This is a genomic window from Leifsonia sp. NPDC077715, from assembly GCF_040686855.1.
GTDB lineage: Bacteria > Actinomycetota > Actinomycetes > Actinomycetales > Microbacteriaceae > Leifsonia.
Map to the genome: position 1 here is coordinate 1 of NZ_JBFBOG010000002.1, position 48,807 is coordinate 48,807.

Consider the following 48,807-nt stretch of genomic DNA (forward strand, 5'->3'; position numbering starts at 1 on the left):
GCGTTCCAGGTCGCCGACGCAGCGATCGCGGGGCGGCACGGGGAGGCGCTTGTCACCATGCGGCACGCGCTCGCCTCCGGGGCGGATCCGGTCCCAAAATCGAAACAGGTCAGTGGTGCAGGTTATTTAGATGCGAGTAGTCTTGATTCATTAGAAGACTTACTTTCAGCAACTGATATGCGTGCTGTAGAGGGTGACCGTCTGCTTATTTTAAAGCATGGCGATGTCTGGAAACGTATGTCTGTGGGTTTCAAAATGGATTTGAACCATTGGGATTCGCGTATTGAAGCTCAGCGTAGTTGGTTTATTTCTCGTCAGCCATATCTTGATCGTTTAAGTGCCCGCGCAAGTCGTTATTTGTACCATACAGTTAAAGAAGCTGAACGCCGTGGTTTGCCGACAGAACTTGCACTCTTACCTGTAATTGAAAGTTCATATGACCCAGCTGCAACAAGTAGCGCAGCCGCAGCAGGTTTATGGCAGTTTATTCCGAGTACTGGCCGTATTTATGGCTTAAAGCAAACAGGCATGTATGATGGCCGTCGAGATGTTGTTGAGTCGACTCGTGCTGCCTATGAGTTTTTAGGAAGCTTATATAACCAATTCGGTTCTTGGGAGCTTGCTTTAGCAGCCTATAACGCTGGACCTGGACGTATTCAACAAGCAATTAACCGAAATCAGGCAGCAGGTTTACCAACTGATTATTGGTCTTTAAAATTACCTCAAGAAACCATGAACTATGTTCCTCGTTTCTTGGCTGTTGCCCAAATTATTAAAAATCCAAAAGCTTACGGTATTTCTTTACCGCCTATTGCAAATAGACCCCATTTCCGTGAAGTGACTTTATCTGCACCTTTATCTTTAAATGAAATTGCGTCTGTAGCTGGATTAAGTCGTTCGGAACTCTATGCATTAAACCCGGGATATCGTGGTGAAATGGTAGACCCTGCAAGTCCAATGCGTATCTTGATTCCAGCAGATTTAAGTCCTTCAATTGATAATAAATTAAAAGGTATGAAGTCAGGCGGTGGTTCAGGTTGGTGGGCAAATGTGACTTCACCATCTAAGCCAGATGTAAGTGCTTCAACATCTGTGACAATTAAAACCACGCCTGCAAATCAGGTTCAACCAGTTAAACCGTCAACACCTACTAAAACAACGAGTAGCTCTAGCACGGTAAAAACTTCAACTCCTCGTGGGTCTGATGCTTTAGCCGCGTTTGCAGCTTCGGCTGATGTACCAAGTGCTCCACGTATTCCTGTTGCTGTGACACCTGCGGCAAATATTAAGCAAGTGAAGACAGAGCCACCAATCTCGGCTGCAGAACGTGAAAAGATTTTAGCCGCAGTTCGAGCTGAAGGTGAGAAAGAAACAGTTCAACAAGCTTTAGAGCCACAACCAACGCAGGCTGAAAAAGATCAAGTGGTTGCCGAGTTAAAAGCTATTGCACCACAAGGAACAGAAATTGTTGATCCTTATGATGGCAAAATTAAGTTAACTGCAATTCAAACAAGTCAGTCAGTTGCAGAGCAACAAGGTAAAGAAGTAAGTAAAGGTTTTGCATATCCAAAAACTTTAGCTGAAGATGTGACTGTAGCTAACTCTGAAGATGGGCAGCGCAATAAAGACAAGCCTTACATTAAAACTGATACAGATGTAGTGGTTGTACAGCCAAAAGGCAAACGTAGTACCTATACAGTTTTACCGGGTGATACTTTAGCTGTTATTGCGATGAAAAACGGCGTAAACTGGCGCGATGTTGCTAAGTGGAACCAGATTGATCCAGAAAAGACGTTATATGTTGGTTCAACGCTTTATCTTTATGACGCTAAGCCACAAGAAGCTCAAACGACTTCAAAAAGCACAGCTAAACCAGATGTATATGTCGTTCAGGCTAACGATAGCTTAAGCGGTGTGGCTAACCAGTTTAATTTGTCATTAAGACAATTGGCTGAATATAACGATTTATCAGTGACTGATGGCTTATTTGTTGGGCAAAAACTACAGTTAAAAGAACCAAAAAATAGTCGCTCAAGTGCTAAAGTAGAACCGAAAGCTATTCAGGCAAGTGCAAAACGTATAGCAACTAAAAGCTATACTGTGAAGCGCGGTGAATATCTTAAATTGATTGCAGATCGTTATGCCCTCTCTAATCAGGAACTTGCTGAATTAACTCCGGGATTAACTGCGGGCAGTAACTTAATGGTAGGCCAAAAAATTAATGTGCCTACACAAGATATTTCTGTAGATGAAGTTGCTGAAACTAAGGCTTCTAGTAAATCTGAGAAAGCATCAGCAAGTGTTTCTTATAAAACAGAAGGCTATAAAGTACAACGTGGTGATACTTTATCGAGTATTGCAACTAAATCAAAAATTAGCTTGGCTGAGTTAGCCGAGTTAAATAACTTAAAAGCAAATAGCCATGTACAGCTTGGTCAAACTTTAAAAGTACCGGCAGGCTTAAGTGTTCCAGAACAATACGTTGTACAGTCTGGCGATAGCTTAAATGCGATTGCGAGTAAATATAATTTGCAAACAAGCTATTTGGCTGACCTAAACGGTTTGTCTCGTACTGCTGGTTTGCGTGCTGGTCAACGCTTAAAACTAACAGGTACGGTTGAAGAAGCGCCAACTAAATCTTCTAAAAACGCCAAAGAAGAAACACCGGAAACTTATACAGTTAAATCTGGTGATAGCTTAGGTAATATCGCTAATCGCTACCACTTACAGTTGGACTACCTTGCTTCATTAAATGGTCTTTCACGCAACAGTAGCGTTCGTGTGGGGCAGCGTTTAAAGCTAACGGGTGATGTGCCTACAGTTGAAACAGCTAAAGTAGATACTAAGTCTTCAACTAAAACGGTTGCTGCTGGTAAAAACACTGAAAGATATACGGTTAAATCTGGTGAGTCTTTAAATAGTATTGCGAGCCGTGCTGGTATTTCAGTGCGTGAACTGGCTGAAATGAATGCATTAAAAGCAAATGCTAACTTACAGCGCGGTCAGAATATTGTGATTCCAAAAACTGTTGTGGAATACAAAGTGAAGCGTGGCGATACCTTGATCGGCCTTGCGAGTAAATATGGTTTAGAAACCAATTTCTTGGCTGAGCTGAATAATTTGACACCTTCTACTCAGCTTCGCATTGGTGATGTGATTAAAGTGCCTAATTTGTAAAATAATTAGCCACTTATGCATAAATTAAATTTTCAACTGAGCCTGCTAGTCGGGCTCAGTGTCATTTCCCATAGTGTTTTTTCTGCACAGCAAACCACTTCATATATAGCGATTCATTCTAAGCCTAAGTATTTAGAAATGATGGCTATGCCATATGCAAATCCTAATGCACCTAAGGGTGGCCTATTAAGTCAGGCAGCTCAAGGAACTTTTGATAACCTCAATAGTATGAATGGGAAAGGGAATGCTACAGAAGGCGTGAATTATCTTTTTGATACCTTAATGACTCAATCACTTGATGAGGTCGGGGTTTTATATCCGCTTTTGGCACAGAAAGTGAGTTTTGACCCAGAAAAAACGCAATCAGTGACTTTCTATTTAAACCCTAAGGCGCGTTTTAGTAATGGGCAGGCAGTCACTGCGGCAGATGTTAAATTTAGTTTTGATGCCTATCAGACTAAATCTAATTTAGGTTTGCAAATGTACCTTGCTGATTTAGCAAAAACAGAAGTAATAAATGCTCATCAAGTAAAGTTTAGTTTTAAGTCTACACATAACCCTAAAATGCCATTCATTTTGGCAACCCTACCCATTTATTCAAAAGTAGATTGGCAAAAAAGAGATTTTAGCCGAATTACCTTACAACCGATTATTGGTTCGGGGCCATATGTAGTTGAACGAGTTGATCCGGGTAGAAGCATCAGTTATAAAAGAAATCCAAATTATTGGGCAAAAGATTTACCTATTAATAAGGGGCGTTATAACTTTGACCGCTTGAGATATGTTTATTATCGAAATTGGGATATTGCTTTTGAAGGATTTAAATCTGGGCAATACACTTTGCATGAAGAAACTAATCCTAAAAAATGGGTAACTGATTACCGGTTTCCAGCCGTAAAAGCAGGGTTGGTTTCTCAATATAAGTTTCGTCACCATAATCCGATTGCCACTGAAAGCTATGTTTTTAATACGCGACGAAAACCTTTAAATGATATTCGTTTTAGACAAGCCTTAACCTATGCCTATGACTTTGAATGGCAGAATAAAGCTTTGTTTTATGGACAATATCAGCGCCTACAAAGTTATTTTGAAAATAGTGAATTAGCAGCAACAGGCCGACCTTCAAAAACTGAATTAGAGTTGTTAAAACCGTTATTACCTAAGTTATCTTCACTCATGCAGCAAGGTGTTTTAGCAAATTGGAAATACCCCGTGTCTGATGCGAGTGGTTTCAATCGTCAGAATTTATTAACTGCGCGCCAATTGCTTATACAAGCTGGCTATAAAGTTAAAGAAGGGCAGCTCTTTACCCCTGAGGGCAAGAAAGTTCAGCTTGAGTTTTTAATTCAGCAAGATGGTAAACAACGAACACTTTTACCTTTTATTCGTAACTTAAAAAAGTTAGGTATTGCAGTTAATTTGCGTCAGGTTGATGCTCCGCAATATTTAGAACGGACTCGTCGTTACGATTTTGATATGACCACAATGAGTTTGCCTCAATCTCTCAATCCGGGAAATGAACAGACTCAATTTTGGGGGAGTATCGCCGCAGCTCAGGATGGAAATTACAATTATGCTGGAATTCGCAATCCAGTAATTGATCAAGTGATTTCAAAACTCGTTGCGAGTAAAAATCGTGAACAGCAGGTTATTTATACTCGCATTCTCGATCGATTGCTTAGAGCTGGTTATTATCAAATCCCGACTTATGGTAAAGGTGAAAACTGGTATGCTTATTGGAATATGTATCAACAACCTAAAATTAAACCAGCACTTTCTTCTGGGATAGAATATTGGTGGAGTGGGCCGAGGACGAAGGACTCGCGATCAGGATCCGCGGGCTGCACAAGCGGTTCGGCGAGAAGATCGCGGTGGACGGGATCGACCTGGATGTGCCGTCCGGCAGCTTCTACGGCCTGGTCGGCCCGAACGGCGCCGGCAAGACCACGACGCTGAGCATGGCGACCGGGCTGCTGCGTCCCGACGCCGGGCAGGTCCTCATCCACGGCGTCGACATGTGGCAGCAGCCCCTGGTCGCCAAGGCGATGGTCGGCGTGCTTTCCGATGGTGTACGGCTGTTCGACCGCCTGACCGGCCAGCAGCTCGTCGAGTACGCGGGGCTGCTCAGCGGGATGGACCGGCCGACCGCCCAGCAGCGCACGGCCGACCTCCTCCAGCTCCTCGATCTCCAGTCCGCGGGAGGCACCCTCGTCGTGGACTACTCGGCCGGTATGACGAAGAAGATCGCGTTGGCCGCCGCCATGGTCCACGCGCCGCGGGTGCTGGTGCTGGACGAGCCGTTCGAGTCCGTCGACCCGGTGTCGGCGGCGAACATCCGCGACATCCTGCGCACCTACGTGCAGGGCGGCGGCACGGTCGTCGTGTCGTCGCATGTCATGGACCTCGTCGAGCGGATGTGCGACCACGTCGCCGTCATCAGCGCCGGTCGTGTGCTCGCCGCGGGGTCGGTGGACGACGTGCGCGCCGGATCCACGCTCGAGGACCGCTTCGTCGAGCTCGTCGGCGGACGCCGGGTCGGGGAGGGGCCGGAGTGGTTGCGACACTCGTAAGGCTGCGGCTGCTGGTCCTGCGGAACTCGTTCCGTCGGAGCACCAGCCAGCTGGTGGCCGTCGTCATCGGCGCCCTCTACGGCGCGATCGGCCTGCTCGTCGTGCTGGGCGCGCTCGTCGGACTCTCGTTCGCGCCCGCCGAGGTCGCGACCACCGCCGTCGTCCTGGCCGGGTCGGCCGCCGTGCTCGGCTGGGCCGTCTTCCCGCTGCTCCTCTCGGGCGTCGAGCAGACGCTCGACCCCGGACACCTCGCCGTGTACCCGATCGGCCCGCGTCCCCTCATGCTCGGGATGCTGCTCAGCGGAGCCGTCGGGGTCGCCGGCGCCGCGACCACGATCGCATCGCTCGGGACCGCGCTGCCGTGGCTGCGGTCGCCGGGCGTCGCGCTGATCGCGCTGATCACCGGCGTGCTCGGCGCCGCGACCTGCATCGTCGTGTCACGGGCGGTCACCTCCGTCGCGAGCGGGCTGGCTTCGGGGCGGCGGTTCCGGGAGGCGAGCGGGCTGCTCATCCTGATCCCGCTCATCCTGGCCGGGCCGATCGTCATCGGCATCACCAGCGGCCTGCGCAGCTCGGCGGACGCGCTGCCGTCCATCGCGTCCGGACTCGGCTGGTCGCCGCTCGGCGCGGTGTGGGCCGTGCCGGGCGCCATCGCAGCGGGCGATCCCCTCGGCGCGCTGCTGCGGCTGCTCATCGCCGTGGCGACGTTCGTCGTGCTGTGGTTCGTGTGGCGCTGGGGGCTCGCGCGGTCGCTCGTGACGCCGGCGCGCGCGTCCTCACGGGTGCGGGCTCCGGGAAAGTCCGGGCTGTTCGGGGTTCTCCCCGGGACGCCCGCCGGCGCGATCGCCGCGCGGTGCCTGACCTACTGGTTCCGCGACCCGCGCTACCTCCGCCAGCTGCTCGTCATCCCGCTGCTGCCGGCGGTCATGTGGTTCTACTCGAGCATCAACCACTCCACCGGGTACATCTTCGCGGTCGGCCCGGTCGTCGCGTTCGCGCTGGGGATCGGGATGATCGCCGACGTCTCGTACGACTCCGCCGCCTTCGCGCTGCACGTCTCCAAGGCGGTGCCCGGACGCGCCGACCGGTGGGGACGCGCCTCCGCACTGGTCTCGTTCGCCGTGCCCGCGGTCGCGATCCTCACGCTGGGCTCTGCTGCGGTCGAGGGCGACTGGCTGCCGGCGCCGGGCCTGCTCGGCCTGACGCTCGGGATGCTGCTCAGCGGAGTCGCCGTGTGCTCGGTCACGTCCGCGCGCTTCGTGTTCCCGGTGCCGGAGCCCGGCGACAACCCCTTCCGGTCGCGGCCGGGTGCGAACATCTCGCTGCTCGGCCCGACGTTCGCGGCCTGGGGCGTGATCGCCGTGCTGTGCCTGCCGGAGGTCGTGCTGCTCGTCGTGTCCCTGGTCACGCGCGAGGCCGTGTGGGGCTGGCTGGGATTGGCGGCCGGCGTGGTGCTCGGCGCGGTCCTCCTCGTCGTCGGGGTGCGTCTCGGCGGCCGCGTCCTCGACGCCCGCGCCCCGGAGCTGCTGCAGCAGCTCCGCAAGGACGGCTGACGCACCGCGTGCTGCAGTTGACGCAACACGCCGCGATGCCTGCGTCGGCGACGGCGTGTCGCGTCAACCAGGGGCCGGCGCGGGCGGGCGTGGGCACGTCCGCGCGCTGTAGTTGACACAACACGCCGCGATGGATGCGTTGGCAACGGCGTGTTGCGTCAACTGGATGGCCGATGAGGCGTGGACGGCTGACGCAGTCGCTCCGATCTGGTGGGCCCAACACGCCGTTATGCGGGTGGGCGTAACGGCGTGTTGGGACCAGTAGATGCAGCAAGCCAACGTCGTTGCGAGCGTTGGCGGGCGACGGCCGATCCACCCATCTGGTGGGCCCGACACGCCGTTATGCGGATGGGCGTAGCGGCGTGTTGGGAGCAGCAGGTGCGGCGGCGGGCGCGTGCGTGCGAGGGTGGACGGGTGGATGAGGCGGAGGTCGCGGGCGCGGACTGGCGGCCGGTGGTCGCGGCGCTGGCCAACCGGGACGCGCGGGGCGTCTGGGCCGCGCTCGTGGCGACGGGCGGCGCGGATGCCGGCCTGAGCGCGTCGCGGACGCGGCGGGCGCTGGAACTGCTCGAGCGCGTCGGGCTGGTGCGCGGGGTGGGCGACTCGTTCGAGGCGGACGATGCGGTGTTCCGGGCCCTCCTCGCGGCATCGACGGCGAACCGGCCCAAACCGACGGGGGTGGATCGCTTCCTCCGGCCGGACGGCCGCATCGACCGGTACCCGTCGTCTGCGGACGACCGGATGGCGCTCCTGCGCATGATCGCGGAGTCCGTGCTCGCCGGCGGCGAGGTCATCGGCGAGCGCGAGCTGACGGAGCGCCTGGCGCACCGCAGCGACGACCCGGTGGCCCTGCGGCGCTACCTCGTGGACGCCGGCCTCGTCGTCCGCACCCGCTCGGGCTCGGAGTACGCGCGCGCCTGAACCAGGGGACGCAACACGCCGTTGAGCCGCGGAGATGGCGGCGTGTTGCGACCCATGGATCGGATGATTGTCGAATCGTCGGCCTGGCAGTATGCCCGCACCCGCTGACGGGGGCGGTGACCCCTCAGCCGGCGAGCGTCTGCTCGCACGCGAGCAGCGTCACGCCGACGCTCCAGGCGTGCGAGAGCGTGAGCAGCATGCCCTTCGGCTGGAAGCAGGCGGTCTGGTAGTACCGCTCGCTGACCATGCCGCGGTAGGCGTTGAAGTCGCCGTCCTCGCGCGCGATGAACTGGCGGAAGCAGGCCAGCGTCTCGTCGGCGCGTTCGGCGTAGTGCGGGTCCCCGAGGGCCGCGGAGAGCTCGCGCAGCTCGGCGGTGCACACCAGACCGTACGCGTGGAGGTGCTGGTTCGACGGCGACGCGTTGTCCGCGCCGCGGGTGCGGAAGCCGTAGGTGCCGAGGAGCGTGTGCTGGGGGAAGGCGACGTCGTAGGTGTACCGGAAGGTCAGCATCCAGTCGGCCGCGCGTCGGGCCACGTCGAGCCAGTGCGCGTCGCCGGTCGCGCGGTGTAGCGCGACGTACGCCATGACGGCCGCGTAACCGTCTTCGGAGGTCGGGGCGAGGTCGACGTCCTCCGGGGCGCCGTGGATGAACTCGCGGTCGACGAACTGTTCGTAATAGCCGCCGGCGGCGATGGCGGCAGGGAGGTAGCGCTGGTCGCGATCGGCGGCCTCCACGAGCGCCGCGATCCACGTGAGACCTGACGCGCCCGACCAGGACAGCACCTCGCCGGTCTCGGCGTGATGGACGGAGCCCAGGTTGCCGTCCGCGCGTTGGCGGCCGACGATCACATCCAGGTTCGAGCGGATCGCGTGCTCCCACTGCGGGTGCGCGTCGAGCGTCTGCGCCCGCAGGAGGAACAGGGTCGCCTCGGCCAGCGTGCGCGAGTGGAGGCCGCGCTTCAGCTCGGTCCAGCTCTGCGTCCAGCCGTGGTCGCGGTACCAGACGCCCCAGAACGTCCCGGACGGCGAGAGGGATGCGGTGATGAAGTCGATGACGCGGCGCGCCGCATCCACCTCCTCCGGACGGTCGGTGCGGAGGCCATGCGCCAGCAGGGCGTACGCCCACGGGATGCCGCTGACCCAGCCGACGTGCATGGCCTGCCGGTCGACGCTGAGGCCGTCGCGTCCGCTGACCTCGCGGTCGAAGCCGACGGTCTCGAGCAGCACGCCGGGATCCGGGTCGTAGTGCCAGGTGAGCAGCCCCTCGGCGGTCAGGTCGGCGGCGGTGGCGGCATCCACCCACGGCGACTGCGGAGCGTTCGGAGCCGCCTCTGCGTGCAGGGCTCGGAGCACGGTGGCGTAGGCGTGGCGGGAGGCGTCCACGGCGAAGACGCGCACGGACAGCTCGACCGTCTCTCCCGGCTCGAACCGGTGGGTGGACTCCTGGGCGGGGCGAGGGCGCGCGTCCCCGTAGTAGGTCACCGGGAACTCGCGGAACGGGAAGCGCAGACTCACCGTCGCGTCGCCCCAGACCGCGTCGTGTGCCAGGCCGAGGCCGGTCAGACCGAGCGCCGACGTCTCGTCGGTCCCCAGCGCGACGCCGCCGCGGCCGGGACCGGCCCACGCGAAGACCGCGGGCGTCGCGGCCCTGTCGGCGCGGAACTCCCACGTGTCGCTCACCAGCGCGTCATGCTGCTCGCGGGTGTTCGCGCCGATCTCGAATCGCGGGAACGCGCGCGTGTTGGCCGCGGGGCGGTTCTCACCGTAGAAAGCGCCGGGGATGAGCCACCACGGGTCGTCCGCTCCATGGACCGGCGCTTCGACGAGCACCGAACCGTCGGCCGGCGCATCGCCGGTGAAGGTCGCCCGGACGACGAGGCGCCAGCCGAGCGCCGCCTCCGTCCACTCCTCGTCCAGTCGGAGGGAGTCGGCGGCGGGACCGACCGCGCTGACGCGGACCTCGGGGCGCGGGTTCACGGCTGCGGCGGCTGCGAGGTCTGCGACGCCGAGGGGTCCTCCTGTGACGTCTGCGCCTCCGCCCTCTGCGAGGTCACGGGCGACTCCGGCTCGTCGGAGGGGGACGACACCGGCTCGGGCGCACCCGACGGCGTCGGCGCCGAGGGCACCGCCTTCCCGAGCGGCCGCTCGATCAGGTCGACCTCGCGCACCGGCTCCGCCGGGTCCGCCGGCACCACGAAGGTGCGCAGCTGCGACGGTCCGAAGTCCTCCTCGATGACCCGGCCGAGCAGGGGCAGCTCGATGCGCGACCGTCCGTCCTCGCCGCGGGTCTCCACCGCACGCACGACGACGTCCGCGCCGCCCGGCGCGGCCATCGCATCCTCCGTGCCCTTGAGCGCGGTGACCATGACGGCCGAGCCGCCGTCCGCGGCGAACGAGTTCACCGGCGGGAGCTGGCCGTCGTGGAACGACTCCTGCTGCGCCCGCACCGGGTTGCCGAGCACGAGCGCGCGGCGGATCGGATCGGCCTCGCGCCAGTCTCCGGCGTGCGGGACGAGCTCGTAGCTGAAGCGCTGGATGCCCTGATCCTGGAAGGAGTAGATGCCCTCCGGGTCCAGAAGCCGCGGGTCGTGCCACGAGTAGACGGGGCTGCGGACCGCGGTGACACCGATGCTGGGCTCATCGCCCGCCGACACGTCGTAGGCGTGCTTGTTGGTCGTGATGACGGTCAGGCCCGCGGCCGCGCCGTCGACCGTGCCGGTGAGGTCCACCCACGACTGGGCGGGCTCCTCCGCGCCGTCGACCGGACGCTCCAGGTGGCCGAACGGGATCTCGTAGGTCGCCGTCGGGTCCTCGAGCACGGTCGGGAAGCGGAGCTTGAGGAGGTGCGCCTGCTCTCGCCAGTCGAGCGTCACGTTGACGCGCAGCACGGGCGAGTCGTGGTCCAGGATCAACTCCTCGACCAGGGTGGATGCGCCCCACTCCCGCTCGATGCGGACCCGCGAGCGCAGCGGACCGGTCTCGCGGACCACGATGCGCTTCTGCCCCATGGTGGCACCGGGCCAGGCATACGAGATGACGCGGTGGCCCCAGGTGTCGGTGGGGTCGTCGTTGATCTGGGTGTGCTGTGCGCCGTCCACGCCGGCCATCACATCCACGCCCGTCGCCTTGACGAGGTAGGACGAGATCCAGCCCGTCTCCTGGTCGATCCGGATGCGGACGTGGTCGTTCTCGAGCGTGTCCTCGGTGACGGTCAGCGTACCGGCGGCGGCGCCGGGGCCGGCTCCGGGGCGCAGACGGTAGAGGCGGTAGCCGAGCGCGGGCACCTCGGCGCGGAACACGACCGCGCCGCGGGAGACGTCATCCGTCGTGGCGGTCGACTGCGAGTTCTGGAACACGACCGGCTCGCCGGTCTCGTCGACCACGTGCACGCCCGCTCGCTGAGCGCCGTACTGGAAGTCCACATCCACCGACACCGCCCACGGGTGCGGGTTGAATACCAGCACCGGCTGCGTGCCGTCCTCGCGGTCGACCTGCACCTGGCGGGCGAGGATGTTGTGCGCGCGAGTGATGATCCGCTTCGAGATCGAGACCGCCTCGCCGAGCTGGTCGCGAGCGTCGTCGTACGACGGCTCGATCGCCGAGCCGGGCAGGATGTCGTGGAACTGGTTGAACAGCACCTGCTTCCAGGCGGTCTCCAGCTGCTCGCGCGGGTACTCGACCCCGTCGTGCGCGGCGACCACGGCCGCCCAGCGCTCGGCGTTCAGGACGGCGAACTGCGCGCGCCGCTGCCAGGCCTTGATGCCGGAGTGCGCCGAGTAGCAGCCCGGCGCGTGGTGCTGCAGGTCGTCCCGACGCACCGGCAGGCCGTCGAGGAACGCCTCGCCGCGGCCCAGGACCTCGTCGAAGTAGGTGCGCGGTGAGGACATCGTCATCCTTCCGAAGGAGCCCATCCGGTCGTAGCGGTGGATGGACTCGATGTTCGCGATCGTCGGGCCGCCTCCGTGGTTGCCCACGCCGTAGAACACCATCGCCGTGGCGTTCTCGCCGAAGCCGACCGTCCGGTCGAGCGCTGCGAGAGACTTCTCCGTCTGCCCGTCGACCGACCCGGGCGGGCTACCGTACTCGAACGGGATGCGGTACGCGAGCACGCGGGAGCCGTCGGGCGCCTCCCACCAGAACAGGCTGGGGGCGAGGTCGGACTCGTGCGGGCCGGGACGCAGGAACGTGTACGAGTCGAGGCCCTGTCCCTTCAGGATCTGCGGCAGCATCGCGTTGTGGCCGAACGGGTCGACGTTCATGCCGACGGTGGCCGGGATGCCGAAGCGCGACTCCAGGTAGCGCTGCCCATACAGGCCCTGCCGGACGAAGCTCTCGCCCATCGGCATGTTGTTGTCGGGCTCGACCCACCAGCCGCCGACGTTGACCCAGCGGCCCTCGGCGACACGGCGCTTGATCTGCTCGAACAGCTCGGGGTCGGACTCCTCCACCCAGCTCAGCAGGACGATCTGATCGCACGTGAAGACGAAGTCGGGGTACTCCTCCATGCGGTGGATGGCCGACCAGAAGGTGGCGCGCGCCTCCTGGTAGCCCTCCTGCCAGGGCCACAGCCACACCGGGTCGAGGTGCGCGTTGCCGATCATGTGGAGGGTGCGCTGCGGGGTCGCGGTCGGGCGGTGGTCGCGCGGCAGGTCGCGCGGCTGCGTGCCGGCGGGCGCGTTGGCGACGGGGGCCTTCGGGGCGTCGGTCACAGTGCGTACTCCTCGTCGCCGTCGGCCCACGCGTCCACGATCTCGGACAGCACGTGGAGCATGAACGTGTGGAACTCCTGGATCCTCGGGGTGGTCGTGGACGGGCTCAGCAGCGCGTAGTCGGCGAACTCCTTGGCCGGTCCGCCGTCGCCTCCGCCGAACAGCACCGTCGTCGCACCGGCCGACTTCGCCGCTTCGAGCGCTGAGACGATGTTCGCACTCCGTCCGCTCGTCGTGAAGGCGGCTACCACGTCGCCGGGACGCGCGAGCCCGAGCACCTGGCGCGAGAAGACGTCGTCGTACGAGTAGTCGTTCGCGATACAGGTCATCGTGGTCGGGTCGGTGCTCAGCGTGACGGCGCCGAGCGGGCGGCGGTCGCGCTTGTAGTGGCCGATGATCTCGCCGGTGAAGTGCTGGGCGTCGGCCGCGCTGCCGCCGTTGCCGAACGTGTACAGGATGCCGCGCTCGGCGAACGCGTCGCACAGCACCTTCCCGACCTCGCGGAGAGCCGGCAGCAGTTTCTCGCCCTGCTCGGCGACCTCGATATGGGCCTGCAGCTGGTCGCGCATCCACTCAGACATGCGGGGTTCCCTTCGATGCGACGCCCGCACCGGCGAGCTGGTCGAGACGGTCGAACGCGACGGCTCCTGCTCCCACGACGCAGACCACGTCGCCGAGGCCGGCGAGCACGACGGTGGAGGCGGCGGCCGCGGGCGGCATGGCGTCCGCCGCGACACGTTCACGGACGGGCACGAGCAGCGCGTCGCCGGAGCGGGTCACGCCGCCGCCGAGCACGACGAGGTCGGGCTCGAAGACGTTGACGAGGTCGGTGAGCGCGGTTGAGAGGACGTCGACCGTCTCGTCCCACAGCTCGGTCGCGAGCGGGTCGCCCGCAGCCGCGGCCGCGACGACGTCCTCGGCACGGACGACGGGGAGCTGCGCGAGCGACGATCCCTCGCCGCGCTCGGCGACGGCCTCCCGGGCGCGCTGGGCGATGGACGTGCCGGAGGCGTAGCCCTCGAGGCAGCCGCGGCGCCCGCACAGGCAGGGACGGCCGCCGGTGCGGACCATGACGTGACCGAACTCGCCGCCGTTGCCCGCGGCTCCGCGGTGGAGGCGGCCGTCGATGACCGCGCCGCCGCCGATCCCGGTGGAGATCGTCAGGTACACCATGGTGTCGGCGTCTCGTCCGGCGCCGTAGCGGAACTCGCCCAGGGCGCCGGCGGTCGCGTCGTTCTCGAGCACAGCCGGAACGCCGAACTCGCGCTCGGCGAGCTCGACGATGGGGAGGTCGATCCACCCCGGGAGGTGCAGAGGGCCGGTCAGCACGCCGGCTTTCGCATCCAGCGGACCGCCGCACGAGATGCCGACGGCCTCGACCCGGAGGCCGGATTCGGCGATCGCACGCTGCCCCATGGCGAAGAGTCTGGGAACGATTACACCCGGACCCTCGTCGCGCCGCGTGGGTTCGACGGTGAGTGCGTGGGTTCGTCCGTCCTCCGTGACGACACCGACAGCGAGCTTGGTGCCGCCGATGTCGAGCGAGAGGACGGCGCGGAGGCCGTTTGCCATCATGTCCTTCCGGGGATGCACGACCGCGCCTGCGCTGGTGGATCGTGTGGGATCGTTCCCACAGATACTAGAGGGCGGCGGGGAGGCGGGTCAACACGGGAGGGGTTGCGCGGCGCGTCCGCGGTCGCTAACGTACAACCAAATGGTTGTAGATGAGCTGACGGACGCAGAGGTCGACCGCATCTTCCATGCACTGGCGGATGCGACCCGGCGGGACATCGTCGCGCGGTCGCTGCGCGGGGAGCACTCGGTGAGCGAGCTCGCCGAGAGGTACGACATGAGCTTCGCGGCGGTGCAGAAGCACGTCGCCGTGCTCGAACGCGCGGGGCTCGTGCACAAGCGGGCGCGCGGACGCGAGCGCGTCGTGACGGGCGATCCCGCGACCATCCGTCGGGCGTCGGAACTGCTCGAGGCGTTCGAGCAGCTGTGGCGTCACCGCGATGCGGCCATCGACGGCATCCTCGCCGAGGAGGCCGAGCAGAGACGCACCACCCGCACCACCGAACGAGAGAGGAGCGACCGATGACCGTCATCGAATCGACCAAGGATCCGGAAGCGCTGACGCTCACCATCGTCAGCGAGTACGACGCCCCGCAGGAGCGGGTCTGGCAGCTGTGGTCCGACCCGCGCCAGCTGGAGCTCTGGTGGGGTCCTCCCGGGTATCCGGCCACCTTCGATGTCTTCGAGTTCGAGCCCGGTGGACGCGCGACCTACTACATGAGCCTGCCCGAGGGCGGGAAGGCGTGGGGCTGGTGGCGCTTCGTCGAGATCGAGCCGACGGGCCGCATCGCGATCGACGACGGCTTCGCCGAGGAGGGCGGCGCACCCGCACCCGGCGAGCCCGGCCGCATGGTCACGACGCTGGAGGAGCGCGACGGCCGCACCCGGATGACGATCCTCAACCAGTTCGCGAGCACCGCGCAGATGGAGGAGCTGCTGGCGATGGGCCAGGAGCAGGGCATGACCATGGCCCTCGACCAGATCGACGCCATCCTCGCCGGCACCTTCGCCCGCTGACCCCCTTCGCCCCCCATCGAGTACACGAAGAGTGCACGCGACACGCCGCTGGAGCGTGCACTCTTCGTGTACTCGATGGCGGGGCTAGGGGGCGTCGAGGAAGGCGAGGAGGTGGGGGAGCGTGCGGCGGAGGGCGGCGGGGTCGCCCCCCGCCGCCAGCCGTTCGCCGAGGTAGTCGCCGTGGGTGCCGGGGACGATCAGGACGCGGGCGTCGGGCAGTAGTGACGCCAGCTCCACGAAGTGCTCGGCGCGCACCACGTCGTGGTCGGCACCGACGACGAGCACGGGCGCGTGGATGGACGCGAGCAGTTCGTCGGGGAAGTCCTCGAATCCGAGCATCAGCTCCCGGTCGAGCTCGAACATCCGCCGGGCGTGCTCCGGGTCGCGGCTGACCGCTCGGTCCGCCTCGCGGTAGGGCGCCGGCAGGTCGTCGAACGTTCCGGCGGCGAGGCCGTCCCAGAATCCGTCGACCATCGCCTCCCGTCGCACAGGCGCGGACGCGGCGATGACCCGTCGCACCGCGGCGGGGTGACGCGCGGCGAGCTGCAGCGCGACCTGTCCGCCGTTGCTGAAGCCCAGCACATCCACCGGACCGAGACGCAGTTCGTCGAGCACCGCGGCGACGTCGTCCGCCGAGCCTTCGAAGGACGCGGGCCGGTCGCCGGATGCGGTGCGCCCGTGCCCTTGCAGCTCCACGCAGAGCACCGACCGCGTCGGCTCGACGAGCGGCAGCAGCAGCCCCCAGTTGGTCTCGATGGTCGAGCCGCCGCCGTGGATGAGTAGCAGCGGTGGATGCGGCGAGTCGGGGTCGCCGTGCCAGCGGCGGTAGAGCGGGATGCGGTCCACGCCCGCAGGCTAGCCGAGGGCGGAGGCGCTGTCGAGGGAGACCGTGTCGGCCACCGCGTCGCCGGCTTGGCCGAGACGGATCGCGCCGACCGTGACGTCGGCCGCCAGCCGCTGTCGTTTGCGAGGCGCATCGCCGGCCCGCACGTCGAAGCGCAGCCGGACGGTCTCCCCGGCCGCCGCCACCACCGACCCCGGCGACGGATCGCTCCACCCCTCGGGCGTCACGAGCCGGGCGACCACCTCGCGCGGCTCGTCGTACGGGTTCACGACGACGACCTCGTACTCCAGCGCCGCCCCGGGCTGCACGCGCTGGTAGAACGGCTCCACCAGCACCAGGTTGCCGTCGGCCGGCGGGAGCATCCCGTCGTCCGGAAGCAGCCCGTTGTGGATGGCGGCGAGCTCGTCGCCCTGCTCGGTGAGCAGCTGCAGGTAGTCCTCGTCGACCTCGCGGCCCTGCCAGTGGCCGGTGATCATGAGACCGGGAGCCACCCGGCGGTACAGCGCCGCGCTCTGGATGAAGTCATCGCGCCGGAACCGGTTGCGGTACTGGTAGTTCAGGATCTCGCGCTGCACGCCGAGCCGCCCCTCGGCGGTCTGCTGGTCGCCGGTCGCGAGCACCCGGACGCCGTCCACCTCGAACTCGAAGGCGGCGGCGTAGAGCGTGTGCCCGGGCAGTTCGTGGGTGACGAACTCGTACTCGCGCCAGCGCACCGTCTCGCCGAGCGCCAGCACGCGATCGGCCGGGATGGGCTCGAACCACTGGCAGGGCAGGTCGGTCCGCATCGGGTCGGCCATGATGGGCGCGACGTTCTCGGGCAGCCACACCTGCGTCCCCTCGACGTCGCGCAGCAGGTTCAGTCCGGCGATGTGGTCGTCGTGGTAGTGCGTGCCGAGCACCACCTCGATCGAGGTCACGCCGAAGTCGCGCTTCAAGGCGGGGAGGCTCGCGAGCCACGGCCGCCGCGCCGCGCGGTCGGTGCCGGCCGGCCATCCCGTGGACATGTCGTAGCCGTAGTCGATGAACAGCGCCGCTCCGGAGTCGCTGAGCAGCACGTACACGCAGGAGTTGGCGGTGCGGTTGAGGAGCAGGTGGTCGGTGAGGCGGACGAAGGGGCGCTCCAGCCAGTCCCGCAGGTCCCAGGCGTTGGTGCGGCGGGAGTCGACGTAGCCGGCCATCCGGTCGGCCAGCTGTTCCAGCGCATCCATCGCGTCGGCCATCGGCTCGCCGTGCGACGGCAACAGGATGCCGGGCTCCTCCTCCTGAAGGATCAGGCAGGAGAGCACGTTCATCGCCGGGCCCTCGTTCTCGGTGTACGACCACTGGGTCGCCGCGAGCGACCAGACCTTGCCGGGCGCGTAGATGAGGTCGCCGGTGAACGCGATCCGCTCGCCGTCGCGCTCGATCAGGTAGGTGACCGAGCCCATGGTGTGGCCGGGGGTCGGGAGGGTCTTCACCGCGAGGCCGCCGAAGGTCGCGGTGCGGTACTCGGGCACGGTCCCGGCGACAGGCACGGGATCGAGCAGCGAGAAGCGGTCCTGGCGCAGGTTGTAGTCGTTGTACAGCGCCCGGGACGACCACATCTCGTCTACGCGGGTGAAGAGGTCCTGCTCCACCGGCGGCACGAAGATCGGGATGCCCGCGGCCACCGCGCGCGGCAGGCCCTGGCCCTGGTCGCGGTGGTGGTGGGTCATCAGCACGGCGTCGAGCGTGTCGAGGCCGAGCTCGCCGAGGTGATCGAGCACGTCGCCCGACCCGAAGTCGATGACGATGGCGCCGCCGGCGGCCCCGGGCGGCGGGGTGACGACGTAGACGTTGCAGGTGTCCGCGAACCGGTGGACGCCGGGGGCGACCTCGGTGAACGCGCTCATACCGTGCTCGGCTCCTTCTGGGGCTCGTCGTCGCGGGCCGCGCGGTACGCGCGCCACAGGACGGCGATCTCATCGAGGTCGCCGTCGGTGACATCTTCGCGGCTGTTGTCGATGGATTCCACGTAGTAGAGCGCCGGCACGCCGAGCTCCGGCTGGATGCGCGAGTACGCGAGCCATTCCTCCCGGCTCGGCATCGGCCACTGGTCGGTGTCGATCGGGTGGCCCGGGAGCGACGCCGCGGCGATGTCATGGCGGAAGCGCAGCTGGTCGCCGACGGGCACCGGCTCGCCGTGCACCGAGTCCTCGAGCACGTCGTTGAGCCGCACCATGTCGGTGACGTCGGAGAACGAGGGATGCACGGTGTGCGTCACCACGAGCGCGTCGGGCTTCGCGGCCTTGGCGGCCTCGTGGATGGTGCGCACGATGGCGTGCAGCGCGCTCATGCCCCACACGTCGTCGCCGTGCGTGCGGAGCGTGACCCCGGAGGGCGCTCGCTGCGTGAAGTCCACCTTGAAGCCGTCGGCGTCGAGGCCGTCGGGCGAGAGCATCCGCGTCACCTGCTCGGCGAGCGCATCCAGGTAGGCGGGGTTCGACGGGTCGACCGCGACCGGGCGCCCGAAGGCGTCGCGGACGGTCAGCTCCGGGGGGAGGCCACTCGGGTCCCAGGCCTTGAACCACAGCAGGACGCGCTGACCTGCGGCATGCCGCTCGTCGATCCAGCCGCGCAGGTCGGGCCACTTCTCGGTGTCGACCGTGTTGGTGCCGTAGTCGGCCTGCCAGCGGTCGTCGATCACGACGGTCCCTGGGTGGAGGTCGCGCTCGGCGAGGCGGCGCAGCCAGCGGTCGTAGAGGTACTGGCGGGCGAGGTCGGGCGCGAACGCCGCGCCCGACGGCAGGACGAAGCCGTCGGCGTTGTCGGTCGCCAGCGCCTCGCCCTCGTGGCTCATCCGCACGGCGAGCGCGCACTGCGCGCCCCAGCCGCAGAAGATCGGCTCGTGCCACCAGCCGACGGGCTCGGGTGCGGGGGCCGCCCATCCCTTCGCCGCGAGGTCGTCGCGGTAGTCGCGGATGAGGGTCAGCGGTGCGCCGCCGGGCCGCAGCACGAACTCGGGCGAGACCCAGCCGCCGGCGCGAACGCGGGTGTGGCCCTCGTACGTGAGCCGGAACAGGAAGCCGCCGTCGAGCACGTCGTAGCGGAAGGTCGTGAAGCCGAGCTGAGCGATGGGCGCGACCACCGAGACGCCGAGCCAGTCGCCGACCGGCATGTCCGTCGGGCCGTGCGGAGCATCGGCGGAGATGGACGGACGACCCAGCCCGAAGACGAGCGGCGGCGGAGAGAAGATGCCGTGGAGGCGTCCCGGCTCCGCGTCACCGACGACGCCGAGCTGCGCCTGCGCGTTGGACGGGCGCACGACCTGGATGGGTTCGGTCGGCGTCGGAACATACAGCGACGGGAAGCGGATGCCCGAGCGGAACGTGCCCGCGGCGCCGGTCGGGAGCGCCGCCTGGCCGCCGAACATCGTGAGGTCGGTGATGCGCGCCTCATCCTCCTCGGTGGTCACCTCGACGCGGGCGCGGACCTCGCTCGGCGTGCAGTGCAGCACGATCGCCTTGGTGGCCCAGGCGCTGGAGTCGGTGAGCACGGTGACGCGTACCGACCCGTCGTCCTCCTCCTCGACCGTGACCGCGGTCGGGCCGGACGACTCGTCGGGCACGCCGAGGCGGTCGACGCTCGCGAGCAGGGAGAGGTCGCTCCACAGCTCGCCGTCCGGACCGGCGATGGTCGCGCGCGGGCGGGCGAGGGCCACGCCGAGCGTGTACGCGGGGGCGACGAGCACGACCTCGGTCGCGCTGCGGGTGACGGTGATGTCCTGGGTGGTCTGCATGGTCCTCGGGGTGGGGGGAAGGTGAGGTCGCGGGTGGTTCAGAGGGTGGCGAGCGCGGCGACGGAGTCGACGGCGAGGGGGCCGCCGGCTCCCTGCAGGTGGATGCGGAAGCGCGGTTCGGGAGCGAACGCGACCTCGAGCGTGGCGCGCTCGTCGCCGAGCGTCCACTCGAGCACGAGCGCGTCCGCCTCCACACGGTAGCCGAACTCGCCGGTGAAGGCGGCGTGCGCCGACCGCAACCGGACGAGGGCGAGCTGGGCGCGGGTGACGTCGCTCGCCATCGCCGCGTCGAACTCCGCCGACGTGTACACGTGCCGATTGACGTCGCGTCCCTGCCCGGTGCGCTCGAACAGCGCCACGTCGTCCAGGCCGCCGAGAAGTCCGACGTAGTACAGCTGGGGGCGCCCGGGCAGCCACAGTTGGACGGCGCGGCAGAGCAGGTAGGCGTTCGCATCCGCGCCGAGGGCGGAGAAGAACGTCGCGTTGATCTGGTGCGGCAGGCTCATCCACGCCGGGATGACGGATGCGAGGGTCGAGTGGCCGTGCGTGGCCTCGGCCGCGCGGGCGAAGATCGCGGCCATGTCGTCCTGGCTGATGAGGCCCGGGCGGTCGCCCGACGGGCCGGCGTCGATGATGCCGATGCCGTCGTGGGTGTCGAGCACGGTGATCGCGTTCCGCGGGCGGATGCGCAGCCACTCCTGCAGGCGGTCGGAGGTGCCGGTGCCGAGGCTGTGCAGCAGGAGCGGAGCGAGCGCGAAGTCGTAGACGAGATCGACGAGCGGAGCGATGGCGAGCTGCTGCGTGTAGTGCGCGTGCACCTCGACGAGCACCCGAAGGCCCTCCTCGCGAGCGAGCGCGACGATCTCGCGCACGAACTCCAGCGTCTCCGGCGTCATGAAGCTGTCGGACCCGGGCGTCTTGACCGCGTAGCCCACCGCATCCAGCCGGACCGTGGTCACACCGCCGTCGTGCAGGGCGGCGAGGATGCGGCGGAGGTACGCGCGGGCGCGGTCGTTCGCGACGTCGAGGTCGACCTGGCTCGGCATGAAGGTCGTCCAGACCAGGCGGCGGCGGCCGTCCGCCATCCGGTACGCGGTGAAGGGCAGACCGGGTCGCGGGCGGTAGAAGGCGGTGATGTCGTCCTCCGACGCCCGATCGGGGAAGACCGTGTCGAAGGTGAGGAACATGCCGTCGTGCGGAGACTCCTCGCCGAGCGCCAGCCAGTCCACGAACTCGGCCGACTCGCTCGACACGTGGTTCACGATGAGGTCGGCGGTCACCTCGCGGTTCGCAGCGATCGCGCGGACGTCGTCCCAGGTGCCGAGGCGCGGGTCGACCGACGCGTGGTCGATCGGGTCGAAGCCCGCGTCCGCGCCGTCGAACGGCACGAAGAACGGGAGGAGGTGCACGCCCGCGAAGTCACGAAGGGGGCCGTCGAGCAGGGCGCGCAGGCGCGGGAGGTCGCCGCCGAGGCGGTCGGCGTAGGCGAGCAGGTCGACGCCGGTCATGGGGTCGCTCCGTTCTCTGGGGAGGTTCCGTCGGATCCGGAGGCGGCCGCACGGTTCGCGCTGGCGTCCGGCGTCCCCGGATCCGACGGGGTCAGTGCCTCCGCGAGCCGGGCGACGCCGCCCGCCGGGGAGGTGAGTACGGGGATGTCCACGCCGGCCGACTCGGCGGCGGGTGCCATCGAGGCTTGGGCGAGGACGAGGACGGCGGCCGCGGCCTCGCCGGCGGCGGGGTTCGCGGCGGCGCGGACAGCGTCGGCGATGAGACGGTCGTGGGTGGCCTGGTCGCCCGCGGCTCGCGCGGCGGCCGCGCCGTCGACGACCGTTGCGGTGACCGTGGCGCGCACGCCCTGGGCGGCGGCTTCACGCTCGATCAACCGCGTGGTCGGTCCGAGCGTCGCGGTGTTCGTCGCGAGCACCGCGATGCGGGGCTGGGCGCCGGTGGCGGCGGACGCGAGGCGAGCGGCCTCGGCGGCCATGGCTGCATCCACCCGGATGACCGGCACCCCCAGCGAGGCGGCCGCTTCCTCCGCGGCCTCGCCGATGGAGGAGCAGGTGACCAGGATCGCGTCCGCGCCCGACTCCGCCAGGTGGCGCAGGTGCGCGGCGACGCGCTCGCGCACCGCCGGGGTGACACCTTCGGCGATCGCGGTCTCCAGCATCCACGCGTCGACGACGTGCTCACGGCTCGTTCCCGGAACCGCGTCGGCGACGAGCCCGTCGAAGGTCGGCGCGAGCGCCGGGACGGTGTGCAGCAGTCCGGCGATCATCGCGCCTCCCGCCACGGACGCGCCTCGCGGTCGACGACCTCGATCAGGGCCTCGAGCCGCGGCACCGACAGCTCGCGCAGGGCGGCGGGGACGTCGTCTCGCCCGACGACGTCGCTCCACAGCGCCCGACCCGCGAGGAACCCGCTCGCGCCGGCGCGGCACGCCGCCTCGACGGCCGGCAGGAACGCCGGACGGTCGACGCCCTGCGACAGCACCACCCAGGGTCCGATGATGGCGTCGTTCAGCCGCTCGCTCGCCTCGCGCTGCGCGGCCTCGTCGCCGGTTCCCGACAGCGGCACCTGGACCTTGTAGAGGCTCTGGCCGGACGGGGACAGCTCGGCGGCTGCCTCGCGGATGGCGACGTCGAGGTCCCAGGTGCCGGCGTCCAGCTCCTCCGGCGTCGCCCGGACCACGGGCTCCAGCACCGACAGCACACCGCGGGCACGGCACTCGGCGACGAACCGGTGCACGAGCTCGACGCGCTGCTCGCGCTTCGCGTCGCGGCGCCAGATCACCAGCAGCTTCAGTGCGGAGACACCATCGAGGTCCGTCTCCGTCAGAACGACCTCGTCGAGCGCCGTCTCCTCGACCGGACCGCCGTCCTCCTGCGTGAGGTCGTCTGCCGCCAGGATGAGGCCCGTGCCCGAGGGCAGCGTGTCGCGGACCGCCTCCCAGCCGAAGTGCCGGTCGATCAGGAACCCGGACGCCAGCGGGCCGAGCGCCGCGGCGACGTCCAGCTTGAAGCGGATGAGGACGTCGTCGGCCGGGCGGCCGGCGCCGGCGAGGTCGAACATGTGGCGAAGGCTCTCGCGCTGGTCCATCGCCACCATCGCGAGGGACCCGCTCGGGCGGGCGATGGCGTCGAGGTCGAGTGCGGGACGGGAGGCGGTGTCGGTCATGCGGGTTCCTTGCTTCGGAGCGTCGCCGCCTCCACGAAGGCGTCCAGCAGAGCCGGATCGCCCGCGGAGGCGACGCTGTCGGCGCTGCCCGGGTCGTGCGGGTGCACGGGCAGCGAGGTCGTGATGCCGGCCACACGGTGCGCGGCGAGCAGGGCGGCGCCGGTGGCCACGGGTTCGACCGCGGCGACGCGGCGGAGGCGGCCCGGGAGGAGGCGCTGCTTGAGGCGCCACCAGGCGGCGTTGGCGGCGCCGGGTCCGCCGAGCACGGTCAGCTCCGGACGGCGCGGGCCGGCGAGTCCGGTCTGGGAGGCGTCCATCCACGCGAGCTGGAGGGCGAGGCCGGTCAGCACGGCGGTGAGCGTCGCCGCGGGGTCGGCGAGACGACCCGGCGCGCCCTCCTCGACCGGCTGGACCAGGCGCACGGAGGCAGCCGCGTCGGGCGACGGGGACTGCCTGCCGCGCAGGTAGGGGAGGAGGAACGCGTCCAACGGGCCCTCCGCCCGCAGCCGGGCGCCTTCGAGGGCGGCGTGCCGGTCGGCACCCGGAAGGAGCTCGGCGAACGCCCACTCGACCAGCGCGCCCGCCGCCGGGTTGCCGGCCAGGAGGGTTTCGTAGCGTCCGTCGATGCTCCGGGCGAGGCTCATCCCCTGCTCCCGAGCGGCGTCGCGCGGCACGCTCTCGGCGATCCGCAGCAGCGCCTCGGCGGTCCCGACGGAGTCGGCTGCCTGGCCGGGCTCGCGTGCGCCCGCAGCCCAGGCGCCGACGGCGTGATCGTGACCCGCTGCGACGACGGGGATGCCGACGGGCAGACCGAGCGCGCGTGCCGCGTCCGCACCGAGCAGGCCGGCGGTCTCGCCCGGGAGCGCGACCCGGGGGAAACGGTCGGGGGTCAGACCCACCACGCCGACGAGGTCGCGGTCGAACTCACGCGCCAGCGGTTCCCCGGAGGCCGGGAGCCGGTAGGCCATCGTGCGGGCCGCCAGCGTGTGGTCGGTCACCGCCTCACCGGTCAGCGCCGCGATCACCAGCGCATCGGCTCCGAGCCAGCGGGCGTCGTCGAGTCGCGCATCCTGCTGGTCGGCCAGGCGCTGCCAGTGCACGAGCGGCGATTTGTGCGGCGCGGGCACGCCGGTCGCCGCGTAGAGGGCTTCGGCCCCCACGGCCGCCGTCAGCCGGTCGGCCGTGGCGGCGTCGCCGTCCGCCCAGCGCAACAGCTCGCCGCGCGGCTGATCATCGGGGCCGGCGAGCGAGCCGGTCTCCCCCATCGCGGCGACGCCGATGGCGACGATCGGATGCGGGCTGTCCAGCACCACGTCGCGCACCGCGTTCAGGACCACCGACTGCAGCGCCGCGCCGGACGACGGCGTCGGCACCGACAGCGTGCGCTCTTCGCGCACACCGTCGCCGAACACGGCCAGCACCACCTTCGTGTTGGTGGTGCCGACATCCACGCCCAGAGCGGCGAGAGGTGCGTCGGTCACAGACTCCATTCTGTTCACTTCCGAACATTCGCGTCAAGATTTGTGCGTTTGTTGACAAGCGCACCGAGCAGCCGGTTGGATGGACGCCGTGCGCTACACCGACGCCCCCGCCCGCCGCGACGAACTGCTCCGACGACTGTCCGTCGAGGGCTACGTGTCGTCGTCGCGCGTCGCGGAGGACTTCGGCGTCTCCGAGATGACGATCCGCCGCGACCTCCGGCAGCTCGAAGCCGACGGGCTCGCCCGACGCGTCGTCGGCGGCGCCAGCCTGCCGAACCTCGGCCACGGCCGTCCGTTCGACGAGCGGGCCGTGACCGGCAGCGGGGAGAAGCACTCCATCGCCGAGGCCTGCCTCGACCTGCTCGACGGCGCGGTCACGGTCGCCCTCGACGCCGGCACGACGGTCGCGAACCTGGCCGGGATGCTGTACCCGGGCACGACGATCATCAGCCACTCGGTGCCGGTGATCCAGGCGGCGATCGAACGCGACGACGTGGAGCTCGTCGCCGTCGGCGGCGTCTACCAGGCGGAGACCCGCAGCTTCGCCGGCGCCACCGCCCGGCGCACCATCGCCGACTACTCGATCGACGTCGCCGTGCTCTCGGCGACCGCGGTCGACACACGCGGCATCCTCTGCGCCAACGCGCTCGACGCGGAGCTCAAGCAGGAGCTCGCGCGCGCCGCCCGCACGACCGTGCTGCTCGTCGACCACTCCAAGCTCGGCGCCCGGGCCCCGATCCGCGTGGGCGGGCTGGACCTGGTGGATGCGATCCTCACCGACGCGGGCGCCGATCCCGACGACGTCCGCGCGCTGCGCGAGGCCGGTGCGACCGTGATCGTCGCCGGGGAGCCGTTCGACGCGCCCCTGCTCTCCGGTCGTGCGCCGACCCCCGCCTCCGACGAGCCGGGGGTCGGCGTCTCGTGATGCGGCTCGGCGCCGTCGCCGACGACGTGACGGGCGCCTGCGACCTCGCGGGCCGCGTCGTCGAGGCGGGACTCCCCGCGACCGTGCTGCTCGGGACACCCGACGACGCGCCCGGCGATCTGTTCGAGGCCGGCGCGGGATGCGCTGTCGTCGCCCTCAAGGTGCGCACCGCCCCGGCCGCCGAAGCCGCCTCCGCCTCCGCCGCGGCGGCCCGTCTCCTTCTGGGGGCCGGTGCGACGCAGCTCTACCACAAGTACTGCTCGACGTTCGACTCGACGCCCGCCGGGAACATCGGGCCGATCGCCGACGCCCTCGCGTCCGTGGCGGGAGCGACGGCGACCGTCGGCACGCCCGCCACACCCGGCGCCGGGCGCACGCAGTACCAGGGGACGCTGTTCGTCGACGGCGTGCCCCTCGCCGAATCCTCGATGCGCGACCATCCGCTGACCCCGATGCGTGACTCCGATCTCGTGCGGGTGCTGTCGCCGCAGACCCCCGCGCCGGTCGGGCTCGTGCGCTGGCAGGACGTCCGGCGGGGAGCGGACGCGGTGGCCGGGATGGTCGGAGACGGGCACGTCCTGGTGGATGCGCTGACCGAGGCCGACCTCGATGTGATCGCCGAGGCGATCGGCCGGATCGCGGCGCAACGGCCCGTCGTGGCCGGTGGCGGCGCGGGGGTGGCGACGGCCCTGGCCCGCGCGGCGGCATCCACGAGTCTGGGGCACGCACCCGCCACGGCTGGACTTCCGGCAGTGCCGCTCACCGGTCGCCTCATCCTCGCGGGGAGCGCATCGGCCGCCACGCGCGGACAGATCGCGGCCTTCCGCGGCGAGCGCCACGTCCTCGACCCGCTCGACCTGGCCCGCGACCCGCACGCGCTGACCCCGATCCGGGATGCGCTGGCCGCGCACACCGACCCGCTCGCGCCGATCCTCATCCACGCGTCCGGCGATGTCGCCGCCGCGCAGACCGCGCTCGGCGCCGAGCGGGCCGCCGCCCTGCTCGAGGACGCGCTCGCCGAGCTGGCCGCCTTCGCCGTCCACGCCCTCGGCCGCAGCCACCTCCTGGTCGCCGGCGGCGAGACCTCCGGCGCGGTGACCGCCCGGCTCGGCCTGTCGCGGCTCCGCATCGGCGCGCAGGCCGCTCCGGGCGTCCCGTGGGCCGTCTCGTCGTCGGATGCCGGCGACGGACCGCGCACCATCGCCGTCCTGCTGAAGTCGGGCAACTTCGGCGGCCCCGACCTGTTCACCGACGCCTGGGAGGTGTCGCCATGACCACCATCCGCACCGAGGCCGAAGCGCGCGCCGCCATCGTGCGCGCCTGCCGCCACCTGTCGGCGGCGGGCCTGTCGCCGGGCAGCTCCGGCAACGTCAGTCTCCGCGTCGGGTCGCGCATCATCGCGACACCCACCGGTTCGTCGCTGCGGGCGGTCACCGAGGACGAGCTGGCCGCGACGCCGGCCGACCAGGAGGGCGCCCCGCGTCCCACCAAGGAGCTGCCGCTGCACGCCGCGATGTACGCCGCGCACCCGGACGCGACCGCAGTCGTCCACCTCCATTCGCCCTACGCCACGGCGATCGCGTGCCTGCCCCCGGGTGACAGCGGGTACGCGCCGCTGCCCCCGCTCACGCCCTACCGCGTGATGCGGCTGGGTGATGTGCCGATCGTGCCCTATGCCCGACCCGGCAGCGCCGAGCTGGCCGCGGGCGTCGTGGCCGCCGCACCCGGGCACCCGGTGCTGCTGCTCGCGAACCACGGACCGGTCGTCGCCGCCCCCACCCTCGATGCCGCGATCGACCTGGCGGAGGAGCTGGAGACGGCCGCACAGCTGACGCTCCTGTTGCGGCAGGCGCCCGCTGTCGCCCTGGATGCCGCGGCGGTCGCGGCGCTCACCCCGCCGGGCCGCTGAGCCGCCTCCGTTCCGTTCCGTTCCACACCGCTCGATCCCCCAGGAGCACTGAAGATGTCCAGCGTCCGCGCTGCCCCTCCCTCGCCGCCGCGCACGCCGCGCGGGGCTCGGATCCCCTCCGCCCGCCCGGGCGAGAAGCACCTGTCGTCGGTGCCGCGCTTCCTGCTCTGGCAGGCGGCCCGGCAGCCGGCGACCCTCACCGCCGGCGTGCTGTTCGGCGTGGTGTGGATGCTGTGCCAGGCCGTCTGGCCGTACCTGCTCGGCCGCGCGGTGGACGAGGGCGTGTCCGGCGATCCGTCCGCCTTGTGGGGCTGGTGCGGCGCCCTGCTCGTCGTCGCCGTGATCCAGGCGGTAACCGGGATGCTGAGGCACCGCATGGCCGTGTCCAACTGGCTGCGCTCGTCGCTCGGTGTCGCGCGGCTGATCGGCTACCACTCGGCGGAGACGGGACCGGCGATCACCGCGACCACCTCGTCGGGGGAGATCGTCGCGACGGTGAGCACCGACTCCCTCCGCCTCGGGGCGATGTTCGACGTGACCGCGCGCCTCGGCGGCGGCGTCGTCGCGTTCGTCGCGGTGTCGATCATCATGCTGAATGCGTCTCTCCCGCTTGGCCTCGCGGTCGTGATCGGCGTGCCCGCCGTCGCGCTCGTGCTCGCCCTGCTGCTGCGCCCGCTGCGCACGCGCCAGGCGGTGTGGCGCGAGGAGGCCGGCGGCCTGACCACGCTCGGCGCCGACACCGTCGTCGGCCTGCGCGTGCTGCGCGGGATCGGCGGCGAGCACGAGTTCGTCGAGCGCTACGCGACGCAGTCGCAGCGGGTGCGCGCGGCGGGCGTCGGGGTGGCGAAGACGCAGAGCTGGCTCGATGGACTCCAGGTGCTGCTGCCCGGCGCCTTCCTGGTGTTCATCGTCTGGTTCGGCGCGCACCTGGCGCTCGACGGCACGATCACCCCCGGTCAGCTGACGGCGTTCTACGGCTACGCGACCTTCCTGGTGCTGCCGCTGCGCACGGCGGTCGAGGCGGCCCAGACCTTCACCGCGGGCGTCGTCTCGGCGCGGCGCGTGCTGTCGGTGCTCCGCACCCGGCCGGCCGCCCGCGACACCGCCGAACCCGCCGAGGCCCCGGCCTGGGGCTCCGCCATCGAAGACCTCGCGTCCGGCGTGGTCATCGAGCCCGGCCGGTTCACCGCCATCGTCGACGCCGACCCGGATGAGGCGGCCGGCATCGCGACGCGCCTCGGCCGCTTCGACGACAGCGTCCATCACGAAGCGCCCGTGCTCTGGGGCGGAGTGGACCACACCCGCGTGCCGGTGCGGGAGGTCCGCGAGCGCATCGTCGTCAACGACGCGAACCCGCACCTCTTCGGCGGCAAGCTGCTCGACGGTCTCGACACGCTGCCGATCCGTGACGCGGAGTTCACGGACACCTCCACCGGACGCCTGCGCCGCGTCTCCGCCGCGCTCGACACGGCCGCCGCGAGCGAGACCGTCGAGGCGCTTCCGGACGGCGTGCACGAGCGGGTCGCCGAGCGCGGCCGGACCTTCTCCGGCGGTCAGCGCCAGCGGCTCAGCCTGGCCCGGGCGCTGCTGACCGACGCGGAGGTGCTGGTGCTGATCGAGCCGACCAGCGCGGTGGACGCGCACACCGAGGCGCAGATCGCCGAGCGGCTGCGCGAGGCCCGCGACGGCCGGACCACGGTCGTCGTCACCGCCAGCCCACTGCTGCTCGACCGGATGGACACCATCGCCGTCGTGCGGAAGGGCCGTGTCGTCGGGACCGGCACCCACCAGTCCCTGCTCCGCCAGGAGGACGACCTCGGCGACCTCTACCGGGCGATCGTCTCGCGCACCATCAGCGCCGCCGAGCCCGCCGACGGCGAAGACCTCGAGGCCGCGTGGACCGGGTCCATCGACGCGCTCTGGACAGCCACCCACCCGGTGTCCGCGCAGCGCCCGGCCGGCGACAGCAAACGCACGAAGAAGTCGAAGAAGAAGAAGGCGAAGAAGGGGACGGACGATGCTGCTTCCGATCGCTAGCACCGCGACCGTGCGGGCGACCGGCGCCCGCCTGATCCGGCAGCATCGCGGCGGCCTCTCGGTCGTGCTCGTGCTGCACACGCTCGCCGCCGTCGCCGGTCTCGCCGGCCCCGCCCTCATCGGCCTCATCATCGACGGCATCACCGGCGGCAGCCTGTCGTCGGCGGGCATCGACACCATCGCCCTGGTGCTCCTCGGGGCGATCGTCTGCCAGGCCGTCCTGATCCGGTTCGCCCAGCGGCAGTCGATGATCCTCGGCGAGGGCGTGTTCGCGCAGCTGCGGGAGGAGTTCCTGGCGACCGTCGCACGACTCCCGCTCTCGACGGTCGAGGCGGCCGGGACCGGCGACCTGCTCGCCCGCACGACCAACGACATCCAGTCCGTCGCCCAGACGGTGCGCTTCGGCGTGCCGCGGATCCTCGTCGCCGGGGTCACCGCGGTGCTGACCGTCGTCGCGGCGTTCCTGGTGAGCCCGCCGGTCGCCGTCGCGATGTTCGCCGGAGTGCCCATCCTGGTGTTCGCCACGCGCTGGTACCTCAGGCGCTCGGGCCCCGGCTACCAGCGACAGCTGGCGTCCTATGCCACGCTCGGCGGCACGATCAGCGAGACCGTGGACGGCGTCCGCACGATCGAGGCGCTGAGCCTCGCGCCCGCGCAGCGGACGAAGATCGACGCCGCCCTGCGGGAGCGCCGCGAGTCCGAGTGGTACACGCTTTGGCTGCGGTCGTGGTTCTTCCCGAGCACCGACATCGCGTTCCTCCTCCCGGTGATCGTGGTGCTCGCCTGGGGCGCCTACCTCGTCGGCGGGGGCGTGGTCGGCATCGGGGCGGTGACCGCCGTCGCGCTCTACGCCATGCAGCTGGTGTCGCCGGTGGACGAGCTGATCAGCTGGCTGGACGAGATCCAGGTCGGAACGACCGCGCTCTCACGGATCATCGGTGTGGCCGACGTGCCCGAGGACCGGCACGCGACCGGCGAGCAGCCGGCCGACGAGCACGTCGTCGCCTCGGACGTGCGCTACTCCTACCGCGAGGGCACGGAGGTGCTGCACGGCGTCTCGCTCGACCTCGCCGTCGGCGAGCGGCTGGCGATCGTCGGCCCGTCCGGATCGGGCAAGTCGACGCTGGGCCGCCTGATGGCGGGGATCACGGAGCCGTCCGGCGGCCGGATCACCGTCGGCGGCGTCCGCCTGGTCGACCTCCCGCTCGACGACCTGCGCAGCCACGTCGCCCTGGTCACACAGGAGCACCACGTCTTCGTCGGCACCATCGCCGAGAACCTGTCGCTTGCGAAGCCCGGCGCCGGACGCGACGAACTCGCCCGCGCGCTCCGGGTGGTGGATGCGCTGCGCTGGGTCCGCTCCATGCCCAAGGGCCTCGACACGGTCGTCGGCTCGGGAGGGGTCGTCCTCACGCCCGCGCAGGCGCAGCAGCTCGCACTCGCGCGGCTCGTGCTGCTCGACCCGCACACGCTCATCCTGGACGAGGCCACCTCGCTGCTCGACCCCACCGCCGCGCGCGACCTCGAGCGTGCGATGAACCGTGTTCTCGAGGGACGGACGGTCGTCGCGATCGCACACCGCCTCCACACCGCGCACGACGCCGACCGGATCGCGGTGGTGCGCGATGGGCACATCGACGAGCTCGGCAGCCACGAGGAGCTGGTGGCCGCGGGAGGCGCGTACGCCGAGCTGTGGACGTCGTGGCACGGCGGCGGCCGGTGAGCGGACTCGCGTGGCGTGGTGTCGTCGAGGGGTTCTACGGCGAGCCGTGGTCGCACGCCGACCGGCTCGCCTGGTTCCAACGCGGAGGCGCCATCGGGTTGAACCACTACCTGTACGCACCGAAGGACGACCCGTGGCACCGCGAGGACTGGCGGGAGCCGTATCCCGCCGACCGGCTCGCCGGACTCGCGCGGCTGAACGATGAGGCGGCCGCGCGCGGCGTCCGCTTCGTCTACGCGATCTCGCCGGGCCTCTCGATGCGGTTCCACGAGGACGGCGAGCACGAGGCGCTTGCCTGCAAGTGCCGGCAGCTGCTCGACGCGGGCATCCGGTCGTTCGCGCTGCTCTTCGACGACGTGCCCATGGACGATCCGGAAGCGCTCGGACGCGCGCACGGAGCGGTGGCTGCGCGGTTCCGGGAGTCGTTCCTCCGGCCCGCGGGGATCGACGAGCCGGTGCTCTTCTGCCCCACCGACTATGCGGGACTCGCGCGCACGCCCTATCGCGTCGGGCTCGCGAAGACGCTGCCCGCCGACGCGCGCGTGCTGTGGACCGGGCCCGACATCGTCGTGGGCGCGGTGACCGCCGACGACGTCGCACAGGCCGCGCGCAGCTTCGACCGCGACCTCGTGCTGTGGGACAACTTCCCGGTGAACGACTTCGACCGCTCGAGGCTGTTCCTCGGCCCGCTGACCGGGCGGGAGGCCGCGCCGGGCCTGGTCGGCATCGTCGCGAACCCGATGGTGGAGGCCGCACCCTCGCGGTTCGCGCTGGAAACGGTCGCCGAGTGGGCGGCGGATCCCGCCTCCTACGACCCTGCCGCGGCGGCCTCGCGCGCGTACGCGGCCGTGGCCGGGACCGACGACGGCCTGCGCACCCTCGTGGACGCGTGCAGCGCGTGGCCGCCCGGGTCGCCGCGCTGGCCGCGACTGGACGCTCTGGTCGCCGCCGAACGGTGGCGTGAGGCGGCCGACCTGCTCTCCCGCCTCGCCGACACGCACCCCGGCCCCGCCACGCCGCCCGACCTCGCCGCGCAGCTCGCGCCGTGGATCGCCGCAGCGCGAGCGGCCGGAGCCGCCGGCGTGCTCGCCTGCGGCGCGCTCGCGGGCGACGACGCCGCACCGACCGTCGACAGCCTCCTCACCGCCCGCCGAACCCTCGAAGCCGAGTTCGCCGACGTCGCGCGCGGCGCGGTGCTCGCCCTGGTCGATAGGGCCCTCGAACGCCTCGGCGTCGCGCCGCATCGCGCGCTGGGCGACGGTGCCCGCATCGCGGTCCTCACCGGGGCGAACCCCGCCCCCGGCGACCGCGAGCTGGTCGAATTCCTCGGTGGCGCCGGGATGCGCGCCCACCTGGGCGACGATCCGGACGCCGATCTGATCATCATCACCCGCCAGGCGCCCGAGGAGGTCGCGCGTGCCGCGGCGAAGCGCCCGGTGCCGCTGCTCGCGTGGGCGCACCTCGTGCCGCTCGGCCTCGCGTCCGCGGCCGCCGTCCCGCTCTCGGTGGACCGCGTCCACATCGCGGACCCCGCGCATCCGGTGGCCGCCGGGCTCACGGGTGAGGTCGTCGTCTACCGGGGCCGGTCCAAGCTGACCGTCGCCGATCCGCCCGAGGAGACGGCCGTCGTCGCGCGCGAGCCGGAGTCCGGGCGCGCTGTCATCGGCCTGACGCCCGTCGGCGCACGGATGGCCGACGGAAGCGCGGCACCTGCCGCCCGCGCCACATTCTTCCTCGCCGCCGACGGATTCGCGCCGTGGTTGGTGACGCCGGAGGCGCGCGCTCTGCTGCTCGCGACCGTACGCGACCTGCTCGACTGAGCGCGCGGGACGCTCCGCGGAGGGCGCCGCACCCTATGCGGCCTAGAGTTATGCATGTAATGGTTGACCTTCCTCCCGCATCCCTGTCCGACCAGCCCGAGCCCGTCGTCGTCACGAGCGACCCCGGCATCGGCGTGCGCCGGTTCGTCCGCGATGACATCGTGCTCCGGAAGGGCCTGTACACCCTGGTCAGCGGGCCGTTCACGCCGCGGGAGTCGATGATCGAAGACCTCCTCGCCGTGCGCGACGCCCTCGACGAGGCCGCGCTGGAGTACCTGCTCGTCCGCGACGACGACAACCGGCTGATCGTCGCGCTCGACCGCCGCACCCGCAAGCAGACCGCCGCCGCCCTCGCCGAGGCGTTCGCCGACGAGCCGTTCTACGCGCGCAGCATAGACCCCGAGAAGGGCACCGACGACGGCGATCTGCTCATCGCCGACGGCCGCCTTTCGCGCCGCAAGGCCGACATCCTGCGCATCTACCGGCCGCGGCTGGAGCCGATCGGCCGCCTCCGCTACGGCGCCGACACCGCGTTCCAGCTCGAGTTCTGGAAGTTCGGCGACGACGAGATCACGGCGCCCTGCCCGAACGCGCTGATGCGTCCGCGCCTGCCGCGCAGCGAGGCCGTCGAGGCCGAGGTCGAGCTGTACGGACGCCGCTGGCGGACCCTCCAGCACATGTTCGACCCGCTCTCGAGCGACGTCTCCTTCGAGGTCGACATCGTGTTCTCGTGGGTCGACGGCTCCGACACCGAGTTCCAGCGCCGGCGCGCCGCCCAGATGGCGTCGTACGTCGTCGGCGAAGGCGACGACAACGAGGCCCGCTACCGGCAGATCGACGAGCTGAAGTACGCGCTCCGCAGCGTCCACATGTTCGCTCCCTGGATCCGCAACATCTACATCGCGACCGACTCCCCCGTGCCGCCGTGGCTGGATGCGGAGCACCCGCGCATCCACATCATGCGGAGCGAGGACTTCTTCTCCGACCAGTCCGGCCTGCCGACGCACAACTCGCACGCCGTCGAGAGCCAGCTGCACCACATCCCGGGGCTGTCGGAGCACTTCCTGTACTCCAACGACGACATGTTCATCGGGCGCCCGCTGTCACCCGACGTGTTCTTCTCGCCGGGCGGCGTCACCAAGTTCGTGGAGGCGGGCACGCGCATCGGCCTCGGCGAGACCGACCCGGCGCGCAGCGGGTTCGAGAACGCGGCGCGTGTCAACCGCCGCCTGCTGTGGGAGCGGTTCGGCGCGGTCACGACGCGGCACCTGGAGCACTGCGCGGCGCCGCTGCGGATCAGCGTGCTGCGCGAGATGGAGCGGGAGTTCCCCGAGGACTTCCGCCGGACCGCGACGAGCCCCTTCCGCTCGGCGACGGACATCTCGGTGACGAACTCGCTGTACCACTACTACGCGCTGATGACCGGCCGCGCGGTGACGCAGACGCAGGCGAAGGTGCTCTACATCGAGACGACGCTGCGCCAGGCGCCCGACATGATGCGCCGCCTCCTCAAGAAGCGCGACCAGGACATGTTCTGCCTCAACGACGGCTCCAAGCCCGAGATCGACCCCGCCGAGCGCACCCAGATCGTGACCGACTTCCTCGAGCGCTACTTCCCGTTCCCCGCCCCCTGGGAACGCCCCGCCTGAACCCGCCCAACCCCCCACCGTCGAGTACACAAAGATTGCACGCGACACGCCGCATGAGCGTGCAGTCTCTGCGGACTCGATGGGGGGCGTCCGTCAGGCGAGGATGCTGATCGGCTCCGTCGGGGCCTCGCGGCGGGCGGCCGGCGGGATGCGGATGCCGTCGGCGGCCAGGCGGCGCGCCGACTCCTCCGCGTCGATGTAGTCGAGCGCCGGGTACTGGCCGAGCGGCACGACCGAGTGCAGCACCGTGTTCGGGTAGACGTGGACGAGGTTGAACGCCGCGGCACCGTCGCGGCCGCGGGTCCCTCCGACGGGCACGTTGAGGTCCTGCGTGTAGCAGCTGGCCGACGCGACCGAGACCGGGATGCCCGCGAACATCGCCGTCGACGAGTAGTGCAGGTGCCCGGCGAGGATGCTGCGCACGTCGCTGCCCTCGAGCACTTCGCGCAGCTGTGACTGGTCGCGCAGCTCCACCGACACCGCGAGGTCGAGCACGCTCGGGATGGGCGGGTGGTGCATCGCGAGGATGGTTCCCTCCGGGGCGGCCGTCGCGAGCTCCGCCGCCAGCCAGTCGAGCTGCGACTCGCTCACGTCGCCGTAGTGGTGACCGGGAACGGTGGAGTCGAGCACGATGATCCGCAGGCCGCCGACCCAGTACACGTCGTCGACCGGCGAGACGTCGGGCAGCTCATCGCGCAGGCCCTCGCGGAACGCCGCCCGCTCGTCGTGGTTGCCCATCACCCAGATGACGCGGGCGCCCATCCGCTCCGCCGCAGGATCGACGAGTGCGCGGATGCGCTGGTACGCGTCGGGCTGGCCGCGGTCGGCCAGATCGCCCGTGAACACGATCGCCTCCGGTCGCCCGCCAGACGCCTCCACCTCGTCGAGCAGGGCCCGCAGGTGCTGCTCGCTGTCGACGCTGCCGTAGAGGCGTTCGCCACCCGCGAGCAGGTGGGTGTCACTGATGTGCAGAAGGAAGTGGTCCGGCCGCGGGTACTCCGCGATTCGCGTCTTCACGGTGCTATCACACCACCTGGATCTGAACGCGTCGTGAACGGATGCGGTGTGCCGCCTGGATCGGCGGGCGCCGCGTTCCACGCCTCCACGAGCACCGGGATGCCCGCTGACGCCGCGAGCCGACGCGTCTCCCCCGGCAGCAGCGGCCGTGGGTCGCCGCCGACCGAGAGGATGCCGGGCTCGCCGGCGGGCCGCGCATCCACGACTCGCAGGGTGAGCGCCGCGACCGCCCCGGTGTTGCGGACGAACACCGTCCCGTCGTCCTCGCGAGTCGTCTCGAGAGTGGGCGCGGGCACGTCGAACAGGGCGGCGAAGTCGGACGTCGCCGTCGCGATCATCCGTTCGAGGTCGATCACAGCGTCAGCATGCCGCCATTCGGCCTCCCAGAGATAGACCCCGTTCAGGGCGCTGATCGGCACCTCCAGGCTCCCGACCGGGATCGGCTCGCCGACGGACGGCGCGACGACCACGCGCTCGGCCAGCACCGTCCCGTCGAGCGAGCGAGCGCGCAGTGCGACACTCGATCCCGCCTCGACCGGGTCCTCCGCCCACAGCCACGCCTCGACGGACGCGATCGGTTCGCCGGCCCAGACCGCTCGCGACACCTTCAGCGTCACGCGGCGCCGCTCGAACGCGCGCGCCACGGCGAAGAACGCCGGCTTCGGGTCGCCGCGGAAGTCGACCGCCGCCGTGCACCACGCGTTCGGGAAGCTCTCGTTCAGCTGCCACGGCAGCACCATGCTGCAGCGCGGCGCGCGCCGCCGGTCCGCCTCGACCGCGTACTGCAGTCCGGTCGCCTGCAGCAGCTGGGAGGCGCGGTTCAGCGTCTCGAGCGTGTCGGGGCGACCGCCGAACAGCTGCACCACCTGGTCGGCGTTGTTCCACCACTCGCCCAGGTGCCGGTAGACCGGGTTGGTGCGGTCGGCGGGCCAGCGGTCGTCCTCGGGGACGAGCGCTTCCAGCGATCGCAGGTTCGTCATCCCCTCGACGCCGAACTCGGTGTGGGCCAGGCTCGTTCCCGCGTTCGAGAGCGTGTGCTGGCCGACCAATCCCTGGTGCTCCCACGGCCCGTGCACGTCGTGCTGGCCGTCGGGGTCGGCGTGGATGCGGTCGAGCCGGTTGTGGAACTCGGGTCCCGTCGGCGAGGTCGGCAGCCAGCCGCGGTCCGGGTCGAGGCACGCGACGGTCTCGGACAGCGCGGCGAGCACCGGCGAGCGGTCGTCCGAGAGCGGGACCCCGCCCTCGTCGAGCTCGTTCCCGCCGCCCCACAGCAGCAGCGACGGATGGTGCACGCGCGTCGGGATCAGCGCCTCGGCCTCAGCCCGCATCAGCGCGACGAACCCGGGGTCGGTGCTCGGCGCGCTCTGCATCCCGGAACTGGACTGCGAGAACTCCTGCCAGACCAGCAGGCCGAGGCGGTCGCAGCTGGCGTAGAAGTGCTCCGTCTCGATCAGCCCGCCGCCCCACACCCGGATCAGGCGGGCGCCGGACGCGGCGGCGAGACCGAGCAGGTGCTCGACCTTCGCCTCGTCGATCGAGCCGAAGAGGGTGTCGGCCGGGGTCCAGTTCCAGCCGACCAGGTCGACCCGCCGGCCGTTCACGACGGCGGTGTACGGCAGGGCACCGGCCGGAGCACCGGGATTCGGCACCAGCTCCGCCGTGCGGAGGCCGACCGTGCGGGTGGTCGCGTCGTCGTCGCCGAGCGCGACCCTCACCTCGTAGAGCGGCTGGCCGCCGACCGTGTTCGGCCACCACAACTCCGGGTCCGGGATGCGCACCTCCGCAGACCCGTCAGCCGCCGCGACGGTCACCTCGGCGACCGCACGCCCCTCCCGCGACACCGTCACCGTGACGCCGTCAGTATCCGCGCCTCCCACCGGCGCCCCCCACGACACCTCGACGACACCGAGTGGTGACATCTGGTCGCCATTCATACCCGATGGGAGCATCGACTCACCACTCGACGCCGTGAGGCGGGAGCGGACCACCACATCCCCCAGCAGGGCGCGGGCGAAGCGGACGCGCACGCCCTTCCAGACTCCCTGGTGACGCAGGCGCGGCGAGAAGTCCCAGCCGTAGCCGAGTCGCGGGGTGTGGACGCGCACGCGCTCGGTGCGGCCCACCTGCGGTTCCGAGGCAGGCGCGGGGTGCACCCACAGCGCCAGCTTGTGCCGCCCCGCGACCCGTTGCTCCGGCGTCAGCGCGAAGCGGCCACGGTGGTAGAGCCCGTCGACCGAGCCGAGCCGTTCGCCGTCCCAGTAGACGTCCGCTCCGGGATCGACGCCGTCGAGCTCCAGCACCGCGACGCCCTCCGCGGCCGACGCGTCCAGGTCCACGGCGCGCCGATAGACCCACGACCGCTCGGCGACCCACTCGGACGCTCGGCTGTTGCGGCCCACCCGCGGGTCGGGCACCTCCCCGGCCCGGTGCAGGTCGTCGATCACGGCCCCCGGCACCCGCGCCGGAAGCCAGCCGGGTGCCGCCGCGATCGCCGCGGACGCCTCGGCCACGTTGTTGCCGGCCTCCGGCAGGGGCGCCCCGAGATACCACTCGGCGGTGTCGCCGAGTGCTTCGCGGATCGTCCAGCCGTCGCCGTCGAGATGCATCGTCGCGTTGCTCACCCCTCGATCATGTCGGATCTGGGAACGATTCCAGAAATTCGCGAAGTGGGTCTTCCGACTGCTCCGGAGCAGAAGGTACGCTTTCGAAGTTCGCGCGCATCGAATCCATCTGGCAAGGAGGCCTTGACAGGCATGTCCCACCAACTCGCTGTCGCAGCGATCGGCTTCTGGCACGTCCACGCGGGCGACTACGCGCGCAACGTCCAGCAGCACCCCGACACCACCCTCGTCGCCGTCTGGGACGACGACGCCGACCGCGGCCGCGCGGCCGCCGAGGAATTCGGCGTGGAGTTCGTCGCCGACCTCGACGAACTGCTCGCGCGTCCGGAGCTCGACGCCGTCACCATCACCACGGCCACCGACCAGCACCGCGACGTCATCGGCCGCGCCATCGCGGCGGGCAAGCACGTCTTCACCGAGAAGATCCTCGCCCCCACCGTGGCCGAGGCGGAGGAACTGGTCGACCTCGCTCGCGAGGCCGGCGTGGCGCTCGTCGTCTCGCTCCCGCGCCTCTACGACGACTACACCGTCGCCATCGAGCGGGTGCTCGACGAGGGGACGCTCGGCGAGCTCACCTACTCGCGCGTGCGGCTGGCGCACGACGGCTGGGTCGCCGGCTGGCTGCCCGAGCAGTTCGCCGATCCGGACGCGGCGATCGGCGGTGCCCTCACCGACCTCGGCTGCCACCCCGCCTACCTCACCCGGCTCTACCATCGGGCCGAACCGCTCAGCATCTCGGCGAGCTACGGCAGCGTCACGGGACGCGCGGTCGAGGACAACGCGGTCGTCACGGCCGTCTTCCCCGGCGGTCGTCTCGGCGTCTTCGAGGCGAGCGTCGTCACCACGCCGGGCGCCTTCACCGTCGAGCTGCGCGGAACGGAGGCGACGCTGACGTTCGGCTTCGGCGGCGAGCGCCTGCTCGCCAAGGGCGGCGCCTTCGGCGACGACTGGCAGGAGTTGCCCCTCCCGGAGCCGCGCCCGGGCGCCTTCGCGCAGTGGGTGCAGCACATCCACGAAGGCACGACTGCCGACGACAACCTGCGCCACGCCGTCGAGCTGACCCGCATGGTCGTCGCCTCCAACGAGTCGGCCGATTCCGGCCGCGTCGTCGAGCTGGCGCCCGTCGCGGTCGCCTGACACCCCTTCCCCTTTCCCCACCCACTTCCCTCTGAGGAGCACGTTCACCATGCCCAGCAACACGGTCCGCATCGGCCTCATCGGAGCCGGCGGCATCGCCGGAGCCCACGTCGCCGGCTACCTGCGCAATCCCGAGATGGTCACCTTCGCCGCCGTCGCCGACCCCGTCCGTGAGTCGGCGGAGAGCCGCGCGGGCGACTCCGGCGCCGCGATCTACGCCGACTACGCCACCATGCTCGCGGAGGCCGACATCGACGCGGTCGACATCTGCCTGCCCCACCACCTGCACAAGGACGCGATCGTCGCCGCCGCCCGCGCCGGCAAGCACATCCTGTGCGAGAAGCCGCTCTGCCTGACCCCGGAGGAGGCCGCCGAGGTGGACGCCGCGGTCGCCGAGGCCGGCGTCACCCTGATGTGCGCCCACAACCAGCTGTTCCTGCCCGCGGTCGCCAAAGCCAAGGAGCTCATCGACGCCGGCGCGCTCGGCCGGGTCTACGAGGTCCGCACGACCGACAGCTTCTTCAACGACTTCGACCCGTCGAACATGGGATGGCGCGCTCACGCCTCCACGAGCGGCGGCGGCGAGTTGATCGACACCGGCTACCACCCCACCTACCTGCTGCTGCACCTGGCCGGCGGCTCTCCGGTCGAGGTCACGGCGATGCTCGCGACCCACCGCCTGTCGTTCATGGAGGGCGAGGACTCCGCGCAGGTGCTCGTGCGTTTCGACAACGGCGTGATCGGCAGCCTCGTGACGAGCTGGGCGTACCAGCCGGCGGACGGCACCGAGAAGTTCTCGGTGGTGGGAGAGTCGGGGAGCCTGACGAGTGACGGCACCTCGCTTACGTTCCGCGGTCGCGGCGACGACGCGCCGACCGTCTTCGAGCTGGAGCCGGTGCATGAGTTCGGCGAGGAGATCGCCCACTTCGCGCGGAGCATCCTGGACGGGACGCGGCCCCTGCACACGCAGAAGGAGGGCATCGAGGTGCTGGGCATCATCCTCGCCGCGTACGAGTCGGCGGAGCACCGGACGATCGCTCCGGTCCGCTCCGTGCGCGAGCTCGTGACCACGACGGGAGATTGACACCGGAGGGGCGTCTTGCCTGACGCGGAGATCGGGGGTATATCCAGCGGGCCTGCGCCGGAGTTACAGTTCGCACATGAGCATGCAGCGGACGGGGGCCCGCAGCGCACCGGAGCCCCACCGTCAAGATGATTTCGTCGCGGTCCCGTACCTGCGCCAGGGCCAGCTCATCTCCTTGATCCGGTGGAATCTGGTCAACGGGGAGTGGAAGTACACCACCATCCTCGCCGAGTACCTGCATCGCGACGAAGGCTCGTGGTACCTCGTCATCAACGGCAACCGTGCCCGACTCGACCGATCGGAGTGGGCGATCTTCAACTGAGGTCGCCCACTCTCTGGGTACTCTGCGGAATGTGACCCAGACCGAGAAACGAGAGCGGACGGCCGAGCCGGAGCATCGCTGGCCCGCCGTGATCGCCACCCTGATCGCCCTCGCCGCCTACGCCTTCCTGCCGAGCGTCGTGCCGGCGATCGAGCGGTACGCGGTGGTCGGCATCTGCCTGCTCATGGTGATCGCCCTGGTGATCTACAACCCGCACCACCTGACGCGGGAGTCGGCCTGGTCGCGACGGGCGGAGATCGCGCTGGCGATCTTCATCCTCGTCGCCAACCAGATCGCCCTCGGCGAGACGATCGTCCGGCTGCTCAACAAGCACGGGAACGGGTACGAGCTGCTGCTGGCATCACTGCAGGTATGGCTCACGAACGTGATCGCGTTCGCCCTCATGTACTGGGTGCTGGACCGCGGCGGTCCCGTCGCGCGGGCCATGGTCCCGCGGCCGAAGCTGGAGCTGGCCGACTTCCGCTTCCCGCAGGACGAGGACCACGACGCCGTCGACGAGGTCGCCCGCGGGTCGAGCAAGAAGGCCGACTGGGTGCCGAACTACATCGACTACTTCTACTTCTCCCTGTCCAACTCGATGGCCTTCAGCCCGACGGACACCATGCCCCTCACGCATCGCGCGAAGCTGCTCATGGCCCTGGAGTCGTTCGCCGGGTTCGTGCTCCTCGCGCTGGTCATCGCGCGGGCGGTGTCCCTCATCGGCTGACCTTTTTCGCGTCATGCTCTGCCGCCGACCTCGTTAGAGAGAGTAGGAAGAGGCGAAGGGATCGGCGGATGCGCATCATTGGCAGCACACGGGCCACACGGGTCGCGGCGGCGGCGGTCGTGGCGGCGTCGCTCCTCGGCTTGACGGCCTGCTCGGGTGACAGCGCGCCGACCCCGGGCCCGACCCTCCCGGTGGACCCGCCGTCCACCCCGGCGCCGAACTCGGGATGGAAGGCACCCACTGAACCGAGCATCGTGTTCCGCAACACCGCTCCTGGAGACGACTTCGGCAAGGTCTCCTCGGTCGCGCTATCGGCGCCGGCCGGCGCACGCACGGTCTCGCCGCTCACCTGCGAGCGCGTCGACGCGTCCCGGCGAGCGCTCTCCTGCCTGAGCCGGCTCGACACCGACCCGGTGGGGTATCGCGCGACGCTCTACGAGGCCGACGGGTCCGAGAACGTCTTCTGGTCACTCCCCGGGCCGCCGAGCCGCACCCGCCTGTCCCCCAACTCACAGCTCGCGGCCTGGACCGGCTTCGTCGACGGGGAGTCGTACGGGGGTGTCGCCTTCTCGACCCAGACGATCATCACCCAGGTGCACGGCACCTATTACGGTCCGCTGGACGCCTTCACGTTCCTGGTGGATGCGAAACCGTACGCCGCCCCCGACCTCAACTTCTGGGGCGTGACGTTCGCCGACGACGGCAACACCTTCTACGCGACGGCGGCCTCCGCGGGGCGCACGTGGCTGGCTCGCGGCAACCTCCGTGGGCGCACGCTCGTCGCGGTGCGCGAGGGAGCCGAGTGTCCGTCGCTGTCGCCGGACGGCACGCGGGTCGCCTACAAGAAGAACCTCGGCACGGCCGATGCCCCTCGCTGGACGCTCGCGGTCTACGACCTCGGCTCGAAGGCCGAAACTGTTCTCCCACTCACGGGCAACGTGGACGATCAGGCCGAGTGGCTGGACGACCAGACGCTGCTGTTCGGGCTGCCGGTGCCCGGCTCCGACGGCGACTTCAACGTCTACTCGGCTCCGGCGGACGGCTCGGCGGCGGAGTCGCTGTTCCTCGAGCACGCGTGGTCGCCGTCGGTGGTTCGCTGACGCTGCGGGCACGCGGGAGGTGACTGCGGTCAGGCCGAGTGGAAGACGAGCGCGACGACCAGGTTGAGGCCGATCAGAGAGAGCAGCAGCGTCATGAGGTAGCCGGCGATGATCGTCGCCTGCGCGATGCGACGGGTGTGGTGACCGACGGGCGGCACGCTGCGCATCAAGACATGTCCGAGAGGGACAGCGACGAACGGCACCACGAACGCCAGCAGCAGCGCGACGATCGCGAGCGGCCGGGCCCGCTGCGGCCTCACCGTCGGTGCGACGAGATCAGCGCCGACGCCCGTCGCGGGAGGGCGGGCCCCGCACCGACCGCGGGTATCAACCTCGTCGTTCACGAGGGGCCAACCAACGCTCGCGACCCGCGGCGAGGACGGAGCGTGCTCGAACGAGGGCGCGCTCCTCGTATCCCGACCCTGCGGGCGGCCCGGCTCATGGATGGCCACTCGCAAGGAGAGTCCAGCACGAGAGATCGACGACCCGTTCGTGGGCGCCAGGAAGGACGAGGGATGCGTCGTGCGTCGTGACGCGGTACCGGTCACCGCAGACATCGCACTCCTTCCCGGGCTCGCGTTTCACGGGTTCATCCCTATAGACGAGGATGTCCCGGTGATCGTGACGCGAGTCGACGAGAAACGGCCGGCGGTGCTGGCGGGGCAGCCGGCGGGTCCGTCATGCCCGAAAGGCGGGCCCGCCGACCTGCATCCGTCCCGCGCCGGATGAGGGGAGAGCAGCGGGGACGATGTCGTTTAATTCCAGCAGGTCCGAGGCGGTGACGATAGACAGCGCGGTCCCTACAGGCGGCGCCAGTCGTCCGAGGTGAGGTGCGAGCCGGCCTGCGGTCCCATCTGCAGCATCCCGCCGTCGACCGCCCACGACGCCCCGGTGACGTACGACGCGGCCGGGGAGGCGAGGAACGCGATCACGGACGCGACCTCGCGGGCGTCGCCCGGACGACCGAGCGGCACGCCGGGCCGGTGCACCTCGCGCGGGTCCTCGTCCTCGGCGTCGTTCATCGGCGTCGAGATCTCGCCGGGCGCGACCGCGTTCGCGGTGATCCCGTACTCGCCGAGCTCGAGGGCCAGGGTCTTCAGTAGACCGCCGAGCCCGTGCTTCGCGGCATCGTACGCGGCGGAGCCGACCCGCGGCTGGTGCTCGTGGACGCTCGTCACGCCGATGATGCGGCCGCCGCGTCCCGCATCCACCATCCGCCGGGCCATGCGCTGGATGCAGACGAACGCGCCGTCGAGGTCGCCGCAGATGGTCTTCCGCCAGGTCTCCCAGTCGGTGTCGAAGAACGGGGTGCCGCCGTTGATGCCGGCGTTGTTGACGAAGACGTCGCAGCCGCCCAGCTCGTCGGCCAACCGGTCGACGACATCGCCGCACGCGGGGGCGTCCGTGGTGTCCAGCTGAGTGACGACCGCGCGGCGGCCCTGTTCGCGCACGAGGCGCGCGGTCTCCTGCGCGCCCTCCTCGTCGGAGTGCCAGGTGATGCCGACATCCATGCCCGCCTCCGCGAGAGCCACGGCGGTGGCCCGCCCGATACCGGAGTCCGAACCGGTGACGATGGCGGTGCGCGGGTCGGTGAGTTCGGGATAGGTGTGATCGGCCATGCCCGGCACGGTGCACCCCATCCCGCCGCCGCGCAAGGGGTGGTAGTCGTGGAGCCATGACCATCTCCGCTGTGCTCTTCGATGTCGACGGCACCCTCGTCGACTCCAACTTCCTGCACGTCGACGCGTGGAGCCGCGCGTTCGCCGAGCTGGGCACGCCGGTCGACTCCTGGCGCATCCACCGGGCCATCGGGCAGGACTCCGCTCGACTGCTGGAGCAGCTGGTCGGCGAGAGCGACGAGGAGTGGATCACGCGCGCGAAGGACCTGCACTCGCAGCACTACACAGAGCAGTCGGGTCGCTTGCGTGCATTCGCCAAGGCGGCGGACCTGCTGCGCGAGCTGTCCGGCCGGGGCATCCGCGTGGTACTGGCGACCTCGGCGCCCGAGGACGAGCTCAAAATGCTGATTGAGGTGCTGGATGCGGGGGGACGCCATCCACGCGACCACCAACGCGGACGACGTGGCGACGGCCAAGCCCGAACCCGGCATCATCGAGGTCGCGCTGGAGCGCGCCGGGGCGCAGCCGTCGGACGCTCTGTTCATCGGCGATTCGGTGTGGGACATGATGGCCGCAGCGCGGGCGCACGTGCGCTCCGCCGGTCTGCTCTCGGGCGGGGTCGGCCCGTCCGAACTGCTCGAGGCCGGCGCGGTGTCGGTCTTCGACGACCCCGCCGACCTGCTGGCCCGCATCGACGGCGTGCTGAGCGGGCGCCGTTCCGCCTGACAGCCAAGGATCGAGCCGTCTAGGTCGCGAGCGTGATGACGACATTGATCGCTACGAGTGCGACCAGCGAAAGGCTGAGGTAGCTTGCAATGAGCGCAGCTCGGACGAGTGGCACCCCGGACTCTCCGCGTTGTCTCAGCTGACGTGAGGTGACGTGCGCAATCGGAATCGCCACAACGGGTAACGGCACCGAGAGGATCACTGCGACGACAGCGGCCCGCCGAACCGGTCGAGGAATGACGGTTGGCATCGCATAGTCCATTGTGAAGTCGACTGCGTTGTTCGGCTCGGGAACCCCCGACGATGCTTCGTCGAGACCGTCCACCTCCCCCTCGGCCTCGAGGTTGACCATGTTCGACATCCCTAGTTGGGTACGTAGCCGAACGTCTGTTGAGCCGACCCGATAACTCCGACCCGATCCAAAGGCCAGACCTTCAAGATCGCTTGCCCCACCACGTTCGCGATGGGCACGAATCCCTTGGTCGGCTCCCCCTGCGTTTGACTCGAGTCACGCGAGTCATATCGATTGTCGCCAAGGACCCAGACACCGCCAGCAGGGACGGTCACGTCGAACGGCGCCGCTGCCGCGGGGCTCCCGACCGGTATCTGTGCGTAGGGCTCGGCGATCTCACGACCGTTCACGACAACCCTGCCCGCGGTGCTGCAGCAGGAGACACGGTCGCCGGGAACGGCGATGACGCGCTTGACGATGTACCCACCGGTGGTCCCTGTGGGGTCGTCGGCGTTCAGCCACCCCCCGGGGTCGGTGAACACCACGACGTCGCCACGATGCACTTGAGAGAACGCGTACGACAGGCGGTTGACCACGATCCGGTCTCCTACCTGCAAGGTGTCTTTCATGGAGACGGAAGGAACCGTGAACGGCGTGACGATGAAAGTTTGAATCAAGACCGTCGCGACGAAGGCAGCGATGACCACGACTGCGCCGAGAATGATTCGGCGACGAATCCTGCGGCGCCGCAGCTTGGCACGGCGGGTGCCGCGCGGCCCGGTGAGGTCGACCAGATGTCGCGAAGTACGCACATGATGCCCGCGAGCGACGGCCTCCTCCTGCGCGATCGTCGCCCGACGGGTCGCTGGCACCGGGGCTGGCAGGTCATCCGGCGGCTCGTTCGGCGCTCGCGTCACCGCTACCGGCTGCGGGGCGGATGCCCGATCCAAGACAGGGGGAGGATCGGTGGCAACCGGGGCACGGAGCGCCACGTGTTCGGCCACCGATGCCGGGATGAAACTCGTCTGGATCGTACCGAAATCGTCGTCTTCTTTGCGGAATGAACGTTTATCCCACCACACGACCCCGACGTGCCCTACGCGCGCGTCGGGGGATTCACCAGGCGCTTCCGCCGCGAGGTCTATCACCCCGTATGGTCCCGCTTGGATGACGGTCCTGCCAGACTCGACAGCGCAGGCCGCTTGCCACGCCTGCGGCCCTCGAGGCGCGGACGCGCCACCGAGGTTCGCCCGCCAGGAGAGCGCATCAGGGACAACGGCCGCCGACCCATTCGGGGAAACGAAAGAGGAGCGGCGCAGCCCGGATTTCCTGACGGCGCTTCGCGGCATCAGTGTCATCTCTCCTCCTTTCCGGCGACCGGAATATGGACTCACCGCCTAACGCGGATCTGCTTTCACCGATCGAGACGTACGACGCTCGTCACGGTCACTTGGGAACGACTGCGCCGAGAACACACGAGACGGACTCCGCTCCGGCAGGCAGGGTTGCCGACGTCTGCCAGTCGACCGCGGTTCCGGGAGCCGGCGACTTCAGCGTGGTGACGCCACGGGTGTAGACGGTCGATGTCTTCCTATCGACCCAGCTCACCGAGATGACAGCGTCGCCGCTTTCGCCCTCAGGCATCGTCAGGGTTCCCTTGGCGGTCACTTCGGCGCCCGTCGTGTCGCAGCTGGTCATCTTTGCGGCGGTGATGATCCCTTTGCCGGTCGGCACCTCGGGCAGCGAAGCACTGCCAGTGGTCTTGGCCTCCGACGTGCTGCTCTTGTTGCTTGTCGGTGTAGGCGACGGCGATGGGGAGCATGCCGACAGCGTGCCCAGCGCAAGGGCGACTCCGGCAGCGACAGCGAACGTTCGAACGCTGTTGTTCATTTGTCTTTTCTTCATTTCTCTATCCGTTCCATCTCGATCGGCTCTCGTGCCGAGGTTTTGGCCTCTAATGACAGAGACGCGATTCTGGCGCTTTCATGACGCGTACCTCCCGCTTGTTCAGCCACCAGTTGTCCGGACTGCGGTGATGACGAGGTTGTGGGTGGAGGGTGTGCCGTGTTTGTTCTGCAGGCAGGTGATGAGGACGAGTCTGTTCGGGACGTTGGCCCAGGTGGGGGTGTTGGATGCCATCTGGTCCTTCGGGATCGTCTGTGTCGTGGTGACTTCGTATCGTTGGTCGCCGACGAGGATCGCCGTGCCGGGGGTGAGCGTCGATGTGCCGGTGGCGGGGTCCTCGACGTAGTTGCCTGGCGCCAGCCCGCCTCCTCTCACGGAGTGGGTGACCAGGTACACGGTCCCGGTGCCCGCTTGTGCCAGTGAGACACCGCGGTTGCGCACCCGGTAGACGGAGGTGAACCCGGGGGGAACGACCGAACCGTCGACCGCGCTGACCTCGCCCAGCTGTACGTCGAGCCCGACGGCCGGGATCGCGAACCTTTCCCCGGTCGAGGAAACAGCGCGCATCGCCTGTTTCTGAGACACCGTGGGCACCTGGTCTTCATCCACCTGGACGGGGTTCCCGTTCAGGTCCGCCACGGTCGCCTCACTGTGGGGGATCTCGTTGATCACGACGATCCCCCCGACGATCAGGCAGACCGCGGACACGGCGGCGGCTATCCCGAGACGCAGGCGACGGCGAGGGGTGCGATGACGCCCGTGGCGGATCTCGGCGCTCATCGGTCGGCCCTCTTTCCCCGGGCGGCGGTCAGCGTCACCGCTGTTCCCACCAACGCCGGAAGAAGGAGCAGCAACGGCCAGGGGGTGGCCGAGCCGTCCGAAGCGCCTCCGGTCCCCACGGACACGCCACCTTCCGGCGCTGCCGGCTCGACCGGGAGCGGAACAGTCACCTCCGACGCAGCCTCAGCCGCCACACCATCGGGCTGCGCACCCGCGGCGGTGGCATGGTTGACAACGCGGGCCGCATCAATATCCGCCTGCGTCAGCTGATACGTCGCGGTCCCGGACGCTTGCTCACCCGGAGCAAGCACCCCCGCAGCGCCCGGCCACACATACGTGATCGCCGACAGCCCCGGCAGCGGATCCGTCACCGCCACCCCCGTCAGGGTCGTGTTGCCCGTGTTCTGCAGGGCGAAGTGATACGTGATCACATCTCCCGGCTTCGCCGGCGCCTGCACCCCGGACGCGTCCGCGGTCTTCACCAACGACAGCCCCGAGGACCCCTGGTCCACACCCGTGTCCGTCCCCGACACCGGCGGCACATCCACCGGGTTCCCGTCCGGAGTGTTCCCCGAACCGGTCGCCGTGTTCACCACATGCCCCGCATCAATATCCGCCTGCGTCAGCTGATACGTCGCGGTCCCGGACGCTTGCTCACCCGGAGCAAGCACCCCCGCAGCGCCCGGCCACACATACGG

General features: G+C 68.6%; 39 protein-coding genes and 3 pseudogenes. 22 read left to right on the forward strand and 20 right to left on the reverse strand.

Going from position 1 to position 48,807, the window contains the following annotated elements:
* The 6 genes and pseudogenes from AB0P25_RS06845 to AB0P25_RS06870 form a co-directional block, all read left to right on the forward strand.
* Window positions 1-96 (forward strand): annotated as a pseudogene (locus tag AB0P25_RS06845) (DNA polymerase III subunit delta); the annotation flags it as partial.
* A gap of 81 nt (window positions 97-177) precedes the next feature.
* Window positions 178-3,177 carry a LysM peptidoglycan-binding domain-containing protein gene (locus AB0P25_RS06850; RefSeq protein WP_363808028.1) on the forward strand — a complete coding sequence of 1,000 codons (3,000 nt, stop codon included), beginning with the start codon at window positions 178-180 and terminating at the stop codon, window positions 3,175-3,177.
* A gap of 15 nt (window positions 3,178-3,192) precedes the next feature.
* Window positions 3,193-5,133 (forward strand): extracellular solute-binding protein, encoded by a 1,941-nt coding sequence (locus AB0P25_RS06855; RefSeq protein ID WP_363806264.1) that lies wholly within the window; start codon window positions 3,193-3,195, stop codon window positions 5,131-5,133.
* A complete protein-coding gene (locus tag AB0P25_RS06860; RefSeq protein ID WP_363808029.1) occupies window positions 5,019-5,747 on the forward strand; it encodes an ABC transporter ATP-binding protein in 729 nt (242 codons plus the stop codon). The genes AB0P25_RS06855 and AB0P25_RS06860 overlap by 115 nt, the downstream gene beginning before the upstream one ends.
* On the forward strand, window positions 5,729-7,300 hold the full coding sequence (locus tag AB0P25_RS06865; protein ID WP_363806266.1) for a transporter: 1,572 nt from the start codon (window positions 5,729-5,731) through the stop codon (window positions 7,298-7,300). The genes AB0P25_RS06860 and AB0P25_RS06865 overlap by 19 nt, the downstream gene beginning before the upstream one ends.
* Before the next feature lie 414 nt (window positions 7,301-7,714).
* Window positions 7,715-8,221 (forward strand): DUF2087 domain-containing protein, encoded by a 507-nt coding sequence (locus AB0P25_RS06870; protein WP_363806267.1) that lies wholly within the window; start codon window positions 7,715-7,717, stop codon window positions 8,219-8,221.
* Window positions 8,222-8,345: 124 nt separating this feature from the next.
* On the opposite strand, the gene AB0P25_RS06875 is transcribed toward AB0P25_RS06870, so the two are convergent.
* From AB0P25_RS06875 to AB0P25_RS06890, 4 genes are read right to left on the reverse strand one after another with little or no spacing between them, the layout of a single operon-like run.
* Window positions 8,346-10,199, reverse strand: coding sequence for a hypothetical protein (locus tag AB0P25_RS06875; RefSeq protein ID WP_363806268.1), 1,854 nt, complete (start codon window positions 10,197-10,199; stop codon window positions 8,346-8,348).
* A complete protein-coding gene (locus AB0P25_RS06880) occupies window positions 10,196-12,931 on the reverse strand; it encodes a glycoside hydrolase family 38 C-terminal domain-containing protein (RefSeq protein WP_363806269.1) in 2,736 nt (911 codons plus the stop codon). The genes AB0P25_RS06875 and AB0P25_RS06880 overlap by 4 nt, the downstream gene beginning before the upstream one ends.
* Window positions 12,928-13,512 carry an SIS domain-containing protein gene (locus AB0P25_RS06885; RefSeq protein WP_363806270.1) on the reverse strand — a complete coding sequence of 195 codons (585 nt, stop codon included), beginning with the start codon at window positions 13,510-13,512 and terminating at the stop codon, window positions 12,928-12,930. Before AB0P25_RS06885 ends, AB0P25_RS06880 begins: the two co-directional genes overlap by 4 nt.
* Window positions 13,505-14,503: an ROK family protein gene (locus AB0P25_RS06890; RefSeq protein ID WP_363806271.1), complete on the reverse strand. Its 999-nt coding sequence runs from the start codon at window positions 14,501-14,503 to the stop codon at window positions 13,505-13,507. Before AB0P25_RS06890 ends, AB0P25_RS06885 begins: the two co-directional genes overlap by 8 nt.
* A 142-nt stretch (window positions 14,504-14,645) precedes the next feature.
* Here AB0P25_RS06890 and AB0P25_RS06895 point away from each other — a divergent pair, with 142 nt between their 5' ends.
* Together AB0P25_RS06895 and AB0P25_RS06900 are read left to right on the forward strand one after the other, a co-directional pair.
* A complete protein-coding gene (locus AB0P25_RS06895; RefSeq protein ID WP_363806273.1) occupies window positions 14,646-15,029 on the forward strand; it encodes a metalloregulator ArsR/SmtB family transcription factor in 384 nt (127 codons plus the stop codon).
* On the forward strand, window positions 15,026-15,520 hold the full coding sequence (locus tag AB0P25_RS06900) for an SRPBCC domain-containing protein (protein WP_363806275.1): 495 nt from the start codon (window positions 15,026-15,028) through the stop codon (window positions 15,518-15,520). The genes AB0P25_RS06895 and AB0P25_RS06900 overlap by 4 nt, the downstream gene beginning before the upstream one ends.
* Before the next feature lie 84 nt (window positions 15,521-15,604).
* Here the strand turns inward: AB0P25_RS06900 and AB0P25_RS06905 are convergent, their stop codons facing one another.
* From AB0P25_RS06905 to AB0P25_RS06935, 7 genes are read right to left on the reverse strand one after another with little or no spacing between them, the layout of a single operon-like run.
* The gene (locus tag AB0P25_RS06905; protein ID WP_363806276.1) at window positions 15,605-16,366 is read right to left on the reverse strand and encodes an alpha/beta fold hydrolase; all 762 of its coding nucleotides are present in this window, start codon (window positions 16,364-16,366) and stop codon (window positions 15,605-15,607) included.
* Between the two features lie 9 nt (window positions 16,367-16,375).
* Complete coding sequence (locus AB0P25_RS06910) at window positions 16,376-18,235, reverse strand: MBL fold metallo-hydrolase (protein ID WP_363806278.1); 1,860 nt, start codon at window positions 18,233-18,235, stop codon at window positions 16,376-16,378.
* Complete coding sequence (locus tag AB0P25_RS06915; RefSeq protein ID WP_363806279.1) at window positions 18,232-20,121, reverse strand: hypothetical protein; 1,890 nt, start codon at window positions 20,119-20,121, stop codon at window positions 18,232-18,234. The genes AB0P25_RS06910 and AB0P25_RS06915 overlap by 4 nt, the downstream gene beginning before the upstream one ends.
* Window positions 20,122-20,159: 38 nt before the next feature.
* Window positions 20,160-21,629, reverse strand: coding sequence for a sucrose phosphorylase (gtfA, locus tag AB0P25_RS06920; RefSeq protein WP_363806280.1), 1,470 nt, complete (start codon window positions 21,627-21,629; stop codon window positions 20,160-20,162).
* The gene (locus tag AB0P25_RS06925) at window positions 21,626-22,411 is read right to left on the reverse strand and encodes an aspartate/glutamate racemase family protein (RefSeq protein ID WP_363806281.1); all 786 of its coding nucleotides are present in this window, start codon (window positions 22,409-22,411) and stop codon (window positions 21,626-21,628) included. Before AB0P25_RS06925 ends, gtfA begins: the two co-directional genes overlap by 4 nt.
* Window positions 22,393-23,295: a hypothetical protein gene (locus AB0P25_RS06930; protein WP_363806283.1), complete on the reverse strand. Its 903-nt coding sequence runs from the start codon at window positions 23,293-23,295 to the stop codon at window positions 22,393-22,395. The genes AB0P25_RS06925 and AB0P25_RS06930 overlap by 19 nt, the downstream gene beginning before the upstream one ends.
* The gene (locus AB0P25_RS06935) at window positions 23,292-24,785 is read right to left on the reverse strand and encodes an FGGY family carbohydrate kinase (RefSeq protein ID WP_363806285.1); all 1,494 of its coding nucleotides are present in this window, start codon (window positions 24,783-24,785) and stop codon (window positions 23,292-23,294) included. The genes AB0P25_RS06930 and AB0P25_RS06935 overlap by 4 nt, the downstream gene beginning before the upstream one ends.
* A 70-nt stretch (window positions 24,786-24,855) precedes the next feature.
* Here AB0P25_RS06935 and AB0P25_RS06940 point away from each other — a divergent pair, with 70 nt between their 5' ends.
* From AB0P25_RS06940 to AB0P25_RS06970, 7 genes are read left to right on the forward strand one after another with little or no spacing between them, the layout of a single operon-like run.
* The gene (locus AB0P25_RS06940) at window positions 24,856-25,701 is read left to right on the forward strand and encodes a DeoR/GlpR family DNA-binding transcription regulator (protein WP_363806286.1); all 846 of its coding nucleotides are present in this window, start codon (window positions 24,856-24,858) and stop codon (window positions 25,699-25,701) included.
* Complete coding sequence (otnK, locus tag AB0P25_RS06945; protein WP_363806287.1) at window positions 25,701-26,975, forward strand: 3-oxo-tetronate kinase; 1,275 nt, start codon at window positions 25,701-25,703, stop codon at window positions 26,973-26,975. Before AB0P25_RS06940 ends, otnK begins: the two co-directional genes overlap by 1 nt.
* On the forward strand, window positions 26,972-27,610 hold the full coding sequence (locus AB0P25_RS06950) for a class II aldolase/adducin family protein (protein WP_363806288.1): 639 nt from the start codon (window positions 26,972-26,974) through the stop codon (window positions 27,608-27,610). The genes otnK and AB0P25_RS06950 overlap by 4 nt, the downstream gene beginning before the upstream one ends.
* Before the next feature lie 54 nt (window positions 27,611-27,664).
* Window positions 27,665-29,647 carry an ABC transporter ATP-binding protein gene (locus tag AB0P25_RS06955; protein ID WP_363806289.1) on the forward strand — a complete coding sequence of 661 codons (1,983 nt, stop codon included), beginning with the start codon at window positions 27,665-27,667 and terminating at the stop codon, window positions 29,645-29,647.
* Window positions 29,628-31,370 (forward strand): ABC transporter ATP-binding protein, encoded by a 1,743-nt coding sequence (locus AB0P25_RS06960; RefSeq protein WP_363806290.1) that lies wholly within the window; start codon window positions 29,628-29,630, stop codon window positions 31,368-31,370. The genes AB0P25_RS06955 and AB0P25_RS06960 overlap by 20 nt, the downstream gene beginning before the upstream one ends.
* On the forward strand, window positions 31,367-33,190 hold the full coding sequence (locus tag AB0P25_RS06965) for a protein O-GlcNAcase (RefSeq protein WP_363806291.1): 1,824 nt from the start codon (window positions 31,367-31,369) through the stop codon (window positions 33,188-33,190). Before AB0P25_RS06960 ends, AB0P25_RS06965 begins: the two co-directional genes overlap by 4 nt.
* 59 nt (window positions 33,191-33,249) lie before the next feature.
* Complete coding sequence (locus AB0P25_RS06970; protein ID WP_363806292.1) at window positions 33,250-34,839, forward strand: stealth family protein; 1,590 nt, start codon at window positions 33,250-33,252, stop codon at window positions 34,837-34,839.
* A 93-nt stretch (window positions 34,840-34,932) separates the two neighbouring features.
* Here the strand turns inward: AB0P25_RS06970 and AB0P25_RS06975 are convergent, their stop codons facing one another.
* Window positions 34,933-35,856 carry a phosphodiesterase gene (locus tag AB0P25_RS06975; protein WP_363806293.1) on the reverse strand — a complete coding sequence of 308 codons (924 nt, stop codon included), beginning with the start codon at window positions 35,854-35,856 and terminating at the stop codon, window positions 34,933-34,935.
* Window positions 35,853-38,477, reverse strand: a complete 2,625-nt coding sequence (locus AB0P25_RS06980) for a hypothetical protein (RefSeq protein WP_363806294.1) — start codon at window positions 38,475-38,477, stop codon at window positions 35,853-35,855. The genes AB0P25_RS06975 and AB0P25_RS06980 overlap by 4 nt, the downstream gene beginning before the upstream one ends.
* 132 nt (window positions 38,478-38,609) lie before the next feature.
* Between AB0P25_RS06980 and AB0P25_RS06985 the strand changes: the two genes are divergently transcribed.
* The 5 genes from AB0P25_RS06985 (at window position 38,610) to AB0P25_RS07005 (ending at window position 42,847) form a co-directional block, all read left to right on the forward strand.
* The gene (locus AB0P25_RS06985; protein WP_363806295.1) at window positions 38,610-39,614 is read left to right on the forward strand and encodes a Gfo/Idh/MocA family oxidoreductase; all 1,005 of its coding nucleotides are present in this window, start codon (window positions 38,610-38,612) and stop codon (window positions 39,612-39,614) included.
* 49 nt (window positions 39,615-39,663) lie between these two features.
* A complete protein-coding gene (locus AB0P25_RS06990; protein WP_363806296.1) occupies window positions 39,664-40,698 on the forward strand; it encodes a Gfo/Idh/MocA family oxidoreductase in 1,035 nt (344 codons plus the stop codon).
* A 76-nt stretch (window positions 40,699-40,774) separates the two neighbouring features.
* Window positions 40,775-41,020 carry a hypothetical protein gene (locus AB0P25_RS06995; RefSeq protein WP_363806297.1) on the forward strand — a complete coding sequence of 82 codons (246 nt, stop codon included), beginning with the start codon at window positions 40,775-40,777 and terminating at the stop codon, window positions 41,018-41,020.
* Between the two features lie 31 nt (window positions 41,021-41,051).
* A complete protein-coding gene (locus AB0P25_RS07000) occupies window positions 41,052-41,747 on the forward strand; it encodes a hypothetical protein (RefSeq protein ID WP_363806298.1) in 696 nt (231 codons plus the stop codon).
* A 68-nt stretch (window positions 41,748-41,815) separates the two neighbouring features.
* Window positions 41,816-42,847: a hypothetical protein gene (locus tag AB0P25_RS07005; protein ID WP_363806299.1), complete on the forward strand. Its 1,032-nt coding sequence runs from the start codon at window positions 41,816-41,818 to the stop codon at window positions 42,845-42,847.
* 29 nt (window positions 42,848-42,876) lie between these two features.
* Here the strand turns inward: AB0P25_RS07005 and AB0P25_RS07010 are convergent, their stop codons facing one another.
* Window positions 42,877-43,107, reverse strand: a complete 231-nt coding sequence (locus AB0P25_RS07010; protein ID WP_363806300.1) for a hypothetical protein — start codon at window positions 43,105-43,107, stop codon at window positions 42,877-42,879.
* 540 nt (window positions 43,108-43,647) lie between these two features.
* Window positions 43,648-44,466, reverse strand: coding sequence for an SDR family oxidoreductase (locus AB0P25_RS07015; protein ID WP_363806301.1), 819 nt, complete (start codon window positions 44,464-44,466; stop codon window positions 43,648-43,650).
* Window positions 44,467-44,522: 56 nt separating this feature from the next.
* Between AB0P25_RS07015 and AB0P25_RS07020 the strand changes: the two are divergent.
* Together AB0P25_RS07020 and AB0P25_RS07025 are read left to right on the forward strand one after the other, a co-directional pair.
* Window positions 44,523-44,837, forward strand: a pseudogene (locus AB0P25_RS07020) (HAD hydrolase-like protein); the annotation flags it as partial.
* A gap of 49 nt (window positions 44,838-44,886) precedes the next feature.
* Window positions 44,887-45,192: an HAD family hydrolase gene (locus AB0P25_RS07025; RefSeq protein ID WP_363806302.1), complete on the forward strand. Its 306-nt coding sequence runs from the start codon at window positions 44,887-44,889 to the stop codon at window positions 45,190-45,192.
* A 19-nt stretch (window positions 45,193-45,211) separates the two neighbouring features.
* On the opposite strand, the gene AB0P25_RS07030 is transcribed toward AB0P25_RS07025, so the two are convergent.
* From AB0P25_RS07030 to AB0P25_RS07050, 5 genes and pseudogenes are all read right to left on the reverse strand, one after another.
* Entirely contained in the window at window positions 45,212-45,553 is a 342-nt protein-coding gene (locus AB0P25_RS07030; RefSeq protein ID WP_363806303.1) for a hypothetical protein, read from the reverse strand.
* A 2-nt stretch (window positions 45,554-45,555) separates the two neighbouring features.
* Window positions 45,556-46,782, reverse strand: coding sequence for a signal peptidase I (lepB, locus tag AB0P25_RS07035; protein ID WP_363806304.1), 1,227 nt, complete (start codon window positions 46,780-46,782; stop codon window positions 45,556-45,558).
* Window positions 46,783-46,870: 88 nt separating this feature from the next.
* On the reverse strand, window positions 46,871-47,314 hold the full coding sequence (locus AB0P25_RS07040) for a hypothetical protein (RefSeq protein WP_363806305.1): 444 nt from the start codon (window positions 47,312-47,314) through the stop codon (window positions 46,871-46,873).
* A gap of 117 nt (window positions 47,315-47,431) precedes the next feature.
* The gene (locus AB0P25_RS07045) at window positions 47,432-48,109 is read right to left on the reverse strand and encodes a class F sortase (protein ID WP_363806306.1); all 678 of its coding nucleotides are present in this window, start codon (window positions 48,107-48,109) and stop codon (window positions 47,432-47,434) included.
* Window positions 48,106-48,807, reverse strand: a pseudogene (locus AB0P25_RS07050) (hypothetical protein); the annotation flags it as partial. The pseudogene AB0P25_RS07050 and the gene AB0P25_RS07045, both read right to left, overlap by 4 nt.

What these genes read in the sequence shown, in the direction of transcription:
- AB0P25_RS06850 (WP_363808028.1), top strand. Translation starts at nt 178, where the DNA reads ATGCGTGCTGTAGAGGGTGACCGTCTGCTTATTTTAAAGCATGGCGAT.
- AB0P25_RS06855 (WP_363806264.1), top strand. Translation starts at nt 3,193, where the DNA reads ATGCATAAATTAAATTTTCAACTGAGCCTGCTAGTCGGGCTCAGTGTC.
- AB0P25_RS06885 (WP_363806270.1), bottom strand. Translation starts at nt 13,512, where the DNA reads ATGTCTGAGTGGATGCGCGACCAGCTGCAGGCCCATATCGAGGTCGCC.
- AB0P25_RS06890 (WP_363806271.1), bottom strand. Translation starts at nt 14,503, where the DNA reads ATGGCAAACGGCCTCCGCGCCGTCCTCTCGCTCGACATCGGCGGCACC.
- AB0P25_RS06895 (WP_363806273.1), top strand. Translation starts at nt 14,646, where the DNA reads ATGGTTGTAGATGAGCTGACGGACGCAGAGGTCGACCGCATCTTCCAT.
- AB0P25_RS06900 (WP_363806275.1), top strand. Translation starts at nt 15,026, where the DNA reads ATGACCGTCATCGAATCGACCAAGGATCCGGAAGCGCTGACGCTCACC.
- AB0P25_RS06910 (WP_363806278.1), bottom strand. Translation starts at nt 18,235, where the DNA reads ATGAGCGCGTTCACCGAGGTCGCCCCCGGCGTCCACCGGTTCGCGGAC.
- AB0P25_RS06915 (WP_363806279.1), bottom strand. Translation starts at nt 20,121, where the DNA reads ATGCAGACCACCCAGGACATCACCGTCACCCGCAGCGCGACCGAGGTC.
- gtfA (WP_363806280.1), bottom strand. Translation starts at nt 21,629, where the DNA reads ATGACCGGCGTCGACCTGCTCGCCTACGCCGACCGCCTCGGCGGCGAC.
- AB0P25_RS06930 (WP_363806283.1), bottom strand. Translation starts at nt 23,295, where the DNA reads ATGACCGACACCGCCTCCCGTCCCGCACTCGACCTCGACGCCATCGCC.
- AB0P25_RS06935 (WP_363806285.1), bottom strand. Translation starts at nt 24,785, where the DNA reads ATGGAGTCTGTGACCGACGCACCTCTCGCCGCTCTGGGCGTGGATGTC.
- AB0P25_RS06940 (WP_363806286.1), top strand. Translation starts at nt 24,856, where the DNA reads ATGGACGCCGTGCGCTACACCGACGCCCCCGCCCGCCGCGACGAACTG.
- otnK (WP_363806287.1), top strand. Translation starts at nt 25,701, where the DNA reads ATGCGGCTCGGCGCCGTCGCCGACGACGTGACGGGCGCCTGCGACCTC.
- AB0P25_RS06950 (WP_363806288.1), top strand. Translation starts at nt 26,972, where the DNA reads ATGACCACCATCCGCACCGAGGCCGAAGCGCGCGCCGCCATCGTGCGC.
- AB0P25_RS06955 (WP_363806289.1), top strand. Translation starts at nt 27,665, where the DNA reads ATGTCCAGCGTCCGCGCTGCCCCTCCCTCGCCGCCGCGCACGCCGCGC.
- AB0P25_RS06960 (WP_363806290.1), top strand. Translation starts at nt 29,628, where the DNA reads ATGCTGCTTCCGATCGCTAGCACCGCGACCGTGCGGGCGACCGGCGCC.
- AB0P25_RS06970 (WP_363806292.1), top strand. Translation starts at nt 33,250, where the DNA reads ATGGTTGACCTTCCTCCCGCATCCCTGTCCGACCAGCCCGAGCCCGTC.
- AB0P25_RS06985 (WP_363806295.1), top strand. Translation starts at nt 38,610, where the DNA reads ATGTCCCACCAACTCGCTGTCGCAGCGATCGGCTTCTGGCACGTCCAC.
- AB0P25_RS06990 (WP_363806296.1), top strand. Translation starts at nt 39,664, where the DNA reads ATGCCCAGCAACACGGTCCGCATCGGCCTCATCGGAGCCGGCGGCATC.
- AB0P25_RS06995 (WP_363806297.1), top strand. Translation starts at nt 40,775, where the DNA reads ATGAGCATGCAGCGGACGGGGGCCCGCAGCGCACCGGAGCCCCACCGT.
- AB0P25_RS07005 (WP_363806299.1), top strand. Translation starts at nt 41,816, where the DNA reads ATGCGCATCATTGGCAGCACACGGGCCACACGGGTCGCGGCGGCGGCG.
- AB0P25_RS07015 (WP_363806301.1), bottom strand. Translation starts at nt 44,466, where the DNA reads ATGGCCGATCACACCTATCCCGAACTCACCGACCCGCGCACCGCCATC.
- AB0P25_RS07025 (WP_363806302.1), top strand. Translation starts at nt 44,887, where the DNA reads ATGCGGGGGGACGCCATCCACGCGACCACCAACGCGGACGACGTGGCG.
- AB0P25_RS07030 (WP_363806303.1), bottom strand. Translation starts at nt 45,553, where the DNA reads ATGTCGAACATGGTCAACCTCGAGGCCGAGGGGGAGGTGGACGGTCTC.
- lepB (WP_363806304.1), bottom strand. Translation starts at nt 46,782, where the DNA reads ATGACACTGATGCCGCGAAGCGCCGTCAGGAAATCCGGGCTGCGCCGC.
- AB0P25_RS07040 (WP_363806305.1), bottom strand. Translation starts at nt 47,314, where the DNA reads ATGAACAACAGCGTTCGAACGTTCGCTGTCGCTGCCGGAGTCGCCCTT.
- AB0P25_RS07045 (WP_363806306.1), bottom strand. Translation starts at nt 48,109, where the DNA reads ATGAGCGCCGAGATCCGCCACGGGCGTCATCGCACCCCTCGCCGTCGC.